Origin of the sequence: Pedobacter kyungheensis (genome assembly GCF_000812965.1) — a bacterium.
GTDB classification, from domain to species: domain Bacteria; phylum Bacteroidota; class Bacteroidia; order Sphingobacteriales; family Sphingobacteriaceae; genus Pedobacter; species Pedobacter kyungheensis.
Window position 1 is genome coordinate 1 of record NZ_JSYN01000037.1, and the last position, 45,513, is coordinate 45,513.

General features: G+C 41.1%; 44 protein-coding genes and 1 tRNA gene. 29 read left to right on the forward strand and 16 right to left on the reverse strand.

The window, feature by feature from the left end; all coding sequences use genetic code 11:
• Positions 1 to 437, reverse strand: a 437-nt coding sequence (locus tag OC25_RS23745; RefSeq protein WP_156131571.1) for a lantibiotic dehydratase, incomplete at its 3' end; no start/stop codon positions are given.
• Between the two features lie 56 nt (positions 438 to 493).
• Here OC25_RS23745 and OC25_RS23750 point away from each other — a divergent pair.
• Positions 494 to 919 carry a MauE/DoxX family redox-associated membrane protein gene (locus tag OC25_RS23750; protein ID WP_039481827.1) on the forward strand — a complete coding sequence of 142 codons (426 nt, stop codon included), beginning with the start codon at positions 494 to 496 and terminating at the stop codon, positions 917 to 919.
• Between the two features lie 120 nt (positions 920 to 1,039).
• Complete coding sequence (locus OC25_RS23755; protein WP_039481830.1) at positions 1,040 to 1,339, forward strand: hypothetical protein; 300 nt, start codon at positions 1,040 to 1,042, stop codon at positions 1,337 to 1,339.
• A 39-nt stretch (positions 1,340 to 1,378) separates the two neighbouring features.
• Here OC25_RS23755 and OC25_RS23760 read toward each other — a convergent pair whose 3' ends face one another.
• From OC25_RS23760 to OC25_RS23775, 4 genes are all read right to left on the reverse strand, one after another.
• Positions 1,379 to 2,719 (reverse strand): RagB/SusD family nutrient uptake outer membrane protein, encoded by a 1,341-nt coding sequence (locus OC25_RS23760; RefSeq protein ID WP_039481833.1) that lies wholly within the window; start codon positions 2,717 to 2,719, stop codon positions 1,379 to 1,381.
• A gap of 12 nt (positions 2,720 to 2,731) precedes the next feature.
• Positions 2,732 to 5,914, reverse strand: coding sequence for a SusC/RagA family TonB-linked outer membrane protein (locus OC25_RS23765; protein ID WP_039481837.1), 3,183 nt, complete (start codon positions 5,912 to 5,914; stop codon positions 2,732 to 2,734).
• A 2-nt stretch (positions 5,915 to 5,916) separates the two neighbouring features.
• Positions 5,917 to 6,513 (reverse strand): TlpA family protein disulfide reductase, encoded by a 597-nt coding sequence (locus OC25_RS23770; RefSeq protein WP_167335436.1) that lies wholly within the window; start codon positions 6,511 to 6,513, stop codon positions 5,917 to 5,919.
• Positions 6,514 to 6,699: 186 nt separating this feature from the next.
• Entirely contained in the window at positions 6,700 to 6,975 is a 276-nt protein-coding gene (locus tag OC25_RS23775) for a hypothetical protein (protein WP_039481843.1), read from the reverse strand.
• A gap of 1,316 nt (positions 6,976 to 8,291) precedes the next feature.
• Here OC25_RS23775 and OC25_RS23785 point away from each other — a divergent pair.
• Positions 8,292 to 8,522, forward strand: coding sequence for a helix-turn-helix domain-containing protein (locus tag OC25_RS23785; RefSeq protein ID WP_039481849.1), 231 nt, complete (start codon positions 8,292 to 8,294; stop codon positions 8,520 to 8,522).
• A 171-nt stretch (positions 8,523 to 8,693) separates the two neighbouring features.
• On the opposite strand, the gene OC25_RS23790 is transcribed toward OC25_RS23785, so the two are convergent.
• From OC25_RS23790 to OC25_RS28575, 3 genes are all read right to left on the reverse strand, one after another.
• A complete protein-coding gene (locus tag OC25_RS23790; protein ID WP_039481851.1) occupies positions 8,694 to 8,990 on the reverse strand; it encodes a hypothetical protein in 297 nt (98 codons plus the stop codon).
• Between the two features lie 90 nt (positions 8,991 to 9,080).
• Positions 9,081 to 9,374: a hypothetical protein gene (locus OC25_RS23795; RefSeq protein ID WP_039481854.1), complete on the reverse strand. Its 294-nt coding sequence runs from the start codon at positions 9,372 to 9,374 to the stop codon at positions 9,081 to 9,083.
• Positions 9,375 to 9,858: 484 nt separating this feature from the next.
• Positions 9,859 to 10,098, reverse strand: coding sequence for a recombinase family protein (locus OC25_RS28575; protein WP_082018705.1), 240 nt, complete (start codon positions 10,096 to 10,098; stop codon positions 9,859 to 9,861).
• Positions 10,099 to 10,971: 873 nt separating this feature from the next.
• Between OC25_RS28575 and OC25_RS23810 the strand changes: the two genes are divergently transcribed.
• Entirely contained in the window at positions 10,972 to 11,697 is a 726-nt protein-coding gene (locus OC25_RS23810; protein ID WP_167335438.1) for a LytR/AlgR family response regulator transcription factor, read from the forward strand.
• 26 nt (positions 11,698 to 11,723) lie between these two features.
• Complete coding sequence (locus tag OC25_RS23815) at positions 11,724 to 11,960, forward strand: hypothetical protein (protein WP_039481864.1); 237 nt, start codon at positions 11,724 to 11,726, stop codon at positions 11,958 to 11,960.
• A 541-nt stretch (positions 11,961 to 12,501) separates the two neighbouring features.
• Here OC25_RS23815 and mobC read toward each other — a convergent pair.
• The 4 genes from mobC to OC25_RS23835 all read right to left on the reverse strand — a co-directional run bounded on the left by mobC (position 12,502) and on the right by OC25_RS23835 (position 16,624).
• On the reverse strand, positions 12,502 to 14,553 hold the full coding sequence (gene mobC, locus OC25_RS23820) for a conjugal transfer protein MobC (protein WP_039481867.1): 2,052 nt from the start codon (positions 14,551 to 14,553) through the stop codon (positions 12,502 to 12,504).
• A gap of 10 nt (positions 14,554 to 14,563) precedes the next feature.
• Entirely contained in the window at positions 14,564 to 15,826 is a 1,263-nt protein-coding gene (locus OC25_RS23825; RefSeq protein WP_039481871.1) for a relaxase/mobilization nuclease domain-containing protein, read from the reverse strand.
• Positions 15,811 to 16,323: a mobilization protein gene (locus OC25_RS23830; RefSeq protein ID WP_245222143.1), complete on the reverse strand. Its 513-nt coding sequence runs from the start codon at positions 16,321 to 16,323 to the stop codon at positions 15,811 to 15,813. The genes OC25_RS23825 and OC25_RS23830 overlap by 16 nt, the downstream gene beginning before the upstream one ends.
• Before the next feature lie 76 nt (positions 16,324 to 16,399).
• Positions 16,400 to 16,624: a hypothetical protein gene (locus OC25_RS23835; RefSeq protein WP_039481875.1), complete on the reverse strand. Its 225-nt coding sequence runs from the start codon at positions 16,622 to 16,624 to the stop codon at positions 16,400 to 16,402.
• Between the two features lie 144 nt (positions 16,625 to 16,768).
• On the opposite strand from OC25_RS23835, the gene OC25_RS23840 reads away from it, so the two are divergent.
• From OC25_RS23840 to OC25_RS23850, 3 genes are read left to right on the forward strand one after another with little or no spacing between them, the layout of a single operon-like run.
• Positions 16,769 to 17,551: a hypothetical protein gene (locus OC25_RS23840; RefSeq protein ID WP_039481879.1), complete on the forward strand. Its 783-nt coding sequence runs from the start codon at positions 16,769 to 16,771 to the stop codon at positions 17,549 to 17,551.
• 42 nt (positions 17,552 to 17,593) lie between these two features.
• The gene (locus tag OC25_RS23845) at positions 17,594 to 18,718 is read left to right on the forward strand and encodes a hypothetical protein (protein ID WP_039481882.1); all 1,125 of its coding nucleotides are present in this window, start codon (positions 17,594 to 17,596) and stop codon (positions 18,716 to 18,718) included.
• A 59-nt stretch (positions 18,719 to 18,777) separates the two neighbouring features.
• On the forward strand, positions 18,778 to 19,776 hold the full coding sequence (locus OC25_RS23850; protein WP_039481886.1) for a phage exclusion protein Lit family protein: 999 nt from the start codon (positions 18,778 to 18,780) through the stop codon (positions 19,774 to 19,776).
• Positions 19,777 to 19,809: 33 nt separating this feature from the next.
• On the opposite strand, the gene OC25_RS23855 is transcribed toward OC25_RS23850, so the two are convergent.
• Positions 19,810 to 20,760: a hypothetical protein gene (locus tag OC25_RS23855; RefSeq protein WP_039481889.1), complete on the reverse strand. Its 951-nt coding sequence runs from the start codon at positions 20,758 to 20,760 to the stop codon at positions 19,810 to 19,812.
• A gap of 503 nt (positions 20,761 to 21,263) precedes the next feature.
• Between OC25_RS23855 and OC25_RS27725 the strand changes: the two genes are divergently transcribed.
• A complete protein-coding gene (locus tag OC25_RS27725) occupies positions 21,264 to 22,814 on the forward strand; it encodes a recombinase family protein (protein WP_082018706.1) in 1,551 nt (516 codons plus the stop codon).
• Here the strand turns inward: OC25_RS27725 and OC25_RS23870 are convergent.
• The 3 genes from OC25_RS23870 to OC25_RS23880 form a co-directional block, all read right to left on the reverse strand.
• Positions 22,804 to 22,877 (reverse strand) — tRNA-Arg (locus OC25_RS23870). The two genes, OC25_RS27725 and OC25_RS23870, sit on opposite strands and share 11 nt — an antisense overlap.
• 98 nt (positions 22,878 to 22,975) lie before the next feature.
• Complete coding sequence (locus OC25_RS23875; protein ID WP_039481901.1) at positions 22,976 to 23,440, reverse strand: redoxin domain-containing protein; 465 nt, start codon at positions 23,438 to 23,440, stop codon at positions 22,976 to 22,978.
• Positions 23,441 to 23,507: 67 nt separating this feature from the next.
• A complete protein-coding gene (locus tag OC25_RS23880; protein WP_052266423.1) occupies positions 23,508 to 24,443 on the reverse strand; it encodes an SDR family oxidoreductase in 936 nt (311 codons plus the stop codon).
• 161 nt (positions 24,444 to 24,604) lie between these two features.
• On the opposite strand from OC25_RS23880, the gene atpD reads away from it, so the two are divergent.
• The 20 genes from atpD to OC25_RS23980 all read left to right on the forward strand — a co-directional run bounded on the left by atpD (position 24,605) and on the right by OC25_RS23980 (position 45,470).
• Positions 24,605 to 26,107 carry a F0F1 ATP synthase subunit beta gene (atpD, locus tag OC25_RS23885; protein ID WP_039481904.1) on the forward strand — a complete coding sequence of 501 codons (1,503 nt, stop codon included), beginning with the start codon at positions 24,605 to 24,607 and terminating at the stop codon, positions 26,105 to 26,107.
• An 80-nt stretch (positions 26,108 to 26,187) separates the two neighbouring features.
• Positions 26,188 to 26,433, forward strand: a complete 246-nt coding sequence (gene atpC / locus OC25_RS23890) for an ATP synthase F1 subunit epsilon (protein ID WP_039481908.1) — start codon at positions 26,188 to 26,190, stop codon at positions 26,431 to 26,433.
• 211 nt (positions 26,434 to 26,644) lie between these two features.
• The gene (locus OC25_RS23895) at positions 26,645 to 27,322 is read left to right on the forward strand and encodes a hypothetical protein (RefSeq protein ID WP_167335439.1); all 678 of its coding nucleotides are present in this window, start codon (positions 26,645 to 26,647) and stop codon (positions 27,320 to 27,322) included.
• Between the two features lie 511 nt (positions 27,323 to 27,833).
• Entirely contained in the window at positions 27,834 to 28,724 is an 891-nt protein-coding gene (gene ilvE, locus OC25_RS23900) for a branched-chain-amino-acid transaminase (protein WP_039481912.1), read from the forward strand.
• Positions 28,725 to 29,006: 282 nt separating this feature from the next.
• The gene (ilvD, locus tag OC25_RS23905; protein WP_039481914.1) at positions 29,007 to 30,686 is read left to right on the forward strand and encodes a dihydroxy-acid dehydratase; all 1,680 of its coding nucleotides are present in this window, start codon (positions 29,007 to 29,009) and stop codon (positions 30,684 to 30,686) included.
• A 79-nt stretch (positions 30,687 to 30,765) separates the two neighbouring features.
• Positions 30,766 to 31,338 (forward strand): ORF6N domain-containing protein, encoded by a 573-nt coding sequence (locus OC25_RS23910; protein WP_039481917.1) that lies wholly within the window; start codon positions 30,766 to 30,768, stop codon positions 31,336 to 31,338.
• A gap of 21 nt (positions 31,339 to 31,359) precedes the next feature.
• A complete protein-coding gene (gene ilvB / locus OC25_RS23915; protein WP_039481920.1) occupies positions 31,360 to 33,108 on the forward strand; it encodes a biosynthetic-type acetolactate synthase large subunit in 1,749 nt (582 codons plus the stop codon).
• Between the two features lie 134 nt (positions 33,109 to 33,242).
• On the forward strand, positions 33,243 to 33,881 hold the full coding sequence (gene ilvN, locus OC25_RS23920; RefSeq protein ID WP_052266424.1) for an acetolactate synthase small subunit: 639 nt from the start codon (positions 33,243 to 33,245) through the stop codon (positions 33,879 to 33,881).
• Positions 33,882 to 33,991: 110 nt separating this feature from the next.
• Entirely contained in the window at positions 33,992 to 34,402 is a 411-nt protein-coding gene (locus tag OC25_RS23925; RefSeq protein ID WP_039481923.1) for a glyoxalase superfamily protein, read from the forward strand.
• Positions 34,403 to 34,415: 13 nt separating this feature from the next.
• A complete protein-coding gene (locus tag OC25_RS23930) occupies positions 34,416 to 34,877 on the forward strand; it encodes a DinB family protein (protein ID WP_039481927.1) in 462 nt (153 codons plus the stop codon).
• A gap of 94 nt (positions 34,878 to 34,971) precedes the next feature.
• Positions 34,972 to 36,453: a ketol-acid reductoisomerase gene (gene ilvC / locus OC25_RS23935; protein WP_039481931.1), complete on the forward strand. Its 1,482-nt coding sequence runs from the start codon at positions 34,972 to 34,974 to the stop codon at positions 36,451 to 36,453.
• 57 nt (positions 36,454 to 36,510) lie between these two features.
• A complete protein-coding gene (leuC, locus tag OC25_RS23940) occupies positions 36,511 to 37,917 on the forward strand; it encodes a 3-isopropylmalate dehydratase large subunit (protein WP_039481933.1) in 1,407 nt (468 codons plus the stop codon).
• A 62-nt stretch (positions 37,918 to 37,979) separates the two neighbouring features.
• Positions 37,980 to 38,273 carry an antibiotic biosynthesis monooxygenase family protein gene (locus OC25_RS23945; protein WP_039481935.1) on the forward strand — a complete coding sequence of 98 codons (294 nt, stop codon included), beginning with the start codon at positions 37,980 to 37,982 and terminating at the stop codon, positions 38,271 to 38,273.
• Between the two features lie 89 nt (positions 38,274 to 38,362).
• On the forward strand, positions 38,363 to 39,124 hold the full coding sequence (locus tag OC25_RS23950; RefSeq protein WP_039481938.1) for a class I SAM-dependent methyltransferase: 762 nt from the start codon (positions 38,363 to 38,365) through the stop codon (positions 39,122 to 39,124).
• 99 nt (positions 39,125 to 39,223) lie between these two features.
• Positions 39,224 to 39,808, forward strand: coding sequence for a 3-isopropylmalate dehydratase small subunit (gene leuD, locus OC25_RS23955; protein WP_039481941.1), 585 nt, complete (start codon positions 39,224 to 39,226; stop codon positions 39,806 to 39,808).
• Positions 39,808 to 41,277, forward strand: a complete 1,470-nt coding sequence (locus OC25_RS23960) for an ATP-binding cassette domain-containing protein (protein ID WP_209435628.1) — start codon at positions 39,808 to 39,810, stop codon at positions 41,275 to 41,277. Before leuD ends, OC25_RS23960 begins: the two co-directional genes overlap by 1 nt.
• Positions 41,278 to 41,365: 88 nt before the next feature.
• Positions 41,366 to 42,457: a 3-isopropylmalate dehydrogenase gene (gene leuB / locus OC25_RS23965; protein ID WP_039481945.1), complete on the forward strand. Its 1,092-nt coding sequence runs from the start codon at positions 41,366 to 41,368 to the stop codon at positions 42,455 to 42,457.
• A gap of 10 nt (positions 42,458 to 42,467) precedes the next feature.
• Complete coding sequence (locus OC25_RS23970; protein WP_082018707.1) at positions 42,468 to 43,628, forward strand: 2-isopropylmalate synthase; 1,161 nt, start codon at positions 42,468 to 42,470, stop codon at positions 43,626 to 43,628.
• Positions 43,629 to 43,785: 157 nt separating this feature from the next.
• On the forward strand, positions 43,786 to 45,036 hold the full coding sequence (ilvA, locus tag OC25_RS23975) for a threonine ammonia-lyase IlvA (protein ID WP_082018708.1): 1,251 nt from the start codon (positions 43,786 to 43,788) through the stop codon (positions 45,034 to 45,036).
• 83 nt (positions 45,037 to 45,119) lie between these two features.
• The gene (locus OC25_RS23980) at positions 45,120 to 45,470 is read left to right on the forward strand and encodes a cupin domain-containing protein (RefSeq protein ID WP_039481950.1); all 351 of its coding nucleotides are present in this window, start codon (positions 45,120 to 45,122) and stop codon (positions 45,468 to 45,470) included.
• The last annotated feature ends 43 nt before the right edge of the window (positions 45,471 to 45,513 follow it).

The following is a 45,513-nucleotide window of genomic DNA, read 5'->3' on the forward strand; positions in this document are numbered from 1 at the left end:
GCCAGATCGCTATCCACCCTGTTTTTTAGTTCCCTTAACATCGCCTGGTCCGGCAACAGGTGAAGTACCGACTCATCTGCCTCAGAGAGCCTCACTTGACCGCCGCTCCCCCACTGGAGTAAAGTAAATGACGAAAAGCTACCGAAGGGTGTAGACCTGAAGCACATCCGGTTGTAATATTTGAATAGGCTATGCTTCTCCTTATCTGTTAACCGATCAAAATCAAATTCCTTTTTTTCCAGCAAGCGATAAAACCCGGCACTCGCCAGAAATACTGCATTGCGGAAAGCCTGCTGCTGAAGTACCTCCGGCAACCGCGAGAGATCATAACCGCTGAAGCTGTAATAAGGTGCCCTTAAAAATACCTCCGGTAAAAACCGGTAAACCATAGGCCTGCTTTCTTTCATCCCGTACTTATTTAAGGGTATACTACCCATCTCATACTGTTTTAACTTTTCTAATCCCCGTTAATTTGTTTCATAATCCTTCTACCATGAAAGCAATTTTTAAATCAACCGTTCCACCGCTACTCGTACTGCTATTTAGTTATGCTGCGTTCAGTAAACTCTTTACCATTACAGCTTTTGATGAGCAGCTCCACAACCAGGCTTTTCCGGGCTGGCTGGCAGATTTTTTATTGTATTTTTTGATCCCAGCAGAACTTATTACCGCAGTCCTGCTATGTTTCAAAAGAACGGTGATCGTTGGTCTGCTGGGTTCAACACTAATGCTACTCGCTTTTACCGCCTACATCGTGCTGGTCTTGGCAGGTTATTTCAGTAAGTCACCTTGTAGCTGTGGCGGAGTATTAAATGGGCTCGGATGGAAATCCCACCTCATTTTTAACCTTGTATTCACCCTACTAGCGATAACTAGTTTAACTATTCACCTGAAGCAGGAGGTTCGTGACAAAGAGTAATCATCATACCCCGGATACCGGTCCTATCCACTACAGAAAACAATCAACCGATCGAATGACCAACAGCCAGATCGACTTCATTTATCCTCCCGTAGCGGAGATCATTTAAAAACTAAAATCATGTCAAAAAAATTCAACTTAGGCCTTGCAGCCCTTGTATTAGGGTTCGGCCTTATCGCCTCGCAAAGTGCATTCACCAACAAAAAAACTACTTACTACCACTACAAAACCACCAATGGCCCTGTTGACCAGACCAGCTCATGGGAACCTGCAGGAAGCCCTACAGCCTTTGAATGTAGCGGAGACCCGGAAGTACCTTGCACAATTGGCATCGAAACTTCGCTTTCTACCTACCTTTCAGGTAAAGACAACCAGGCCGTGCTTGACTCTCAGGAATTGATTTCTGCCAGAGAGCAGTAACACTAGTCAATGGTGCAGCTTAATGCTGCACCATTGCATTTAAGGATTCTGCGGAAGACCCGCTACCTCAATCACCCGCTCGGGGATCGGAAGGGCAAAGCCCGTACTGTTAGCCTTAAGCTGATAGGTCACACCTTTGTAGCTCCTGCTAAAAGAAATACCAGCATTCTCCATATTCAGCCTTTTCACATCTACCCACCGCAGCCCCCTTAACAGCAATTCCTTTCTGCGCTCAATCAGAATATCAGTCAGCACCGCCTGCTGATCGCTTCCTGCCCGGTCAATGAAAGTATTTTTCTTATACCGGTTGCGCAGCAAACGGTTCAAATCAGCCAGTGCTTCGGAAAGCCTGCCGGCCCTGGCCAGGCATTCACTCCTGATCAGCAGCACCTCATTCACTGCCACCCCGCTAAAGAAATTCGAGTTTCCCTCATAGCTTCCCTTAAAACCATAAGTCCCGTTTTTGTTATCAGTAAAAAATACAGTCTTTCGTAAATCATTCGCCTCATACAGCGCATAAAGCGCAGGATTGATCTTTCCCCTTGCACTATTCAGCATTGGGGCAGTAAAGTAACTATCCTGCAATACCTCAACATTAAATTGGCCGATGGGATAACTTGCTGCTGCATTCAAATTATTATAATCCAGCAAATCAGCCTTCATCGATAAACAGGAATCAGCATACAGCTTTGCCAGCTCATAGTTGCGCATCGATAAGTAAACCCTTGCCAGCATTCCATAAGCCGCAGGCCTGGCAGGCCGCATCACATGTACCGCTTTAAGTGGAAGGGCCTGAGCTGCCCTTTGCAGATCGGAGATTACCTGCGCGTACCCTTGCGCAACAGTCGCCCGCACCGATGGCACATTAAAATCAGAACCCAGCCTGAGGGGTATGCCCAAATCTGACTGTGACTGTTCACCATAAGCATTACCCCATATGTAAAGTCCGCGCAAATGGTTTTTCGCCCGGATGAAATAGGCCTGCCCGCAAACATTGTCCCATTCGCCGGCATTACCGGCAGTTTCGCCAATTTTAGCGATAGCCTCCAACACGACATTGGTACGGTTAATGGCCCTGTAATTATAAAACCATTCATTGCCATCCTGCAAAAAGATATTGCTGCGCTGCCAGGTATACATGTTGCGCTCATTTTCAGGCCGTGCAGCTAAATCTGCATCATTCAGGTACACATCGTCTGTGCTGATTTCGGCCGCATTCCCATCTACATAGTTCAGCACCTGGTATTGATCGAGCAAAGCCTGCAGGTCTGTCAGCGTTTCAGGTATAGCCTGGTTCTGGTTAGACTTCTCGTCCAAAAACTTCTTGCATGAGCCGCAAAACAAAAGCACCACCATGCTTAAATAAATTAACTTTTTCATATTCGCTTAAGCTTATAAAGTTGATCTGAAACCAAATGCAATGCTTTTTGCATCCGGTATCCCATTGTAGTCCGGATCAATGTGCTCCTTGTTTGCCCGCCAGATGATCCCTAAGTTGCTGGCTACCACAAATACCTGAAACTTGGAAACACCAATTTTCGCATTCCGAAACTTAAAGTCATAGCCCAGGTTCACATACTGCATGCGGATATTGTCCCCTTTGAGCACATTCACCTCAGATCCCCAGTAAAACTCATCCCTGAGGTCCGAGTTGGGATAAATCAGGCTCGGCACATTGGTCAGCAGTTCATCGCCTGGTTTTTGCCACCTGCTGGCGTAATCAGCAGTTCCTTGCCTGCCTATCATGAGCGAACCGTAATCGAGCACATTTTTCCTGAAATAATACCCCAGCTTAAAGCTCATCCTCAAACTGAGCGTAAAACCACCATAAGCGAAACTATTGCCCAGCCCGCCAGTAAATATGGGAAGTGCGGTACCGTGGTATACCATGTCCTCGAACTTAAGCGAGCTCCCCATTAGCGCATCATAGTTTTTACTCACCGCCCCGTTCAATATCCCTTGCGGGTCACCTGTCGCAGGATCCAGTCCTGCCCATTTAAAAGAAATCATCCCATAAAGCGGATAGTCAACCAGCCCGGTATAGGAAACATTCCCATTCAGCTTTCCCCTGCCGTTAAAAGTGCTGTTATAATTCTTAATCACCCTATCCTTATAATAATTCAAAAAGAAGTCCGTCGACCAGCTGAACCTGCCGGTAATATTGCGGCTGCTGAGTTCAAGGTCAACCCCATCGCCCGAGATTACGCCTGAATTTTTCACCAGCGTAGCACCCACCCCCGCTGTCAAGTCTATCGGGGTCAGCGCCAAAAGATCAACAGACTTTTTGCGGTAATATTCCAGGCTGCCCTTTATTCTGTTCCCACGTAAGGCAAAGTCCAGCCCCGCATTGAACATAAAAACGCGCTCCCACTTTAACTCCGGGTTGGCATAATTACTAAACAGCGCATAGGGGCTTTGGGTAAATACAGAATTAAAGCCCGAGTAGGTAATCGTGGTTACCGCTGTAGTCCTTGGGTCAGTGTTCCCACTAGCCCCAAAAGTTGTTCTGAGTTTCAGAAAAGAAACCAGCCCTCCTCCCCAGAATTTCTCTTTGGAAACTTCCCAGCCAAACCCAGAAGAAAACAGAGGGTTCCATTTATCATTGGTAGTGAGGCCATACAGATTGGATGCATCCCTCCTCCCACTTAAGGAAAGCGTATACCGCTCATCAAAGGTGTAGGCCAGGTTGGCAAACAGCGAAACATAACGGTTTAGCGTTCGTCCCATAGCGTCCCTGTTTGGCACATTTTGGGTATTCCCGGTAACAAAGGTTTTAATGGGGTTCAGGTAATCTACAACCGAAGTACTTAAAGTGGATTCATTTAGCCCATATATCCGCCCTGTGCTGGTCTGAACACCCGTGCTCCGGATTTCCCCCCCGATGATCCCCGAGAGCGAATGCCTGCCCATCACTTTATTGATGTCAGCCTGTACCCTGGCATTGTGCGCTGCCAGTAAGGAATAATCCTGATCGCGGATACTGCCCAGTGGGATATTTCGTTTTAACGCCCCGGAGGCATCAATAGCAGAAAACACATTCACGAGGTTACGTACATAATAACTTTGCGGATTATTGATCGTTGTGACCTGCCCATCCTGCTGCTCAAACTGGTAGGTACCAGCCAGCTTCAACCATCCGGTCAGCTGATAGGCTACCCGAAGCGATGCCAGAACATCATTCACCTTATTTACCGAGCTGGAATACTTATCATCCTCCAACGGAAAATATGACCAGTCCAGTAGCTTACCACCTCCGGCAGTATTAATATAACCCGTCCTGTAATCCCTGATTACTGCAAGCGCATTCCCCGCCCCATCCGCCAACTGCGTATAAGGCGGAAGTATCCCCGTAGGCGAACTGATCTGCGACGGATCCACCCTGCCGCTCTTACTATTGGAAAGGGTGAGCATCAGGTTCCCTGTCAACGTCAACCGCTTACCAAGCTTAAAGTTCTGCTCCGCCTTTACATTATAACGGCTAAAAGGCGCAGCCAGCGAGCTGACATTATGGTCAAAACCTGCCGATAGCAGCCAGTTCCTTTTCTCCGTACCAGCCCCCAGCTGCAAACTATACTGCTGGGCAGTAGCGTTCTCAAAAACATAATGGTTAAGCTCCTCCCGCAGATCATAGCCCCTTAAAGCATCAATCCGCAAACGCGCATCTGTAGCACTGATAAGGCCATCCCGCGCGGCAATCCGCAGTTCAACCACCTCAGATAGCGGCGGATGCGAATTGTCTGTTTCAAAACTGCTGTAATAGCCCTTATCAAAAAGGTAATTCTCCAGGTCAATAAAATCACCCACACTAATCCTACTCAGGTAATACTGGTCGGGCTTTGCGGTCACTTTCAGATTGCCTGAAAAAGACACTTTTAGTTTATCATTAAACCTCGCCTTTTTGGTATTGATTACGATGACCCCATTCCCTGCCCTCGCGCCCCATATCGATGCCGCAGCCGCATCACGCAGCACCGTAATACTTTCTACGTCATTGGGGTTAATATTACCAAGATCCCCTTCATAAGGAAAGTTATCCAGTACAACCAGCGGACTGCGCGGCCCCTGCAGCGTACCAATGCCGCGAATAATAATCCCGTAACCCTCTCCTCCATTACTCTTACGGTCTACGCTCAGGCTACTGGTCACACCTTCCAGTCTGGAAATGATATTGGTACCCACCTGCTCATTCAGCAGCTTACCCGACAACTTTAAAAACGAACCTGTTGCGCGCTCCTTAGGCAGCGTCTGATAACCGGTACTCACCTCCACTGTCCCCAGCTCCTGGTCTCTTCCACTGAGCACTACCGAAAACAAACCATTAAAGGGCAGCAACACTACCGTATCCAGCCGGACAAAGTTCATCGCCGAAAACGACAATTTAACCCTGCCTGCCTTTAGTCTCAGAGCAAAAGAACCATCATCCCCAGTTAACACCTGGCTACCAGTAACAGCTTTTACCACTACCCCTGCAATCCCTTTCCCATTCACATCCACCACCACACCTCTCAAAACCTCCTGCGCTTCCAACCGGGAAACACAAAGGATCAAAACAAAAACTAAAATAATCCTGCCCATAACTAATACTTCGGCTCCTTAAACCGTTTTAATTTACTCACCGTCTGCACATGCTTACGGTTACGCTCCACCATCATCAGCACGTTTTCTTCCGTCAAAAAATCACTTGAAGTAATTCCTTCCACCTCCCCACCGATTATCCAGACATAATGCGGGATAGCCCGGTGCGGAAAAGCCTTCAAAAACATCTCGTCCTCCACCACAAAAGGCAAACCCACCTCAGCCAAAGCCCCATCCGGCCCAGCCTTCGCAATCAGAGAAGCAGCCGTATCACCCGTGCCAACCGAATTCACCAACAACACCTTAAGGTCAGAAGGAAACCTTTCCTGCATTTTCTCCAGCAGCGGAAACTTTTTCAGGCAGGATCCGCACCAGCTTGCCCAGAAATCAATAATAATCAGCTTATTAAAGTCCCCCGAAAGCGAGGCAGCAGACAACTCCCCTCCTTTAAGCACCTTACTCTCCAAAGTAAAAAGCGCACGCGGCAGCTTGCCCCCTACATATAGCGGTGCAATGCTATCAACCTGCTTGCCTTGAGCCCATAACCCAGTACACATACTGCAAAGCAGCAATAAAACACAATAAATTTTTTTTTTCATGATTAGTTGAATTAACAGGTCCAGATCAGTCATACAGGTTTCCCTAAGAAAACCACCACAGCACATTATTATTCAGGACACTCAGTCCCCAAAAAAAGGCATAGCAATAGCAGGAAGCATAATTTAAGCCTCATTTTGATTGATTTAAAACGTAAAAAAATTGTTAAAGCTAAGCCCTAAACAAGCCTATGTTTCAGGCCCAAGCCCCTCAATCTTACCCCAATCCATCAACACACGTACCGCCCCAACCAGTTCGATCAGACCATCGAAAACTTCACATACCTCCTGTTCACTGATACCCAGTTCCAGAAAACCTTTCCTGTTATTTAGCGCGTAACCCTGAAACGCCTCCAGCAACACCAGTTTGACCTTTTCGGTACTATAGCCATCATAAAATGCCTCCAGCAACTGTTGAGCAGATTTTAGATCAATTTTTTCAGAAGTGTGTTGAGGTAAAGTCATCGCATTGATATCGGTAAAAGAAAATGGAAATGATATAAGCGAGGACTCATTTGAAAAACCCTAGATCTAAAACCCAGTTCCAAATCCCCGCATATTAGGCCAGATTGCCAAACGCCCATCAACCCTGGGGCTGCAGTAATATTTTTTATGGCGTAAAGAAATGCCCAATAAATGGAAAATGGCAGTATATATTTATATTGGATTTTCATAATCTGTTGTATTGGTTTGGCTAAAGTTGATTGATAGAAGGCGATACCCGCCGAGAATAATGTACAAGGTCTCCGATACTTGCCCCTTACCCTTCGCAGACGATAACCACAGCAGAAGTCCAGCAAAAAACTAGGTATAACACTCCTTTCGCCAAAGCTATTTTCGCTGTCAAGAATCTAAAAAAATCTAACTGCTAAAAGCTAAAGCCCAAAGGCAAAAAAAAAAGGCAGGCCGCATTATTAAAGAACCCATAAAAATCATTAACCATTTAGGTCCCGCCTGCCCTGCCACCCCTCAGACAGGATTCTTCGGCTTGATAGCATACAGCCAGTCAAAAGGAAACTTTTCATTTGCACCCATACGCTCCAGTTTATATTATGTTAGAAAAAAAGATAAAAACCAGCCCCTCCACATAAAAATATGCAGATACGATAAACCGTATTGTGTATTAGAAAAAAGATACCTACCTTGGGAATGCGAATAACCTAAGTAATGTTACCCTTGCCTAAACAGCAATTAAGGGCTGGCACCAAGTTAAATAACCTACGGGGAATCAGTGCGCTCTCATCACACCACCCCCTGTTTCTTTGGGCTATTTTATGCTCGGAAAAATCCAGCACACATTACGACGGAGAACAGATAACGTTCTTTAACAAGAGTTTAAGGGAATACTTTTTTATCACTTCCTTGAAATGATAACACTCGATGGCGGTTAATTGATTCGTTTTCATAAACGTAGTTTTATGTAAAACGATGCGGACTCAATAAAAGCAGAGAAAACCAGATTGGCAAAAAACCAATAGGGCGAACTCCAATGCTTTTGAACGTGGTACCGCTAAGAACCCCTCAAGCCGAGGCTTGAGTTCCACAAAAGACTGACATGAATTTCGCCCTATTGAATATAAGATATCACGAAGATAGCAAAATTCAATAGTAAGGGCGAACTCACGATCGGCTCATGTGGAAATTTAGCGGTTTTCGTCCATGAGTGACATCGTTAAAAGCAAGAATAAACCTCACTCCTGTTTGTCGCTATAAATAACTGATAGCAAATATAATAATAAGTTACAAATGTTGCAATAGTCCAACAAAAATATTTTATAAAATTGGAAAAGCACGAGAAAATATTCAGCCTTGTAGGCTTAAATATTAAGGCATATAGAAAGAAAGCAGGTTTAACGCAACAAGAGTTAGCAGACAAGTTTTCTGGCGACCGTTCTAAAATAAGTCTGATTGAGAATGGAAAAGAAAATTTTATGTTTTCTACCCTATTGGATATTGCTGATGGTTTAAACGTGGATGTGAAAAAGTTCTTTATGCCCATCAAGAAAGATTAATTTTTGTTAGACAGTATGTGAGACTGAAAAGCTAAAGAAATAGGGAGTTTGTTTGAGCGTCTGAATATATGCATCGAAAATAAGCTCCCTCCCCCTTTTAAAATTAAGTTATGTGGTTGAAGTATTTTTTTAAAAAATTGTAAACCGATCGCTTTTGAGATTTATTTTTTTCTACAGATCAATTTCTGAACCCGGTAAAACGGTTACTTTGGCAACCAAAAGTAGGTGATGGAAAAATATATATGTAATAGATGACCTAATTAGGCCAGTTCTGGGTGATTGATCTTCTGCCTCAGAAATTATATTTGCCAGTTCCGATTTAGTATAATTTGCATTTTCATCAGGAGCAATATTTATAAGTATACAGTTATTTTTTCCATGTGTTGAAAACCAGCCCTTATCAGCGAAATATGGATGGATTAACTTAGCTTTTGCAATAACATATTCACTCGATTCGAATACTTCCATTTTTTCAAATTTATATATTATAGATTTATCGTTTATTGAGATTTAAATTAATGCTTAACGCGTCGATGTAAAGATGGCATGGGAGCCTGGCTAATCCTTACGGCCAACCTGACTACACCAACTACATTGGTTACCATTATCTTCAGCAAATAACATTTCTGACCAAGGGATATCGTTGCCACAACGGCTACACTGATCCACGTAGTAAGTTCCTTCCATAATAGCTTTATCAAAGACAAACTTTTGATTTTTTGAAAGGGAATCGTAGTCATTTGCCAAAACAAATTTTGATATACCAAGAGCAGGATCATCTAGAGCATTGAGATTTACCAATTGCTGCAAGTATTCTTTGAAGTCGTATTCACTAAATCTTTTTGAATTCATAGTTTCATTATTCTTTATCTCTGCTTTAAGAAATTTTTTTCACTTTACATTCGTGGCCATTAACTGTCATTATTCCCTTGCTACCATTGTGCTCTATAATTACTGTTGGCCTATATATATAGAAATACTGGTATTTATGTCCATCTTGTTCCCAAATTTCTCCGTTTTGCAATTTAAATATACCACGACCTGGAAAACCCTTAAAGTCACTTATTATTACAGATTTTGTTATCATATCCAACCTTCTTTATTTTTATATTATTTTAGGTTTATTATTTTATAAAATGTTGTTTTACTTCCGATATAAAAGCTTTCATGATCGCTTCTACTGATCCATTTTTACTTTCATAAAAAGCTTTACTATTGGGGCTATCACTTTACTTATCTATCATACCCTCTGGCCTATCACCATTTTTGCCCCTAGCTCTGGTAGACTGCAATCCTGCATTAATCCTTGCTATTAATACATTTCTTTCATGTTCGGCTAAGCCGCAAAAATAAAGATTAATTTATCACTGGCTGTCGAAATATTTATATTCTCTATAATAGATCTAAAGTGCATTCCTGATTCTACATGTTGAGTAACGAACTCAATTAACTTTACTGTAGTTCTACCCAGCCTGTCTAATCTCCATATTGTCAAAGTATCTCGCTTTAGTCTAAAACTCAATAGCTCGTTAAAATATGGTCTTTCAGATTTCACACGACTTATCTGATCAACGATTTTTTTCTATTCCAATATTTTTTAATGCATCAATTTGTAAATCAAAATTTTATTCAAATTTGTTTACCCTAACATATCCAATTACCATAATTACACGTTACTCATTTTTTATAAATATAATGTAATTTAAATGTACCACGAAAATGAACGAAATATTGCAAAAAAAAATCTTGCCATTGGTTTCGAATGGGATACAGTAAACCGATCATCAACATAACTTCTAATCGCATCATACAAAGTGCGTGAGCGGTTGCAGCGGCATCCTCCCGCTGGGAGATATAGCGGAAGATGCGACCCTTTAGGGGCACGCAAAGAAACATCAACTTTCAAATTCTTGGCAGCAGCTCAAAAATAACTATACCATACCTCACCAACAACATCACTATTTCCGCCGTCCAATTCATCCCCGCAAAATTTACAACTCGTATTAGCGCTTTCCGAGAAAAACGCTTTTACACGTCACAAGCCTTAACCGCGGAATAAACCGGAGTCAATTATCATTTCCATGTAATCGTAAAACATTAACGGCTCAGCTCCTCCCCTCTTTACCAATCTCCCCATCCACTAGCCCAACATTTGTTACCCATACAAAGAAGGAGGCCTAAAATCCTCCTTCTTCTCATACCATAAGCTTCCGACAGCGAGGTAAAACTAAAAAAGTTGAAATGACTGGTTAATAATTAAACTGTTATTTCCCCGGCAAAATCTTAAATAAATAATGCCGCGACAATTTTTTTATGTAAATGACTGTTTTTTTATGTGGACACCCTGTACCGCTATGCAAACGACTTCTTGAGCAGCTATGTATTGCTAATAAAAGATACAATAGCTATATTAGCCGGTATACACTGCCGAAGCTATAACATTATGGAAATGAAATGCATTATCATTGATGATGAAAACCACTCACGAAACCAGATTGAAGAACTTATCGCATTAACGCCAGGAGTAAGCCACCAGAAGAGTTTTGATGATGCCTATGGCGCTTTAACCTACCTACACCAGCAAAACCATATTGATATCGTCTTTTTAGATATTGAAATGCCGAAAATCAACGGCATTGACGCAGCAAAACTACTTAGGCCTTACTGCGATTTTTTGATATTTGTAACCGGCCACTCTCATTACGGCCCGCAAAGTTTCGAAATCGGTGTAGATGGCTATCTGCTCAAACCTGTGAGTGAAATAAAATTTATCCGGCAAATCCAGCGCCTTTTGGAAATAAAATCCCAAGAACTACCCCTCAAAAACCCCGACAATTTTTTATTGATCAAAGGGGGCTCAAAGCATAAATACGTTAATGTAAAACTCGACGAGATTTTATACATCCGGTCTATGTCAAACTATGTCCGGATTTTCCAAACTGATGAACAACATACCACCTATCATACACTAAAACGTGTAGAAGAAGCGCTCCAGGACCGGACTGAATTCCTGAGAATAAACAGGTCCGAGATCATATCATTCTACCATGTCAAACAGGTTGACGGATACCAGATTATGCTTAACAACGGGGAGAAATTTATGGTAAGCAGAAGTTATAAGGAAAAATTTGATGAATTTTTGCGCGGCCGGTTACCCGGGCCTGGCGTCAGGTAAACTGTGCGCATCTTATTAAATGATCTTTGACTTCGTTATCTGTAGGCTGGGAAACAATTACGCCAAACCCCTACAAAACCAAAGGTTTACAAATTTTAACCGTTGAGCCAGATGACGGCGAAGGTGATGTGTTTTCTGCAGGCCATTACTTGATGGTGATAAATAAAAACGGATGCAGGAAGGATCCTTGCACCCGTTTATCTAAATTAACGCTCTCGAAAGTAAAGATAAATTATTTTACCATTCTGCCCAAGCGCTTTTAGCCTTTTTGGCATATACCCGGTGACAAGACCGTAAATGTACGCCATACAAGTTTCAGAATCTACTTTTTCCTCTTTTGTCTAAAGCAGGTATTTCCTAGTCATTTCCAAATTCCATTGGACAAACCAATTCATTTGATCCTTCCCCCATTTTATTAATTTTAATACAATACAATAATTTTATTACCGGCAGCAGGGGGGCAATCTACTCTGGTTTATCCACCAGAAATCTTAAAACAGTTTAAAATGAGCAGATTGGCATTTAGGGCCGAAATGGAATGAGCAATATCGGACGATTCAATAAGATAGCTCAACATTTTTATCAGAGTTGTAACAACCAGTAGTGAATTTAGACCGTAAGAAGCAGTTTACTTTATGCTTCAAAACTTGTACGTGCGCTTAATCAAAACCCATTTTTTGAGATTTGCGTTCCAGTTCTGTTCCAGCTGCCCTTTCCGTCAGGGTTTTAGGGCTATCGGGGCGAAAGTTCAAGTTCATTTCGCTACCCTGAACATTAAAGGTCCAGTACATTCAATCCTAAAATCTACATCGACAAACTCTGGTCCTTACTCTTGCGCATCCTGCCTTTAACTGGTGGGACAGATTTTCGCAGTTGTCGCTTTGAAGCTTTTGTCTCTTTCACAGGCTCATCCTTTTGCGGTTCTATCGCCACCAGTTCCGATTTAACCAGTTCCCAAATGTCCCTTTTAATCCGCATATAATTCTCCTGCAAATCTTCCTGGCTTACCTTTCGCACTTGGGGAATAGGCACATAACCTGCTTCTTCCCTAGCTATCCCCTCATGATCGTTCTGCAATTCCCCATGAAACATCTTAAGCTTAATCCGCTGATCAGGATTATCAGCCACAATACCCACAAACTCCCCCGAAGACAACGTTGCAATCTTGGAAGCCGGAACCGCATAATCAAGCTGCGTTGATTTAGAAACCGAAGTATCGCTGCTGTTAATACTCACAGATTCCCTATCCTGCATAATCTTACCAAAACTCTCCGATAGCTTTTTCGCGCTATCTCCTGTAACCTGGCCGCTAATGATATTACCCGAAATCCCCGCAATAATCTCCGAAAATTCCGCCCCATACTCCCGTTTTAGCTGTTCAATCGACTGAATACCCAAAGTACAGCTCACCAAATTACTCCTGGCCGTACTGATCGTACTGACAATACCGGTGGCGACCAAAGTGGGGAACTCATCAAAGATCAGACTGCATTTCAGCTTACCTTTTTTATTCACCTGTTTTAGCATCCTGCTCACATACAGCGATAATACCGCTCCAAACGTATCGATCTTCTGCGGATTATTACCCAGGCACACAATCTTGGGGGCTTTGGGATCATTGATGTCCAATGTAAAATCATTACCCGATAACACATAATACAATTGAGGCGAAGAAAGTCTCGCCAGCCCAATCTTAGCCGAGGCAATCTGTCCCTCCAATTGCGCAGCCGCATTATTGCGGTAAGCCGAAATAAAAGGGTTGATCAACGCCTTGATCTCCTCCTGCTTTTGCAGCAGCGCAAACAGCGGATCATAATCCAGCATCATCAGTTCAATCACATGAGGCAGCGTACAAAACCTGCCATCCTGATATTTACGCAGGTACCAGATCAGCGCCGTTAGAAAGTTGATCGGACTCTCCACGAAAAAATCTCCGGATTTTTTTAACCACTCCTTGTTCAGTCCCAGCATTATCGTCCGGCTGGATTCCGCTGCATCAGTAATATCTAACATACTTTCCGGATTTAGCGGATTACAGCGATGCATCGGGTTCTCCAGGTCAATCACATAGAACTTAGGTTTCACCCTATAATTCTTTGCATATTTCAGCAGCTTATTATAAGCCATCCGGCTTAAATCGTCATACTTAAAATCATACAAAAACATGGAAAAGCCCTTCTTCAAATGCTGGTCAATAATATGCCGGATCACAAAATAAGTCTTACCCGCCCCAGCACTTCCCGATACCAAAGTGCTCCTATAGGGATTCACCACATTGATCCAGCCTTCACGGGTTTTACCTTTCAGGCTGTATTTGGTCTTTAGATTATAGGAATGCTCATTTTCCAGCAGGCGTTCCTCCTGCGGAAAAGTCTCATTGTCCGAATTGAACACATCCTTACTTAAATTCAGTTTAATGAGCATGGAAAGCCAAGTGCCCCCAGTCAGTATCAACAAATAACCCATACCTGTTAAGACGATATACATAGTGGCTTTGAGGGATATGCTCCCCGGCAGGTGTAACACCAGCAGGCTAAAAAAATAGATAAGCAGGCCACTTACCAGGTAGCCGGTTATGCTTTTTTTTTGAATTTTGCCGTCCTTTTTGCCTTTTGCGCCCAGTAGCGAAATGGCCAGGCACACCAAGGCAGCCAATTTGGATTTAAGCGTATCGGTAAACAGACCTGTCCTTGCGACATTTCCAATCAACCGATCAGTTATTATTGTTTTCAAGCCCCAGTATTCAAAAGCCCGGTAACAGCTCAGATAAAGGTGCAGGATTAAAATTGTGAGGCCAATCAGGCGCGTCAGGTCCAGAATCTTTCTGAGGCCTTGCATATCTTCTCCAGTGTTCATAGTAATAATTTTATAATGTGATTTGTTGTTGCTGTTCAATGATTTTGCCTTTCTTGCGCTTTTTCCTGCGTTTAGGGAATTTCATGCCTGGTTCGGTTTGGGTTTGAGCCAATATAGTTTCCAGGAAATTAGTCTGCCGAGGGCTTGGCAAATAAGTCGGAGTATAATCGGTTTGCAGTCTGTTATCCGGTTTTACGGATGATTTGTTAATCGGCTGAGCTACTTTTTCTTTTGTCTGATCAAGCCTATCGCTGAGCGCCTTTGCACTGTAAGCCTTACCTAGCTCACTCCCATTAAATACTGCCATTGCCACATGGTCAATAAAAGTTACCCCATAAAGCTGCCCTTTCCCGCTTGTCCTGTAAACCACATCAACGCGATTTTTCGATAGTTCCTGCTGAAAGCGCTTTCTGCTCAAATTGCAGGCCCCGGAAAATAAGTGATCGATTAACTCCTTTAATTCCGCCTTATATGGTTCCCGCTTTTTTCGGCCCTGCTCGAAACGTTTTTCCAGATTTTTCAAAGTAGGCTTGCAGTAAATCTGACTGGCTTTTATGGGTACCCCGACCGGTTTCCCCTCCCCGCCCAGCATAGCGTAGAGCATACCTTTATTCTCAAACATGCGGGTATTTTCCGCGCCACGATCTGCCAGTATGTTATACTGTAGCAAGATGGCTTTGTATTGCTCAAAAGAAGAATAATGATACTGGCGCATCACCCCTGTTACGATATTACTGATCTGCTGACGGGTCGGTTTCTTCCCATATACCGCAGGCTTTAATTTCTGTCTCTGTTTTATTTCGCGGCCTTCGGCCTGAACCAAACCATATTTCTGCTCAATCGCTTTGCGCGCCGGTTCAGACAAGCGGTAGCCAATACCATGTATGTCGATCCTGTTGCCGTCTTTCTGGATATTGGTCGTGGCAATGTGAATATGCGGGTGGCTACTGTCCAGGTGCCGGTATACTAAAAAAGGCTGATCCCCAAAACCTATACGTTCCATATAGTCGGTTGCTATCTTTTGCAGCCTAAAATTGTCCGGCTCGTCGGAGGCATCAAAATTCAGTGAAATGTGCAGGGCGTTGGTTTTTACCGCAGTGTTTAGCGCAGTAAGGTGCTGGAAGCGGTTAAGCTTTTGGTTAAAATTCATTGCCTCAATATCACCCGCAAAACCGCTGGCCATGATCAATACAGCCTCGCCCGCCCCAACTTTGTTTTCGTTATAATGCAGAATACCCCTGATGCTTTTACCACTTTCTATTTTTGCAACCATTTTTCCGCGAGTTTAGAGACTATGGTTAACAGACGGTTTACTTTCTGGTCAATTGCTTTATACATTTCCGCCGTTTTCCCTACATAAAATGCCCGTTCCGCGGCGCTTTGGCTGGTGTGGAAATAATGAGTCTGCTGATTAATGTTGATACCGATTGATTTTATTTCTTTTCTTATCAATGCCAGTTCTTCCATCGGGCCATTCATCGAGACGTCTTTATGATGCATAATAATCTGTTTTCCGGTGATTATTCTCCTTGCTACCTCGCCAATGGTTCTGCAGCCACTATCCTTGGCCATTTTCTCCAGACGCTCAAAACTTGTTTTATTGAGCCGGATAATTACAGGGCAGTTGAGCCGCTCGTTTTCGTCTTTGATCTTTGGTCTTGGCATGGCGCTTTTATAATCTGATAAGGCATCACGAGTTCCGAGTGCATGTCCCGACCTTGAGGGCGGCAAGATGTTTTTGTATACAAAAATCCATCTTGCTGCACGCACGCGCGGGCCAAAAAGCAATACTCAGAAGCGGTCTCTGACTTCAGTTAGGCGGTTAATGAATGGTTGATTGATGGGTTTAATGTGATGGTGAAATACGCTTGCTTTTTGTGATGGCACTCAGGTCTTCCAGTGGTATAGATGCCCGAAGCAATTGCCGGATTTTCTGCCGGGGTTCAGTCTTGACCTTTTTGAATTTCATGTGCGGGTTGCCTTTGTACTTGCCGCCCTTAACGTTGGGTGTTTTGATTTTTCGGGTGTTGAGGTTACGCTCTTCCAGTGCTTCTAAATGTTTTTCTTTCATAGCTTTAATTTTTGTTGTGTCAAAAATGGAAACCCTGGAAAGGACGGATACTCTAGTAGGGAGAAATAGGTAAAATTACATTCAAAATAAAAAGGTTAACTTTATCACAATCAGTTGTAAATTCAGGTATAAAAACTTAAAAAAATGGAAGGTCGAGTGCATTACTTGTTTGATAAAAGAGTCCAAAAGCCGGTTATTTATCGGGTTGGAGATTTAAATGAAGACATAACCATGCAGGAAATTCTGACTTACAAGCTCGGGAAATGTCATTTGCGGTTTGACAGACCAAACAATACTTCAATATTTTTAAGTAGTTCCGATCGAGAACTTAAACAGGCAAAGACAATTTACAACACTCTTATCAGACCTAAAATTATACAAAGAGAACTTTTCGATTTGTCCAACGAGGATAATGTCTTACTATATGACTATCTGGAACACATTCAATCATCAATTGTAATGGCCTTTACGGCAATTGAGTGTTTGGCTAATGAGCTTCTACCTAAAGATTTTGTATATAAGCAAAAAGTGCAGGGTGGAGAAATAAAGGAATTTAATAATAAGGATATAGAGAGATGGGTTTCAACGATAGATAAGATTGCGCTAGTTTTGCCTAGTGCATTAGGTATCACAAATCCCACAAAATATAATTTTTGGCCAAAGTTCACCAAACTTAAGGATTTGAGAAATGACATCATTCATTCAAGGAATGTTTTACCTATCGATCAAAAAGAGCATGAACGTATAATCTTGCTCTTATTAAGTGACTCAGTATTTGGCAAAATTAAATCAGCTACTGAGCTTGTTAATAAGATCCATTCGGAATTATCGGAACATAGAAACATGCCGTTCTTGAAGGAAGTTGAAACCATTAATCCAATTGAAATTCCTACATGGGAAAGCCTCGGGACAACAAAAATTGAATAGCATGTTTTAAATCTTTAATATATCATCAAAAAAACGCGAACAATGAACTTTTCTTACGAAGAGCTATACCATATGTATGGCCAATATGATACACTTATAACCATCACCTTTCAGTATAATTCCGAAGCATATAAAATCTTTGGTAGCACATTAATGGGTGATATAATCTACACAGAAGATGAACGCAATGAACTTGAAGGTCTTCTTAAGGAAAATCCAGTTCCACGAACAGACCGAAAAATACGGGTTTTACCTTCTTCCGTAATAAAAATCACACAAGAACAGTATGAGCGGGCCGAGCGTTATGGTTTTCTAGCAAGCGATATTTACGAGATTATGTCTTACAATAAGCCCCGGCAAAATAATTTTGTAGCTAAAGAGAAAAAAGAGATACAGAATACGATTGTAATTAGCACAAAGTCAAATCGTCGTGAGTTAAATCAGATTTTATTTGGCTTTTTAAATGCAAGGGTGAAACGAAATACTCCATTATCACCTGAAGAGAAATATAAGTTTTTAGGACTAGCAAGACACTTCGGAGAAGATATAACTGTTGACCCTTACAAGCAATTTAACGATAATGAATCTGCGATCCGCTACCATGAGCTGAATACAAAGCTTACAGACTTAACCATTGAAGGAGATGATATTAAAGATTATGCTAAACTTATTTCCGAGCGATACGATGAACGTGAAAAGCTTATTAAACTGGAAATAGAAAAATCTGGAGGAAAAATTGAAGCCATTGCTAAAAAATATGGAGACGAGGTAAAAAACCTTAAAAGCGCTGCGCATGGTTTTGAAGAGGAGATAATTCTTTTCGGTGAAAAGCTTGTCTTTCTGGATTTGGAACGATTTCTTCATATTTATGCCAGGCATGTTGAGGAAACACATGTAGGCGATGGATTTGGTGAAAAAACTATCTTTCAGTATAAATACGATGATATTTTAAGAATAATTAAAGCCGTTGTCGAATCGGAATCAGATGCAATTCAAGAACACTTCAAAACGAAACCAAACAGAAATTTTGTGAGGATGGGTAAACGAAGTATCTATTATGAGGGGCATTATTACAGAGTTGATATTGAACCTACGGGGAGGCTTTTGACATTTCATCCATACAATAATAACGAAGAACGCGATGCTGACGGAGAGGGGCAAGACTAGCCTGTTTATGCTTTTGAATACTACTTTATATTTTTCAAGATAATATTAAAGCCCCTATAATGGAATACATAAGTCCAATAAAACATCTTTATGATCGTATCATAGAGTATTTCTATCACAACAATCCACTCAGCAAAGACCGCTTGACTGCACTTGCAGAACAGAACATCGTTTCAAGAGCTATTTTCTTTAACCCCGATGGCGGATATATAAAAACCCCCATGGTGCATCTCGAAAATGGAGAAGTCGAGATTCAGGAATCCTATATGTCTTTTCTTTGGTGTACAATCTATAACTTCGTAAAAATGAACGAAGCAGCAAGGAAATTGTGCCTTTCCAGTGATGATGTAGTTCAGTTTAACTTAACCTCGGTTGAGAATCTTGAGCATATGAATGATTTATTTGGCTGGATTCTGTCTCTCCAAACAACATATTCCGAATGGCCCGAGAATTTTCCTTCACCGATTGATGGTTCAGAATTTAGTAACACGATCAATGTAATATTCCTCCATGCCTTGAGTTATCTACTTTATCATGAAGTTGCACATCTGGCAAATAATCACAAGACTTACTTGGAGCTTATTAATTCTAGGCTTGAAGACCTAACGGATGATGAACTTTATCAATTAAAATCGTTGGAGGTTGAAGCAGATAATTATGCTATTGAATTACTGCTTGGTGGAAATCCCGATGAGGATCAAACATATATCAGGGTCATAGGGGCAATAATGGCTCAACTTTCCAATTTATTGCTTATTCAAAATGTTAATGGCCTTACACAACTGAAACACCCAGATATTGATCAACGGCTTTTTAATCTTTCACACCGGTATAAATTTGAAAACCAGGTATATCAACTTAACATCGAACAGACACTTAACATCGGATTATCACTGTTTTTGCACATTCATAAAATAGAGTATCTCAAGGATATTCCTGATCAATCTGCGTGGTATGAAAACTTTGATGGCATTTTAGCTCACCTCTATCAGAAGCTCGATACGGAGAAAGAAAAGACGAAAGATTCTTTTTTCTCCGCTAGAGAAGATATGCGCTAATTAATTTACCTTATTTATTTTAGGTAAATTAATCTATTTATTAAGGTTGAAAGCAGTCAGGTAATATTTGCAGAGTGACAGCACTTCCCATACTTCATTCTCCTTATCATCCGCCAACTGCGTCTTATCATATTCAATATAAGATATATAAAACTGAGCGGAAACCGCCAGGCAAGGATAAATTAATCTGAATTTGAGCGTTTCATTCAACGCCATCCAGTCTTTTCGGGCTTGAAAATACATCTGTGAAACAACCGAACTGAACCCCTCAGTGTGCGCGAAAGAAGAAGTATACGAATAGTACGCAGTAACGAACTCCGTTGGTAACGGACTTTCTCTTATGAGCTTGTTGAAATTAAACAAACTCAGATAGTCCTGCTTGCCAGTTTCGATCTTCTGAATAGCATTCGGTATTGCCTGTGGTAATTTGTGGTACTTTTTATTGCTCTTGACCTCACTGATCAATTTCCCAATCTGCCCCCTGAGTTTACCTTCATCAAAATTCTCCGGGCTTACCATATGCAGGGTAGTCCCAAATTTGACCAAGTGCAACCGCGAAGAAAGATTATATAAAGTAAAATAAAGTTCCTGCAACTCCTTGTCGCCCTTGCAGCCATTATACAAACGGTAATACACAAGATAGCTTTCCAGCAGGCTTCGTGCAACGATATTGGCCGTTCCCTCATCGAAGATGGAACCGCCCTTTAAATCCAAAAGCTCAGTAAAAATTTTGATCAGGTTGATCGTCCTTAGCCGGTAATTACAAACGATGGTATACCGCGTGTTGGCATGTACCGCAGAGGCGTTTGGATCACGCTCAGCAACCCTGATACTTTGCAAGGCACACTCCAATAGCAATTTGGTAATCTTATTAAGATGCTCCAGTGATCGCCCGATATCAGGATATTTACCTTCCGGCATAGGAAATTCCCTAGTCAAGAAACCTTCATAATCAAAGTTGTTTAAAGAGTCGTTTGCATCCATATTGTTTTCAATTGTATTTGCCAGATAACTGGTATAATATATAACGACAAAGAAATATAGTTACTACGCAATCTATTTGCGTAGATCAGAAATTTAAAAAAATAATCTGATTTTAGTTATAACTGCTTCAACTACGTGCCTGAAAACCACAGATAGCTACTAGAGACAAATTCAATTAAAGGCACCTTTCTAAAAACAGCAATTTATATCTACTAGGGTATCAGGCCCCGCCTAAAACCTTAGTATTGTCGCTATGACAAACTTCACCCCTACCGGCAGACGAAATATAACGGTACAAAAAGCAATTAAAATCCTGTACAAATATGGTATAGACGTCAGCCCGGAAAGCGCAAAACTTCTTTTGGATTTCCTCTATAAATTCGCTAAATTATCAGTTGAACAGACACTTAGCATGCGGTCCGAACAAAAATTACCGGATAAAAAAACGCAAAGATACCTGTCCTCAAAACGAATTAAAAAACAGAAATGAAAGGAGAAACAACATGAAAAAAGCGTGTCTATACATCAGGGTAAGTACCGATGAACAAGCTGACAAAGGGTTTTCACAAAGAGACCAGGCCGAACGCCTGCAAATCCATTGCGCAAAAAATAACATCGAAGTCACAAAGATCATCTTTGAAGATTATTCGGCCAAAACCTTTATCCGCCCCGAATGGACAAAACTGCTCCTAGAGCTTAGAAAATCAAAAGGCAAAGACTTTGATTACCTCATGTTCACCAAATGGGATAGGTTTAGCAGGAATACCGCTGATGCTTACCAGATGATCCGGACCCTAACGGTAGATTACCTGATCGAACCTGTAGCCATTGAACAGCCATTAGACCTAAGCGTTCCCGAAAGCAAGACCATTCTGGCGGTATACCTATCGATGCCCGAAGTAGAGAACGACCGCAGGGCCTTAAACGTCACTTATGGCATGCGTAGAGCCAAAAAAGAAGGCCGCTGGATGGGACTGGCTCCAGCAGGTTACAAAAACAAAATCACTGAGAACGGCAGAAAATACATTGCTATTGATGAGCCGCAGGCCAGCCACATGAGATGGGCGTTTGAACAAATCGCCGAAGGAATTCTTGCGACCGACCACGTATGGATGAAAGCCAAAGAACGTGGCCTGAAATGCAGCCGTACCAGTTTCTGGAGGCACGTCACCAATCCCGGTTATATCGGAAAAGTTCCGGTTCCGGCTTTTAAAGATGAGGAAGCCCACCTCGCTGACGGACAACACGAGCCGCTGATCTCAGAAAGTCTTTTCTATCGCGTTCAGGAAATAATAGAGAGCCGTAAAAGAAGATTTGAAAAAAAGGGAACAAAAGCAATATCTCCCCGATCGCTTGCTCTGCGTGGGTTTCTGATCTGCCCCAAATGCGGCAAGATCATGACCGGGAGCGCTTCCAGGGGAAGACATAAAGCCTACTACCCTTATTACCATTGCACTGCCACTTGCGGGGCAAGATTCCAGGCTGAAAAAACAAATGATCTTTTTGAGCGTGAACTCAGCCAATATGTTCCCAAGCCCGGAATGGACGAACTTTTTAAGTCGATAATCTGCGATTCCTACGTAGAAAATGGCGGAAGAACCTTTCGATACCAAAATCAAAAACTCGAACAAATTGCGGAGCAAAATAAACGCAAATCAAGAGCGCTGGAGCTGTTGATCGATAAATCGATTTCGAATGAAGAATACCAGCAAATCAAAAAAGAGTGCGAAAACGCTATCCTAAGGCATGAGGCAGAGCTAAAAGAAATTAGTGAGCAAGTAGAAGATGACCTAAATATTGAGAGTCTGGCTGAATTAGCAGCAGTTAACCTAAAAAACCTACCTGAGTTCTATGCTACGGCCGATTCTGATATAAAACGGGCAATTGTGGGTTCGATATATCCTGAAAAATGGGTTTTTGACGGCGAAGCACATCGAACCCCTCAGGCCAATGAAGCGCTCCAACTTATCTACCACATAAACAGAAAGTTAGGACATAAAAAAAGCGGAGCAAAATCTTTAAAAGATTTGTACTCCGCAAAGGTGCACTCGTAGGGATTCGAACCCCAAACCTTCTCATCCGTAGTGAGATGCTCTATCCAATTGAGCTACGAATGCGTTTCCGTATCGTTAACGGACTGCAAAGGTATGAGTTGAGTTTTTAATTTCCAACTATTTTAGAGAAAAAATTAAAAAATTTCTTTGCAAATGTTGCTTTAGGCGCTCAAAACATCATTAATTGCTTTAAAATCAGGCAATTCATGCGCATCTTCTAAAACTTCGGCGTAAGCAATTTTTCCTTCTTCATCGATCACAAAAGCTGCTCTTTTAGAAACACCTTTCAATCCGAACACAAATTCATCGTAAAATGCACCGTAAGCAGCCGATACTTCTTTATTAAAATCAGATAATAACGGAAACTGATAATGCTGTACTTCCTTAAATTTAGCTAAAGAGAACGGCGAATCGACAGAAATACCAATTACCTGTGCATTAATTCCTTCATAATAGCTAAAATTATCCCTCATGGTGCATAACTGCTCGGTGCAGGTACCTGTAAAAGCCATTGGGAAGAAATGGATAATCACTTTTTTTCCTTTGAAAGCAGACAAAGATACCTCTGTTAATTCAGAGCTGTATAATTTAAAATCCGGCGCCTGATCGCCTATTTGTAATGACATATTCTTTTTATGATTTAAATGTTTAATTATATAAATTGCTTAATTGTTAATCTATTAATAAAGGTAGCTAACTTAAAACCTGATCCTGGCTATCGGGCAGCATATTTTCCATTTGCCCTTTTAAAATTGCTAATCCTTCTTCGAAACTATGTGGATTATAGCCTAAATCTTTAATTGCCTTATCCAGAATAAAACCTGTTCGTATCGGCCTTTTAGCTGTTTGATTTAAACTGGCGGAACTGATCTCGTGCAGAAAAGATTTATCGAGCGACCAATAATCGGCAACTTTTCGCACTAAATCTGCAATACTCATGTAATCTTTACCTGAGATATGGTAAATGCCTTGTGCGCTTTGCTCTACAGCTAAAATGCAGGCTTCAGCTAAATCTTCGGCAAGGGTTGGCATGCGCCACTGATCGTTTACCACATTGATAGGCGATGCCTTTTCTAAAGCACCTTTGGCCCAAAGCACAATGTTGCTCCTGCTCATGTCGCTACTGATACCATAAACCAAAATGGTCCTGATCACAGTCCAGTGCGCCTCAGACTGTTTCAATAATTCTTCGGCAAGCACTTTCGATTCGCCATAATAACTTACCGGACATACCGCATCCTCTTCTTTATACGGCCCGTTAGCACCATCAAAAACAAAATCGGTACTTAAATGAACCAGCTGGATATTTTTTTCCTCGCAAATAGATAATAAGGTTTTAACCGCATCTACATTAAGTTGGTGGCAAAGTTCCTTATTGGCTTCGCAAGTATCAACATTGGTCATGGCTGCCGTATGAATGATCGCATCAGGCTTATATTTTTCTATAACCTGCCTAACCTGCTCTGGATTGAGTATATCCATTTCGGCATATTCATACCCTACCTTTACCGGATACCGGTTTACTCCTTTTGAAGTTGCAATGAGTTTTACCCTGCCTTCGGCAAGAACTTTTTCGGTTATTTTCTGTCCTAAAAGGCCATTACTGCCCGTTGTTAAAATGCTTTTCATCTGTACGATTTAGGTTCCGAAATTATCTATAAAAATACTGTTAAAAAATTTTATAATATATATTTAAAATTAAGTAAGAATAACTTAACTTTGCCAACCGAATTGGAGACCTTACAAACAGCTTTAATTCATTGACTGTAATAAATTTACTCACAACAGATATGCCTAACTTAGGAAAAATAGCACAAATTATCGGCCCAGTGGTTGACGTTAGCTTTGCTGATGATGCCCATCTACCTAAAATTTTTGATGCGTTAGAGATAACGAAAGAAAATGGACAAAAAATTGTTTTAGAAGTTCAACAGCACTTAGGTGAAGACCGTGTACGTGCAATTTCAATGGACTCTACTGACGGTTTAGTTCGCGGTATGAAAGTAGTTGATACTGGCGCTGCGATTAAAATGCCAGTTGGCGACCAGATTAAAGGTCGTTTATTCAATGTAGTTGGTGAAGCGATTGACGGTATCAACGCTGTTGATAAAACGGATGGTCGTCCTATCCACTCAACTCCTCCTAAGTTCGAAGATTTATCTACCGAAACTGAAGTACTTTTTACAGGTATTAAAGTAATCGACTTATTAGAGCCTTATGCAAAAGGTGGTAAAATTGGTTTGTTCGGTGGTGCTGGTGTAGGTAAAACGGTATTAATTATGGAGTTGGTAAACAACATCGCTAAAGCTTATGCTGGTTTATCAGTATTCGCAGGTGTTGGTGAGCGTACACGTGAAGGTAACGATTTACTTCGTGAGTTTATCGAGTCAGGTGTAATCAACTATGGTGACGATTTCTTACACTCAATGGAAAAAGGTGGCTGGGATCTGAACGCTGTTGATACAGAAAAATTAAAAGAATCTAAAGCAACATTGGTTTTCGGTCAAATGAACGAGCCTCCTGGTGCACGTGCTCGTGTGGCCTTATCAGGATTAACTGTTGCAGAATATTTCCGTGATGGTGATGGCGAAGGCGCTGGAAAAGATATTCTTTTCTTCGTTGATAACATCTTCCGTTTTACTCAGGCAGGTTCTGAGGTATCGGCCCTTTTAGGTCGTATGCCATCTGCGGTAGGTTACCAACCAACATTGGCAACTGAGATGGGTTTAATGCAGGAGCGTATTACTTCAACTAAACGTGGTTCAATTACTTCAGTACAAGCGGTATACGTACCTGCGGATGACTTAACTGACCCTGCACCGGCAACAACATTTGCCCACTTGGATGCAACTACAGTATTATCACGTAAAATTTCTGAGCTAGGTATCTATCCTGCGGTAGATCCACTAGATTCTACTTCACGTATCCTTTCTCCTGCAGTATTGGGAGATGAGCACTACAACACTGCTCAACGTGTTAAAGAAATTTTACAACGTTATAAAGAATTACAGGATATCATCGCCATCTTAGGTATGGACGAGTTATCTGAAGAAGATAAATTAACGGTACACAGAGCGCGTCGTGTTCAACGTTTCCTATCTCAACCTTTCCACGTAGCGGAGCAATTTACAGGCTTAAAAGGTGTATTGGTTGACATCAAAGAAACTATCAAAGGTTTCAACATGATTATGGATGGTGAAGTTGACGAATATCCTGAAGCTGCATTTAACCTGGTTGGTAGTATCGAAGATGCTATCGAAAAAGGTAAAAAATTATTAGCAGAAGCGAATTAAGACAAGAGACATTAGATATGAGATGTGAGAAGAGATGAGTATCTCAAATCTCATATCTCAAATCTCAAATCTATTCAAAGATGAATTTAGAAATATTAACTCCCGATAAAAAAGTTTACGAAGGCGAAGTAACAGCAGTTACTGTTCCTGGTACTTTAGGTTCTTTTCAGATTTTAAAAGACCATGCCGCTATCATCTCAACTTTGGAAGATGGAGAAGTTATTATCAAAGCAAACAAAGCTGAAGAGCAACGTTTTTTTATTAAAGGTGGCGTAGTTGAAGCCATCCACAATAAAGTTGTTGTTTTAGCAGAAGGTGTTGCATAAAACATAACATGCAATTCTGATTTAGAAACGCATTAATAAGAAAAGCCTTTTCGATAAATTTCGGAAAGGCTTTTTTGTTTTAAAACAATACTACCAGTTTATTTCTAGATAACAGCAACCCGAATGCCAGTTTTATCGTATCTTTTATAGCTACTAATGATACATGAATATGCTTCCGGTTAAAAAAATCCTGATTTCATGCTTACTCCTCTTGATCATTAATTTGGCAGAAGCCAAAGAATTCCGTTCTATTGAAGCTTATCTTGAAGTTTTTCCTAAAGCCATACCAAATGGAAAGGATGGAAACTGGCTCAAATCCGATCGACTAAAAAACACAGCCGCATGGAACAACGCCAATAAATTTAACATCCGGTTCGAAAATGGTTTTCAAGAATACGCAGATATTGCCGAGCGCTCTGCTTTTTACCATTGGTTTCAGCACCAGACAGATTCGCTGGGCTTCGAAACCAAATGGAGTTATGCAGCCACAATTACCACCCGAAAGCTCGAGAAACTTTTAACCCAACCTGCAAAACTCTCCGGCATTACCAACCCCGAAATATGTACGTTTGTTACCGAAGGCAGCCGTGTTATATTCGATGATATCTGGAAAAGCCTGAGATTACTTTATACCTCAAAACCCCTGACCGGGAAAACAGCAGAAACCTGGGATGCAGATTTATTATTACAAGAACAAAAAATTATCGAACCCTATTATCAAAAGCTAAGTGCAGCTACCATAAAGAAACTGGAAAAGTTACTGCGCAAAGAAAATTTCTTTTCGCGGTTAATGCCAGGTTATGAATTTGAAGGCAACTTATTAAACCTCCGCGACAGGTGGTATTATGGTATGAAAATGATGCACTATCCAAACCCCAAATTCCCTTAACAGCTCCCCTGTTTTAAAGTAATTTTTGAGGTGAATTTTTAAAGTTTCAACAGCGTTTTAGTCATTTTAGGCAGAAAATCAGAAAATTTATAATGCAAGCATAATAATCATACCGTATACCGTTTTGATATTTGGTCTACAGCTGTCGGCATTAAATCACTAATTACACTCTGATTAAGAATTATGTTTTGATTTTAAATAAAATACAAGAATTATATTCCGATTTAACTTTTTTCTGATTTCTCTTGCATATTAATGAACCAAAAACTAAATTGGTTTTATAAACAATAAGATAATGATGACGATTCAAAATCACACCTTTAATCCAAAAGCTTTAGCAGCAACGGTTGTTAGCCTGGTGTTATTTCCTGTCATTTTACTTAACCTCCTACTCCTAAACCTTTTAGGTAATAAGCGGGCGCAGTTTAAATAGTAATTAAGAAACTAAATATACCTGAAGCGTCCCGATACAAACGGGACGCTTTTTTTAAATAACAAAACAGAGAGTATTATGAAATACTACAATTCTAATACGATTATTTACCTTGATGGAGCTTTTGAAAAAGCTGTAAACAGCAGCACTGATCTTTATGGTCAGTCGTTACATTATGGTTATGCGGCTTTTGAGGGCATTAGATCTTATAAAACCCATAATGGCAACCGTATTTTCAAGGCTGCTGCCCACTTTGATCGTTTAGAACGTTCCTGCCAATTGGCTAACATCCCCTTCCCCTGGGATAAACAGGAGTTAATTGATGCCACATATAAATTACTTCAATTAAATAAACTGAAAGATGCCTATATCCGCCCTTTGGTTTTTTGCCATCCCAACATGAAACTCAATTCACCAAGTGGTGTTTCGATCATGATTTGTGCCTGGGAGTGGGATGCCTATTCGGGCAATAAATTATTAAAATTAACGGTTTCCGATTACGAAAGGCCAAATCCTAAATCGAGCCCTATGGAAGCTAAACTGAGTGGAAATTATATCAACTCCATTTTAGCAACTACCGCGGCCAATATTAAAGGATACGACGAGGCACTATTGCTTGATATGCACGGCTTTGTTGCAGAAGCATCAGGTGCCAATATTTTCCTCGAAAAAGATGGCAAACTATATACCCCTTCTTTAGGCAATATTTTACCAGGCATTACCCGGGCAACGGTTAAAGAACTTTGCGCAGTATTAGATATCGAATGCATCGAGAAAAAGCTTACTGTCGAAGATTTAAAGAATGCCGACAGTGCCTTTTTGTGTGGTACCGCGACAGAAATTGCAGGTATAGCCTCTATTGATGATATTGTTTACCGCCCTTTATGGCGCGAATCTATCGGCTACACCATACAACGGGCCTATAAAAACCTGGTATTGGAGAAAGTGAATTACGAGGTGATTATATAGACCGAAGTCGGAAAGTCAGGAGTCCGGAGTCTAAAAAATAGAGAAATAAACAAAAATAGTTCTTTGCATTTTTTAATAAGTTAGTATGTTTGTGATTCGTAGAAAACATGAATTTAAACACAAGCATTATTAGCAACATTATTATTGTCATTTCTCAGCAGAGAGGTGGATATCGTTGCGTATAATAAAAATATACAAAATCGAAACCGCCTCCGAAACGAGGCGGTTTTTTTTTGCCTCAAAATAATACAACTAACAGAACCAGAATATACATTTTAAACAATGAGCGAATTAAACAAGTACAGTAAAACATTTACACAAGACCCAACACAACCGGCGGCGCAAGCCATGCTTTACGGAATCGGCTTAACCGATGCTGATATGGCTAAAGCACAAGTCGGTATTGCAAGTATGGGTTACGATGGTAACACCTGCAACATGCACCTGAACGACCTTGCAAAAGACGTCAAAGCAGGGGTCTGGAAAAATGATTTAGTGGGCTTGGTTTTTAATACCATTGGGGTAAGTGATGGTATGAGCAACGGAACCGACGGTATGCGTTACTCTTTGGTTAGTCGTGATGTAATTGCCGATAGTATCGAAACCATTTGCGGCGGACAATATTACGATGGTGTAATTGCCATTCCGGGCTGCGACAAGAATATGCCTGGTGCAATTATGGCTATGGCACGTTTAGATCGTCCTTCTATTATGGTTTATGGTGGTACAATTGCCCCAGGTCACTATAAAGGCGAAGAATTAAACATTGTATCGGCTTTTGAGGCTTTAGGCCAAAAAATCTGCGGTAATCTTTCTGATGAAGACTATCAGGGTATCATTAAACATACTTGCCCGGGTGCAGGTGCATGTGGTGGTATGTACACGGCAAATACCATGGCCTCTGCAATCGAAGCTTTAGGTATGAGCTTACCTTACTCTTCTTCTAACCCAGCCATAAGCGAAGAAAAGAAACAAGAATGTTTAGATGCAGGTAAATACATCAAAGTTTTATTAGAAAAAGATATCAAGCCATCTGATATTATGACGAGAAAAGCATTCGAAAATGCTATTCGTTCGATTATCATTTTAGGTGGAAGTACCAATGCCGTATTGCACTTTATTGCAATGGGTAAAGCAATAGGCATCGAAATTACGCAGGATGATTTCCAACGCATGAGTGATGTAACACCGGTTCTTGCCGATTTCAAACCTAGTGGAAAATACCTGATGCAGGATTTACACCAATATGGAGGTATCCCTGCGGTATTGAAATATTTGTTGAATGAAGGTTTGTTACATGGCGATTGCTTAACTGTAACCGGTAAAACAGTAGCTGAAAATCTGGCTGACGTAAAATCGATCATGGATTACGATCAAAAGATCATTCAAAAATTAAGCGAGCCCATTAAAGCAACAGGTCACCTGCAGATTCTTTATGGCAACCTGGCCGAAAAAGGTTCGGTAGCTAAAATTAGTGGTAAAGAAGGTGAAAAATTTGAAGGTCCGGCACGCGTATTTGATGGTGAGCACGATCTAATTGCTGGTATTTCTGGTGGTCGTGTAAAACCTGGCGATGTAATCGTAATAAAAAACTCAGGTCCGGTTGGTGCTCCAGGTATGCCAGAAATGTTGAAACCAACTTCAGCCATTATCGGTGCTGGTTTGGGTAAATCGGTGGCTTTAATTACCGATGGCCGTTTCTCGGGCGGTACACACGGTTTCGTTGTTGGTCACATCACACCAGAATCTTACAAAGGTGGCTTAATTGGCCTGGTTGAAGATGAAGACCGTATTTTAATCGATGCTGTAAACAACATTATTAACCTGCAGGTTAGCGATGAAGTAATTGCCGAACGCAGAAAGAACTATGTACAACCTGCATTGAAAGTGAGTAAAGGTGTACTATATAAATATGCTAAAACAGTTTCAGATGCATCGGAAGGATGTGTAACTGACGAATAATAAAACAAAACATGGTTCTTGGAGACACGAACCACAGCAAAAATCATCCCTGAGCTGAATTAATACTAAACAAAACATTATGCAAATAATTAAAAGTATTCAAAACAGGATTTATGAAATCAGAGGTGAAAGAGTAATGTTGGATTTCGATTTGGCAGTACTTTATGAAGTTGAGACAAGAGTACTAAATCAAGCAGTAAAGCGAAATATAAAGCGTTTTCCAGATGATTTTATGTTTCAACTCACGTCCATAGAGTGGCAAAATATGCTGTCACAAATTGCGACAGTACCCCAAGTTACAAATCCATCATCACAATTTGTGATGATGGCTAACATGCCACAAAATAGGACAGGCAAATATTTACCCTATGCCTTTACCGAGCAAGGTGTAGCCATGCTAAGTGGTGTTTTAAAGAGTGATAAGGCGATTAACATGAATATTGCCATTATGAGGGCCTTTGTTGATGTTCGTAAGGTTTTGCTAAAACAAAACAGCATAAACGAGCAACTAACAGAAATTAAGGAACGGATTGGAGAACATGATGTTCAGTTAAATGAACTTTATGATGCAATGGAAAATTTAATCGACGAAAAAATTGCTCAATTGAAATGGAAGGATAGAGAAAGAATTGGGTTTAAACTTAAAGAATAAAAGAACCGCAAAAACATAATTATGGAAACTGCACAAGATACAATACAACAAACCGGGGCGAAAGCAGAAACCTCAAAAACCTTTAAAGGCTCAGGCTCACAGGTCTTGTTGAATGGCTTAATCGAAGAAGGTGTAACCACCATTTTCGGTTATCCGGGTGGAGCAATCATGCCTATTTATGATGCCCTTTACGATTATGCCGATAAATTAGAACACATACTGGTTCGCCATGAGCAAGGTGGTATACACGCTGCTCAGGGTTTTGCACGCGCAAGCGGCGAAGTAGGTGTGGTATTTGCAACCAGCGGACCAGGCGCAACCAACCTGGTAACCGGTTTAGCCGATGCGCAAATAGATAGTACACCTTTAGTATGCATCACCGGTCAGGTATTTGCCCACTTATTGGGTACCGATGCTTTCCAGGAAACCGATGTAATCAACATCACTACGCCAGTTACCAAATGGAATTATCAGGTTACCGATGCGAAGGAGATTCAGGAGGTATTGGCCAAAGCTTTTTACATTGCTAAAAGCGGCAGACCAGGCCCTGTTTTAATCGATATTACCAAAAATGCACAATTACAAATTGAGGAATTCCCTGAATATGTAAAATGTAACCATATCCGCTCTTACCGCCCGAAACCAAAAGTTAGGGTTGAGTTTATCGAACAGGCTGCAGCTTTAATTAACTCGGCTAAACGTCCGTTTGTATTGTTTGGCCAGGGGGTTATTTTAGGTAAAGCCGAAGAGGAATTTAAAGCCTTTATCGAAAAAGCGGGTATTCCTTCTGCCTGGACGATCATGGGCGAAGGCGCTATCCCAACTTCACATCCTTTAAACGTAGGTATGTTGGGTATGCACGGGAATTATGGTCCAAACGTATTAACAAACGAGGCCGACGTAATTATTGCCGTAGGTATGCGTTTCGATGACCGTGTAACCGGTCGTTTAGATAAATATGCCAAACAAGCTAAAGTTGTGCATTTAGACATCGACCCTGCCGAAATTGATAAAAACGTTAAAGCTGAGGTTGGTGTTTGGGGCGATTGTAAAGAAACATTGCCACTATTAACCAACCTGGTTAACGAAAATAAACATGAAGAATGGGTAGCCAAATTCAGGGAGTACAACCAGCAGGAAATTGATCAGGTAATTACTTCTGAACTTTACCCAGCAGGCGATGAGATGACTATGGGTGAGGTATTACGCAACATCAACGAAATCTGTGGTGGTGATGCCATTATCGTTACCGACGTTGGTCAGCACCAGATGGTAGCCTGCCGTTATGCTAAGTTTAACAATACCCGTAGCAACATCACCTCTGGTGGTTTAGGTACCATGGGCTTTGGCTTGCCGGCTGCAATTGGTGCCAAATATGGTGCGCCTGATAAAACAGTAATTGCCATTATTGGCGATGGTGGTTTCCAGATGACCCCACAGGAACTGGGTACAATTATGCAGTTCGGTGCAGCTGTTAAAATCCTGATCCTGAACAACCGTTTCTTAGGTATGGTTCGCCAGTGGCAACAGTTATTCCACGATAAACGTTACTCTTTTGTAAACATTACCAGCCCTGATTTTGTGGCGTTGGCTAAATCTTACTACATCGAGGCAGCTAAAGTTGACGAACGTGCAAATTTGAGAGCAGCATTGGAAACCATGATTAACCACGAAGGTTCTTACCTGCTTGAAGTTATGGTTGGCAGAGAAAACAACGTTTTCCCAATGGTGCCACAAGGAATGAGTGTAAGCGAAATTAGACTGAAATAAGGTAAAAAGCATAAAGCTTAAAGACTAAAGTTAGCGTAATCGTCATCTCGACTGAAGCGCAGCGAAACGGAGCGATCTTTTTAAAAAGATTTCTCCAAAAGGTCGAAATGACGAAAAGTTAAAAAGAAATTATCATGAGTACTGAAAACACAATTGAACATAAAATAGATAAGGCCGATTTAGAAGGTAAGCAGGAATATACCATTACGGTTTATGCCGAGAACCGCATCGGTTTATTAAACAGGATCGCGATTATTTTCTCTAAAAGAAAAATTAACATCGAAAGCCTTAACACCTCTCCTTCTGAAATTGATGGTATCCACCGTTTCAACATCGTCATTCACGAAAGCTATGAAGTTGTACGGAAACTGGCCCGCCAAATTGAGAAGCAAATCGAGGTATTGAAAGTTTATTTTAATACCAACGACGAGATTATCTGGCAGGAACTGGCACTTTATAAAGTTTCTACAGATGAAATTGCAGAAAGAGTAACCGTTGAGCGTTTATTAAGACAATATGGCGCCAGTGCCGTAGTAATCCGTAAAGATTATACTGTTTTTGCAGTAACGGGTCACCGCGAAGAGACTGATGCCCTGGTAAAAGCTTTAGAACCTTACGAATTAATCGAGTTTGTGCGTTCGGCAAGAGTTGCCATTATTAAAGACAGCGCTGGTTTCCACGAAAAATTAAAAGAATTTGAAGCTTTTGAACCGGGTGAAGAACTGGTAGAAAACGAGTTTTTGGATAAAGGACAGAAGATTTTTACAATGTAAAGCCAAAACGTCATTGCGAGGAGGAACGACGAAGCAATCTTTTTAAGAATTCAAAATGAGATTGCTTCGGCTCACGCAACCCAGCCTCGCAATGACGATAAGTTTAGAATATGAAATGCGATAAAGCCATACCTATTTTAAGAATATTCGATTACGATAAAGCTATTGAGTTTTACGTGAACTGGCTTGGCTTTAAAATAGACTGGGAACATACTTTTGATGAAAATGCACCCGTTTACATGCAGGTTTCGTTAAATGGTATAGAATTACATTTAAGTCAGCACCACGGCGACTGTTCTCCGGGAGGAAGCGTATTTGTGGTTTGTACAGGCTTGAAAGCATTTCATAAAACCTTAATTGATAAAAATTACAAATACAACCGCCCCGGACTTGAAAAAACATTTTATGGTACATGGGCAGTAACTGTAAACGATCCCTTTTACAACAAAATTATCTTTAACGAAGAGTTAAGTGAAGCTGAAAGCTCGGAGACTAAAGACCAAAGCGAAAATACTAATTAAGCCAGAAAGCAACATGAACCAGATATTTGAATTTATTATCAACTCCAGAACGGCATTTATTAAGTTGGTTGATAGCTTAACTATCGAACAATTGAATAAAATTCCAGATGGTTACAATAACAACATCATCTGGAACTTTGGCCACATTGTAGTGAGCACGCAAACACTTTGTTATTTCCGTACCGGTATCTGGCTCGATGCAAGCGCTGTAAAGTTTAACGAGTTCTACAAAAAAGACACGAAACCAACTTATACTGTTAGCGAAGCAGAAGTAGCAGAGCTGAAGGCTATAGCTTTAACAAGTATTGAAACCATTAAAGCCGATTATGCAAAAGGAACATTTGCGAACATTACGCCTTTTTTAACGGCAACCTACGGTGTACAGTTGAACAGTATTGAAGAGGTATTGATTACCACCATCGGTCATGATAATGTACACTTTGGCTATGCAACTGCGCTGAAAAAACAGGTATAGAATAAAAAAATCGGTGAAATCACTAAATCAGTGAAATCAACCAAAAAAGAAAATATAAACCCGATAATTAAATAGAAATTAACCAATAAAAACAATGGCAAATTATTTTAACACATTACCGCTTAGAGAAAAATTAAACCAATTAGGCGTTTGCGACTTTATGGACAGTGCTGAATTTTTAGATGGCGTAAGCGCACTAAAAGGCAAAAAACTGGTAGTTGTAGGTTGCGGAGCACAAGGCTTAAACCAAGGTTTAAATTTAAGAGACAGCGGTTTAGATGTTAGTTATACATTGCGTAAAGAAGCGATTGAAGGTAAAAGAGATTCGTGGAAAAATGCTACTGAAAACAACTTTAAAGTAGGTACCTACGAAGAATTGATCCCAACTGCTGACGTGGTAATTAACCTTACCCCAGATAAACAACACACTGCAGTGGTAAATGCGGTTATGCCTTTAATGAAAGAAGGTGCAACTTTATTGTATTCTCACGGTTTCAACATCGTTGAAGAAGGTATGCAAATCCGTAAAGATTTAACTGTAATTATGGTGGCTCCTAAATGCCCAGGTAGTGAAGTTAGAGCAGAGTATGTAAGAGGTTTTGGTGTACCTACTCTAATTGCGGTTCACCCTGAAAACGATCCTCAAGGCAAAGGTTTAGCTCAGGCTAAAGCGTATTGCGTAGGTACTGGTGGTCACAGAGCTGGTGTATTAAAATCATCTTTCGTAGCCGAGGTAAAATCTGATTTAATGGGCGAGCAAACCATCCTTTGTGGTTTATTACAAACTGGTTCTATCCTTTCTTTCGATAAAATGGTAGAAAAAGGAATCGATGCAGGTTATGCTTCTAAATTGGTTCAATATGGTGTTGAAGTAATTACCGAAGCTTTAAAGCAAGGTGGTATTACGGCCATGATGGATAGATTAAGCAACATTGCCAAAATTAAAGCTTTCGAAATTTCTGAAGAGTTGAAAGACATTATGCGTCCGTTGTTCCAAAAACACCAAGATGATATCATGAGTGGCGAATTTAGCCGTATCATGATGGAAGATTGGGCAAATGGCGACAAAAACCTATTGGCCTGGAGAGCTGAAACCGGCGAAACTGCTTTCGAAAAAACTCCGGCTGGTGATGTTAAAATCGGTGAGCAGGAATATTTCGATAACTACCTTTTAATGGTTGCTTTTGTACGTGCCGGTGTTGAATTGGCTTTCGAAACCATGGTACAGGCTGGTATTAAACCAGAATCGGCTTACTACGAGTCGTTACACGAAACACCACTTATTGCCAATACCATTGCACGTAAAAAATTATTCGAAATGAACCGTGTAATTTCTGATACTGCTGAATATGGTTGTTATTTATTCGATCAGGCTTGTAAACCGCTTTTAGGCGATTTCATGAAAAAAGTAGATACTGATTTAGTTGGTAAAAACTTTAACGCAGGTAAAGACGGTGCTGTAGATAACAGACAACTAATTGAAGTGAACGAAGCGATCCGTTCTCACCAGGTTGAGCAGATTGGTGCTACTTTACGTAAAGCCATGACTGCCATGAAAGCAATTAAAACTGCATAGTTAAAACCAAACCTTACAGGTTTTTGAAACCTGTAAGGTTTAAAAAATTCATAAAAAATGTCAAAAACATTAGTAGAAAAAATTTGGGATGCACACGTTGTAAAAAGTGAGGAAGGGTTTCCTGATATTTTATACATAGATACGCACCTGATCCATGAGGTTACCTCTCCACAAGCTTTTGATGGTTTGCGTAAAAGAGGATTACCTGTTTTCCGTCCGAAACAAACTGTGGCCACTGCCGATCATAACGTACCTACGTTAAATCAGTTGTTACCCATTAAAGAAGAGCTTTCGCGCTATCAGGTAGATATGCTAACCAAAAACTGTGCGGAATTTGGTGTCGAATTGTATGGTCTGGGCCATCCGTTTCAGGGCATTGTTCACGTAATTGGTCCTGAGTTAGGTATTACGCTGCCTGGAAAAACTATGGTTTGCGGCGATAGCCATACCTCTACGCATGGTGCTTTTGGCGCCATTGCCTTTGGTATCGGAACTTCGCAGGTAGAGCAAGTTTTTGCTACCCAATGCTTATTGCAATCGAAACCGAAAACCATGAAAATTGAGGTTAACGGCGAGCTAGGTAAAGGTGTTGGCGCAAAAGATATTATTTTATACATCATTGCTCAGATTTCTGCTGCAGGTGGTACCGGCTACTTTATTGAGTATGCAGGTTCAGCAATTGAATCTTTAAGCATGGAAGCCCGCATGACGATCTGCAACATGAGTATCGAAATGGGTGCCCGTGGCGGTTTAATCGCACCAGATCAAATTACTTTCGATTACATTAAAGGACGTGAGTTTGCTCCGGCAGGCGAAGAGTGGGATAAAGCTTTAGCTTACTGGAAAACTTTATATAGTGATGCAGATGCAAAATTTGATAGTGTTTTAACTTTCAATGCAGCAGATATTGCGCCAATGATTACTTATGGTACCAACCCGGGTATGGGAATGGGTATCCAGGAACATATTCCTGCAACCGCAGCACAACCCGAAACCGAAAAAGTATCGTACAAAAAAGCTTTGGATTATATGGGCTTTGACGATGATGCAGCTTTAATTGGTAAACCAATTGATTATGTTTTCATCGGTAGTTGTACCAATTCACGCATCGAAGATTTGCGCGAGGTGGCCAACTTTGTAAAAGACAAACACAAAGCAGAAAATGTTACCGTTTGGATTGTTCCGGGTTCGAAACAAGTAGAACAGCAAGCTAAAAACGAAGGTTTGGATAAAATTTTCGAAGCTGCAGGTTTCCAGTTACGTGAGCCGGGTTGTAGTGCCTGTTTAGGGATGAATGAAGATAAAATCCCGGCTGGTAAATATTGTGTGTCTACATCGAACAGAAATTTCGAAGGCAGACAGGGACAAAACGCCCGTACTTTGTTAGCAAGTCCTTTAACTGCCGCTGCTGCTGCCGTTACCGGAAAAATTACGGATGTAAGAGAAATGCTTGAAAAGGCTTAAAATAAACTGTCATGTTGAAGAATAAGCAGGTGCTTGATTCCTCATCATGACAATTCAAAAACATGATACTTGAAGTCGCCATATTAAATGTAAAGCCGGGTTTATCGGCCGATTTTGAAAAAGCCTTTAACCAGGCCGAAAAAATAATCAGTTCGATGGATGGCTACCTTTCACATCAGCTAAAAAAGTGTTTTGAGGTTGCCGATAAATACATCCTGCTGGTGAACTGGGAAACACTCGAGGATCATACAGTAGGCTTTAGAGCTTCCGCAGCTTATCAGGATTGGAAAAAATTATTACATCATTTTTATGATCCTTTTCCAACCGTTGAGCACTATTTAGAGGTAGAAGGCTGAAGGTTAAAAGGTAGAAGGTTAAGTCCGCGACTATAAAACTCAAAAAGTTTATATGTCTATGGAGGAGTAAATATTAAAGAAAATTAGTTATGCCAGAAATAGTTTGGGATGCAACATTATACGATAAGCAGCATCACTTCGTATCAGATTACGGGGCAGATGTATTGCAATGGCTGGCGCCGCAAAGTGGCGAGCATATTTTGGATGTTGGCTGTGGCACAGGTCAGCTGGCCGCACAGATTGCAGCAAGTGGCGCACTGGTTCTGGGAACTGATGCCTCTGCCGATATGGTAGCCAATGCAAAAGCCACGTATCCCAACCTCAGCTTTGAAGTGGTAGATGGAGCACACCTTCCCTATAAGGAAAACTTCGATGCCATTTTTAGCAACGCTACTTTTCACTGGATTGAAAACCAACAGGCCTTAACCGAAGGTTTATTTAAAAGCTTAAAACCTGGCGGCAGATTAGTAGCCGAATTTGGTGGCAACAGAAATGTGAAAAGCATTACAGATGCCATTGCAACCGCTGCCAGTCAGCTGGGTTTTTCAGATCAGGTAGTAACCAACTTCTGGTATTTTCCGTCTGTTAGCACCTATACTACCCTGCTCGAATCGAAAGGTTTTGAAGTAGAACAGGTTTGGTTGTTTGACAGACCTACCAAGCTGATTGGCGAAGCAGGCATGTACATTTGGATTAACCAGTTTGCACAACATGCTTTTAAAAATTTAAACGAAACGCAGGCCGAAGCCATCAAAAAACTGGCAGTTGAAATCCTGAAACCCGATTATTTTATTAACGGAGAATGGGTAGCCGACTACAGAAGAATAAGAGTTAAAGCCTTTAAGAGGTAGAAGGTGGGAAGGTCGAAGGCTTAAGGTCAAAAAATAAAAAATTAGTGAAATCACCTTAATCGGTGAAATTATTTAAATCTGTGTAATCATCATTAAAAAATGAAAAAATTCACAAAATTAACATCGGCAGTAGTGCCTTTAAACATAGAAAATATAGATACCGACCAGATTATTCCGGCCAGGTTTCTAAAAGCCACCACGCGCGAGGGATTTGGCGAAAACCTGTTTCGCGATTGGCGTTATAACGGCGACAATACACCGAAGCCAGAGTTTGTAATGAATAACCCAACCTATAGCGGCCGGGTTTTGGTTGCCGGTAAAAACTTTGGTTGTGGCAGCAGCCGCGAGCACGCAGCCTGGGCCATTCAGGATGCAGGTTTTGACGCTGTAATCAGCAGTTTCTTTGCCGATATTTTTAAAGGAAATGCCTTAAACAATGGTTTGCTACCAATCCAGGTTAGCGACGATTTTTTAGCACAAATCTTCAAATCAGTTGATGCTAACGCACAATCAGCCTTAGAAGTGGATCTCGAAAATCAAACTGTTACCATTGTAGAAACCGGTGCAAAAGAATCTTTCGAGATTAATCCTTATAAAAAGTCGTGTTTAATAAACGGTTATGATGATATTGATTTCATCCTCGCTCAAAAACAATTAATAGAATCATTCGAACAAGCAAGATAATGTTTAAACCATTTGTTTACATACAAGACCTCAACCTGAGTTACCGCAATAAAGCGGTGCTGAAGGACTTGTATTGGGAAATAAATGTTGGCGAAAACTGGGTTTTGTGGGGCGAAAGTGGCAGCGGAAAAACAGCTTTGGCGAAGGCCATAGCAGGCTTAACTGCCGCACAGGGAAGTATTGAAATCGATTTCGACCCGTTAAGCAAGCTACCAGCCGAAGTTTTGTTTGTTGACAGCTGGTACCAGTTTAAAAACTTAGAAGGCGTTGCCAACTTTTATTATCAGCAACGCTACACCAGCCAACAGGCGAAAGATACACTAACAGTGCACGCCGAACTGGTACTTTTTGGAAAAGAAAAAGGACTTCACTTCGATCGGGTTGAACCGATTTTAGAAGCCCTGGGTTTTTCTACTTTTGCCAGTTCGCAGTTAATTGAACTATCGAGCGGCGAGCACAAAAAATTACAGCTGGTTAAAGCCTTGTGGTTAAAACCACAGCTGTTGGTTATCGATCAACCTTATACAGGTTTAGATGCCGCATCGCGTAAAAACCTGAATATGCTGCTCTATCAGATTGCAGAAGAAGGTGTGCAGCTGATTTTAATCAGCAATGATCAGGAGCTGCCAACTTGTATTCACCGTTTTGCCGAAATTAAAGACGGACAAATCACGACAGCTTATACCAGGGAAGACACATCAGTTTCTTTTGAAAAGCACAACCGGGAAATTCCTGGCTTTTTAAAAGAGTCGCCGGTTTATGCATCAGATAATATTGTTAAAATGGTTGATGTGAACATCAGCTATGGCGAAAAACAAGTACTAAAAAACATTAACTGGGAAGTTAAGGCGGGCGAAAAATGGCTTTTACAGGGGCATAATGGTTCCGGTAAATCTACTTTACTAAGTCTGGTAAATGGCGATCACCCCCAATCGTATGCCAATGAGTTGTATCTTTTTGGTAACCGTCGTGGAAGTGGTGAGAGTATTTGGGACATTAAGCAGCACATCGGGCTCATTTCGCCAGAGTTTCACTGGTATTTTGATGCCACAGCCACCGTTTGGCAAAGTATTGCTTCGGGCTTTTACGATACCGTAGGCCTGTTTCAGCAATTGCCTTACACCAAAAGTAGCCAGGTTGATGAACTGGTTGAATATTTTGGTTTAACTGAAAGTAAAAATGAACTGTTAACCTCATTGCCATTGGGTAAACAGCGGCTGGTTTTGCTGGCCAGAACCATCATCAAAAATCCCGAATTGTTAATTCTGGATGAACCATGTCAGGGCTTAGATCTGCAACAAACACAACGTTTTAACCAACTGGTTGACGAACTGTGCAGCAACGGCATGACCGTAATTTATGTTGGCCATTTTGAATCGCAGCTGCCAACCTGCCTCGAAAAAAGAATAGTATTGGAAAAAGGCGAAGTAAAAGTCGTCGAAAGTTTAAATATAGAAATATTGAGCTAACAGGGCACGAAGATGAATTTAGAGGTAAGGCAAAGTCCTACAAACTTTAAATCCTTCAAGTCCTGATCTGGCAAAGGAGAAATTTAACATGAAGAAGAACATTTTAGTAATACCTGGAGATGGTATTGGCCCTGAAGTCACTACCTGGGGAAAAGCAGCATTAGAAAAAATTGCCGAAATTTTTGGCCATGAGTTTGTGTTTGAAGAAGCTTTAATGGGCCACGCGGCTATCGAAGTTACCGGCGAACCTCTGCCAGATGAGACTTTAGAAAAGGCAAGACAAAGCGATGCTATTTTATTTGGTGCCATTGGCCATGCCAAATACGATAATGATCCGAGTTTAAAAGTTAGACCTGAACAAGGTTTATTAAAAATCCGCAAAGAACTGGGTCTGTTTGCCAATCTCCGCCCGATATTACTATTTGATGAACTTCTTCAGGCATCGAGCATTAAACCCGAAATTTTAAGAGGAACCGATATTTTGTTCTTCCGTGAGTTAACAGGTGATGTTTATTTTGGAGAGAAAAACCGTTCTGAAGACAGAAACACCGCTTCAGATTTGATGATCTACCACCGCTACGAAGTAGAGCGTATTGCGCATAAAGCCTACCAGGCAGCACAACAACGTAACAAACGCTTATGTTCGGTAGATAAAGCCAATGTTTTGGAAAGCTCACGCTTATGGCGCGAAACCGTTCAGGAAATTGCCAAACAATATCCTGATGTAGAAACAGAGCACATGTTTATCGATAATGCAGCCATGCAGCTGATTAAAAACCCGAAAAAGTTCGACGTGGTATTAACCGCTAACTTATTTGGTGATATTTTAACCGACGAGGCTTCGCAAATTGCAGGTTCGATGGGTATGCTGGCTTCGGCTTCTGTTGGCGAAAGCACAGGTTTCTTTGAGCCTATCCACGGTTCTGCACACGATATTGCCGGTAAAGATTTGGCCAACCCGCTGGCCTCTATCCTATCGGCTGCTTTAATGCTCGAAATTGGTTTCGGACTTAAAGAAGAAGCGAAACTATTGGTTGATACTGTTGACCAGGTATTGAAAGAAGGTTTCAGAACACATGATATAGCCGACCAAACCACCAACCGTTTTAAAGTATTAGGCACTGCCGAAATGGGTAAATTGGTATTGAAATTCTTATCACAAAAATTAATCACATCCTAAAACTTAGATTATGATTCACGACCCGAATAAAGTTTATATTTTCGACACGACATTACGTGACGGGGAGCAGGTTCCAGGCTGCCAGTTAGATACAAACCAAAAAGTAGAAATCGCAAAATCACTCGAACTTTTAGGCGTAGATGTGATTGAAGCAGGTTTCCCGGTATCAAGCCCCGGCGATTTCAACAGCGTTATTGAGTTATCAAAAGCGGTTAACGACCCGATTATCTGTGCCTTAACCCGCGCCAATAAAAACGATATCGATGTGGCTGCCGATGCTTTGCGTTATGCCAAACGTCCACGTATCCACACCGGAATTGGTTCTTCTGATTTCCACATCAAACATAAATTTAACAGTACCCGCGAAGATATCTTAGCCCGTGCGGTTGAAGCGGTAAAATATGCCAAAAAATATGTAGAAGATGTTGAGTTTTACGCAGAAGATGCCGGCCGTGCTGATATCGAATTTTTAGCTAAAATGGTTGAAGCCGTAATTGCTGCCGGTGCAACTGTGGTGAACATTCCCGATACCAATGGTTATTGCCTGCCAGACCAGTATGGCTCGAAAATCCTTTTCTTAAAGGAAAATGTTAAAAACATCGATAACGCCATTATTTCTGTTCACTGCCACAACGATTTAGGTTTAGCTACGGCTAATTCTATTGCCGGTTTACAAAACGGTGCCCGCCAGGTAGAATGTACCATTAACGGTATTGGCGAGCGTGCAGGTAATACCTCGATGGAAGAAGTGGTAATGATTTTAAAAACCCACAAAGTACTGGGTTTAAACACCAGCATTGATGCTACCCAGTTTTATGATATCAGCCACACGGTGAGAAACCAGATGAATATGCCGGTACAGCCTAACAAAGCTATTGTTGGTGCCAATGCATTTTCGCACAGCTCAGGCATACACCAGGATGGTTTCTTAAAAAACCGCGAAAACTACGAAATTATTAAACCAGAAGATGTTGGTTTCCCTGATGCGACTATTGTTTTAACAGCAAGAAGTGGTCGCCATGCCTTAAAACACCATTTAGAGCGTTTAGGCCACAAATTGGAAAAAGAACACCTGGATATTGTTTACAAACAGTTTTTGGTTTTAGCCGATAGCAAACAAGGCATTAACGATACTGATTTGAACCAATTGGTTGCGCTGCATTTAGCGTAGCAACAACTCGTCATTGCGAGGCAAGAAGCAATCCTACTACTATAGCTGTTAGTAAACCTAACGCTTTAAGATTGCTTCGTACCTCGCAATGACGAAAAGAAAAATATAGGAGAACCTGGGTCTTGATACCAGATTCTCCCTACTTGATACTATAAAAATGAACACTACAACACCACATACATTAGATTTTAAATCTGCATCTGAAAGGCTCAAAAACGTGGTAAAACGTACCCCGCTTGAGTTTAATGCCGGACTTTCTTCTTACTACAATGCCAATATTTATTTAAAAAGAGAAGATTTGCAGATTGTACGCTCTTACAAACTGCGTGGTGCTTATAATAAAATTAGTTCGTTGCCTCAGGAATTGTTAGTAAACGGGGTAGTTTGTGCAAGTGCCGGAAATCATGCACAGGGTGTGGCTTACTCCTGCAAAAAACTAGGCATTAAAGGGGTAATTTTTATGCCCGAAATCACGCCGAAACAAAAGGTAAAACAAACGTATATGTTTGGTGGCGAAAATGTGGAAGTGGTGTTGGTTGGCGATACTTTCGACGATTGTTTGAAAGAAGCTTTGGCCTACAGTGCAGCACACAATGCTACATTTATTCCACCCTTTGATGATGAAAAAGTAATTGAAGGACAAGCGACTGTAGGGGTAGAAATTTTTGAAGATCTGCCAGATTTAGATATGGTAGTTATGCCTGTTGGTGGCGGAGGCCTGGCATCAGGCGTAAGTGCTTACCTGAAAACCGTTAAACCCGATGTTAAACTGGTGGGCGTTGAGCCTCTCGGTGCCCCATCAATGGTTACAGCGATGGAGCATGGTGGTCCTTTTACTTTAGATGAGATTGATCGCTTTGTAGATGGAGCCGCTGTAAAAAGAATTGGCCACATTACCTACGAATATTGTAAGGAATTGCTGGATCAGATGCATTTAATTCCGGAAGGAAAAATCTGTACCACCATATTAAAATTGTATAATGAAGATGCGATTGTAGTAGAACCTGCCGGAGCACTGTCTGTAGCTGCATTAGATCAGCTAAGAGAGCAGATTGCCGGTAAAACAATAGTTTGTATTGTTAGCGGTGGAAACAACGATATAGAGCGTATGCAGGAGATTAAAGAGAAATCTTTACTTTTCGAAGGTTTGAAGCATTATTTCATTGTACGTTTCCCGCAAAGACCAGGCGCTTTAAAATTATTTGTGAACGAGGTTTTAGGTCCGCAGGATGACATTACCCGTTTTGAGTTTATTAAAAAAACCAACAGGGAAAATGGTCCGGCGCTGGTAGGTATTGAGCTTTCGAATAAAAACGATTATGCCAGCTTACTGCAACGCATGAAAGATTTTAAATTCGAAATTATCGAATTGAACCAGGATCAGACTTTGTTTGAGTATTTGGTTTAGGTTTTTGTTAAATTGTCATCCTGAGCCTGTCGAAGGACAATCGTAGTGTTTCGACAAGCTCAACATGACACAACTTATTAAAAATGAATTTCAAAGATTTAGCCGACAAAACCTTAATTACTGATAACGACATCACCTGGGAAGATTTAGGCGCTGGCGTAAAGCGTAAAATCATGGCTTACGATGATCAGTTGATGTTGGTTAAAGTTGCTTTTGAACAAGGGGCTATCGGGTCGGTACACAACCACCCCCACCTCCAAATGAGTTATGTGGCCAAAGGAAGCTTTGAAGTGAGTATGGGCGAGGATAAAAAAATATTGAACGAAGGCGATGTTTTCTTTGCGCCATCAAATGTATATCATGGTGTGGTATGCCTTGAAGCTGGATTACTGGTTGATATTTTCAATCCCCACCGCGAGGATTTTTTGAAGTAATTTTTAATTAAGTCGTCATGCTGAACTTGTTTCAGCATCTCTT

Coding starts and splice junctions, on each gene's coding strand:
- OC25_RS23750 (WP_039481827.1), top strand. CDS start 494: ATGAAAGCAATTTTTAAATCAACCGTTCCACCGCTACTCGTACTGCTA.
- OC25_RS23755 (WP_039481830.1), top strand. CDS start 1,040: ATGTCAAAAAAATTCAACTTAGGCCTTGCAGCCCTTGTATTAGGGTTC.
- OC25_RS23760 (WP_039481833.1), bottom strand. CDS start 2,719: ATGAAAAAGTTAATTTATTTAAGCATGGTGGTGCTTTTGTTTTGCGGC.
- OC25_RS23765 (WP_039481837.1), bottom strand. CDS start 5,914: ATGGGCAGGATTATTTTAGTTTTTGTTTTGATCCTTTGTGTTTCCCGG.
- OC25_RS23770 (WP_167335436.1), bottom strand. CDS start 6,513: ATGAAAAAAAAAATTTATTGTGTTTTATTGCTGCTTTGCAGTATGTGT.
- OC25_RS23775 (WP_039481843.1), bottom strand. CDS start 6,975: ATGACTTTACCTCAACACACTTCTGAAAAAATTGATCTAAAATCTGCT.
- OC25_RS23790 (WP_039481851.1), bottom strand. CDS start 8,990: ATGGAAGTATTCGAATCGAGTGAATATGTTATTGCAAAAGCTAAGTTA.
- OC25_RS23795 (WP_039481854.1), bottom strand. CDS start 9,374: ATGAATTCAAAAAGATTTAGTGAATACGACTTCAAAGAATACTTGCAG.
- OC25_RS23810 (WP_167335438.1), top strand. CDS start 10,972: ATGAAATGCATTATCATTGATGATGAAAACCACTCACGAAACCAGATT.
- mobC (WP_039481867.1), bottom strand. CDS start 14,553: ATGAACACTGGAGAAGATATGCAAGGCCTCAGAAAGATTCTGGACCTG.
- OC25_RS23825 (WP_039481871.1), bottom strand. CDS start 15,826: ATGGTTGCAAAAATAGAAAGTGGTAAAAGCATCAGGGGTATTCTGCAT.
- OC25_RS23835 (WP_039481875.1), bottom strand. CDS start 16,624: ATGAAAGAAAAACATTTAGAAGCACTGGAAGAGCGTAACCTCAACACC.
- OC25_RS23840 (WP_039481879.1), top strand. CDS start 16,769: ATGGAAGGTCGAGTGCATTACTTGTTTGATAAAAGAGTCCAAAAGCCG.
- OC25_RS23845 (WP_039481882.1), top strand. CDS start 17,594: ATGAACTTTTCTTACGAAGAGCTATACCATATGTATGGCCAATATGAT.
- OC25_RS23850 (WP_039481886.1), top strand. CDS start 18,778: ATGGAATACATAAGTCCAATAAAACATCTTTATGATCGTATCATAGAG.
- OC25_RS23855 (WP_039481889.1), bottom strand. CDS start 20,760: ATGGATGCAAACGACTCTTTAAACAACTTTGATTATGAAGGTTTCTTG.
- OC25_RS27725 (WP_082018706.1), top strand. CDS start 21,264: ATGAAAAAAGCGTGTCTATACATCAGGGTAAGTACCGATGAACAAGCT.
- OC25_RS23875 (WP_039481901.1), bottom strand. CDS start 23,440: ATGTCATTACAAATAGGCGATCAGGCGCCGGATTTTAAATTATACAGC.
- OC25_RS23880 (WP_052266423.1), bottom strand. CDS start 24,443: ATGAAAAGCATTTTAACAACGGGCAGTAATGGCCTTTTAGGACAGAAA.
- atpD (WP_039481904.1), top strand. CDS start 24,605: ATGCCTAACTTAGGAAAAATAGCACAAATTATCGGCCCAGTGGTTGAC.
- atpC (WP_039481908.1), top strand. CDS start 26,188: ATGAATTTAGAAATATTAACTCCCGATAAAAAAGTTTACGAAGGCGAA.
- ilvE (WP_039481912.1), top strand. CDS start 27,834: ATGAAATACTACAATTCTAATACGATTATTTACCTTGATGGAGCTTTT.
- ilvD (WP_039481914.1), top strand. CDS start 29,007: ATGAGCGAATTAAACAAGTACAGTAAAACATTTACACAAGACCCAACA.
- OC25_RS23910 (WP_039481917.1), top strand. CDS start 30,766: ATGCAAATAATTAAAAGTATTCAAAACAGGATTTATGAAATCAGAGGT.
- ilvB (WP_039481920.1), top strand. CDS start 31,360: ATGGAAACTGCACAAGATACAATACAACAAACCGGGGCGAAAGCAGAA.
- ilvN (WP_052266424.1), top strand. CDS start 33,243: ATGAGTACTGAAAACACAATTGAACATAAAATAGATAAGGCCGATTTA.
- OC25_RS23925 (WP_039481923.1), top strand. CDS start 33,992: ATGAAATGCGATAAAGCCATACCTATTTTAAGAATATTCGATTACGAT.
- OC25_RS23930 (WP_039481927.1), top strand. CDS start 34,416: ATGAACCAGATATTTGAATTTATTATCAACTCCAGAACGGCATTTATT.
- ilvC (WP_039481931.1), top strand. CDS start 34,972: ATGGCAAATTATTTTAACACATTACCGCTTAGAGAAAAATTAAACCAA.
- leuC (WP_039481933.1), top strand. CDS start 36,511: ATGTCAAAAACATTAGTAGAAAAAATTTGGGATGCACACGTTGTAAAA.
- OC25_RS23945 (WP_039481935.1), top strand. CDS start 37,980: ATGATACTTGAAGTCGCCATATTAAATGTAAAGCCGGGTTTATCGGCC.
- OC25_RS23950 (WP_039481938.1), top strand. CDS start 38,363: ATGCCAGAAATAGTTTGGGATGCAACATTATACGATAAGCAGCATCAC.
- leuD (WP_039481941.1), top strand. CDS start 39,224: ATGAAAAAATTCACAAAATTAACATCGGCAGTAGTGCCTTTAAACATA.
- OC25_RS23960 (WP_209435628.1), top strand. CDS start 39,808: ATGTTTAAACCATTTGTTTACATACAAGACCTCAACCTGAGTTACCGC.
- leuB (WP_039481945.1), top strand. CDS start 41,366: ATGAAGAAGAACATTTTAGTAATACCTGGAGATGGTATTGGCCCTGAA.
- OC25_RS23970 (WP_082018707.1), top strand. CDS start 42,468: ATGATTCACGACCCGAATAAAGTTTATATTTTCGACACGACATTACGT.
- ilvA (WP_082018708.1), top strand. CDS start 43,786: ATGAACACTACAACACCACATACATTAGATTTTAAATCTGCATCTGAA.
- OC25_RS23980 (WP_039481950.1), top strand. CDS start 45,120: ATGAATTTCAAAGATTTAGCCGACAAAACCTTAATTACTGATAACGAC.